The organism is Synechococcus sp. CS-1329, from assembly GCF_025128055.1.
In the GTDB taxonomy this organism is placed as follows: Bacteria; Cyanobacteriota; Cyanobacteriia; order PCC-6307; family Cyanobiaceae; genus Regnicoccus_A.
In genome coordinates this window covers 1-49,459 of record NZ_JAHLYS010000007.1, presented here as the reverse complement: position 1 = coordinate 49,459, position 49,459 = coordinate 1, and the positions used below count along the sequence as shown (strand labels likewise).

52 protein-coding genes are annotated in these 49,459 nt (G+C 67.1%); 29 read left to right on the top strand and 23 right to left on the bottom strand.

The window, feature by feature from the left end:
- Positions 1–10: 10 nt before the first annotated feature.
- Positions 11–727 carry a 1-acyl-sn-glycerol-3-phosphate acyltransferase gene (locus KQ304_RS01105; protein WP_259735289.1) on the top strand — a complete coding sequence of 239 codons (717 nt, stop codon included), beginning with the start codon at positions 11–13 and terminating at the stop codon, positions 725–727.
- Here KQ304_RS01105 and KQ304_RS01100 read toward each other — a convergent pair.
- The 3 genes from KQ304_RS01100 to KQ304_RS01090 are packed head-to-tail and all read right to left on the bottom strand — an operon-like array spanning position 642 to position 2,127.
- A complete protein-coding gene (locus KQ304_RS01100; RefSeq protein ID WP_259735280.1) occupies positions 642–1,226 on the bottom strand; it encodes a YdcF family protein in 585 nt (194 codons plus the stop codon). The genes KQ304_RS01105 and KQ304_RS01100 overlap by 86 nt on opposite strands.
- Positions 1,226–1,879, bottom strand: a complete 654-nt coding sequence (tsaB, locus tag KQ304_RS01095; protein ID WP_259735279.1) for a tRNA (adenosine(37)-N6)-threonylcarbamoyltransferase complex dimerization subunit type 1 TsaB — start codon at positions 1,877–1,879, stop codon at positions 1,226–1,228. Before tsaB ends, KQ304_RS01100 begins: the two co-directional genes overlap by 1 nt.
- A complete protein-coding gene (locus KQ304_RS01090; RefSeq protein ID WP_259735288.1) occupies positions 1,876–2,127 on the bottom strand; it encodes a Ycf34 family protein in 252 nt (83 codons plus the stop codon). Before KQ304_RS01090 ends, tsaB begins: the two co-directional genes overlap by 4 nt.
- Before the next feature lie 97 nt (positions 2,128–2,224).
- Here KQ304_RS01090 and KQ304_RS01085 point away from each other — a divergent pair, with 97 nt between their 5' ends.
- From KQ304_RS01085 to KQ304_RS01075, 3 genes are all read left to right on the top strand, one after another.
- Positions 2,225–3,412: a CCA tRNA nucleotidyltransferase gene (locus KQ304_RS01085; protein WP_311133874.1), complete on the top strand. Its 1,188-nt coding sequence runs from the start codon at positions 2,225–2,227 to the stop codon at positions 3,410–3,412.
- Between the two features lie 171 nt (positions 3,413–3,583).
- Positions 3,584–4,015, top strand: coding sequence for an RNA-binding protein (locus KQ304_RS01080; protein WP_259735277.1), 432 nt, complete (start codon positions 3,584–3,586; stop codon positions 4,013–4,015).
- Between the two features lie 166 nt (positions 4,016–4,181).
- Positions 4,182–5,072, top strand: coding sequence for an alpha/beta fold hydrolase (locus KQ304_RS01075; protein WP_399228068.1), 891 nt, complete (start codon positions 4,182–4,184; stop codon positions 5,070–5,072).
- Here the strand turns inward: KQ304_RS01075 and KQ304_RS01070 are convergent.
- Both KQ304_RS01070 and pds read right to left on the bottom strand, forming a co-directional pair.
- The gene (locus tag KQ304_RS01070) at positions 5,023–5,952 is read right to left on the bottom strand and encodes a phytoene synthase (RefSeq protein ID WP_399228066.1); all 930 of its coding nucleotides are present in this window, start codon (positions 5,950–5,952) and stop codon (positions 5,023–5,025) included. The genes KQ304_RS01075 and KQ304_RS01070 overlap by 50 nt on opposite strands.
- Before the next feature lie 5 nt (positions 5,953–5,957).
- On the bottom strand, positions 5,958–7,352 hold the full coding sequence (pds, locus tag KQ304_RS01065) for a 15-cis-phytoene desaturase (protein WP_259735275.1): 1,395 nt from the start codon (positions 7,350–7,352) through the stop codon (positions 5,958–5,960).
- Between the two features lie 134 nt (positions 7,353–7,486).
- Here pds and KQ304_RS01060 point away from each other — a divergent pair, with 134 nt between their 5' ends.
- Together KQ304_RS01060 and KQ304_RS01055 are read left to right on the top strand one after the other, a co-directional pair.
- Positions 7,487–7,837, top strand: coding sequence for an NAD(P)H-quinone oxidoreductase subunit M (locus KQ304_RS01060; protein WP_259735274.1), 351 nt, complete (start codon positions 7,487–7,489; stop codon positions 7,835–7,837).
- Positions 7,834–8,544 (top strand): DUF3172 domain-containing protein, encoded by a 711-nt coding sequence (locus KQ304_RS01055; RefSeq protein WP_259735273.1) that lies wholly within the window; start codon positions 7,834–7,836, stop codon positions 8,542–8,544. The genes KQ304_RS01060 and KQ304_RS01055 overlap by 4 nt, the downstream gene beginning before the upstream one ends.
- A 13-nt stretch (positions 8,545–8,557) precedes the next feature.
- Here KQ304_RS01055 and KQ304_RS01050 read toward each other — a convergent pair whose 3' ends face one another.
- On the bottom strand, positions 8,558–9,559 hold the full coding sequence (locus KQ304_RS01050) for a LysR family transcriptional regulator (RefSeq protein WP_259735272.1): 1,002 nt from the start codon (positions 9,557–9,559) through the stop codon (positions 8,558–8,560).
- A gap of 237 nt (positions 9,560–9,796) precedes the next feature.
- Here KQ304_RS01050 and KQ304_RS01045 point away from each other — a divergent pair, with 237 nt between their 5' ends.
- From KQ304_RS01045 to KQ304_RS01020, 6 genes are all read left to right on the top strand, one after another.
- Positions 9,797–10,498 (top strand): NnrU family protein, encoded by a 702-nt coding sequence (locus KQ304_RS01045; RefSeq protein ID WP_259735286.1) that lies wholly within the window; start codon positions 9,797–9,799, stop codon positions 10,496–10,498.
- A 105-nt stretch (positions 10,499–10,603) separates the two neighbouring features.
- Positions 10,604–12,625, top strand: a complete 2,022-nt coding sequence (locus KQ304_RS01040; protein ID WP_259735271.1) for an NAD(P)H-quinone oxidoreductase subunit 5 — start codon at positions 10,604–10,606, stop codon at positions 12,623–12,625.
- A 206-nt stretch (positions 12,626–12,831) separates the two neighbouring features.
- On the top strand, positions 12,832–14,421 hold the full coding sequence (locus KQ304_RS01035) for an NAD(P)H-quinone oxidoreductase subunit 4 (RefSeq protein WP_399228064.1): 1,590 nt from the start codon (positions 12,832–12,834) through the stop codon (positions 14,419–14,421).
- 160 nt (positions 14,422–14,581) lie between these two features.
- Positions 14,582–14,956, top strand: a complete 375-nt coding sequence (locus tag KQ304_RS01030; protein WP_259735270.1) for a LapA family protein — start codon at positions 14,582–14,584, stop codon at positions 14,954–14,956.
- Between the two features lie 63 nt (positions 14,957–15,019).
- Positions 15,020–15,901 (top strand): segregation/condensation protein A, encoded by an 882-nt coding sequence (locus KQ304_RS01025; RefSeq protein WP_259735269.1) that lies wholly within the window; start codon positions 15,020–15,022, stop codon positions 15,899–15,901.
- Between the two features lie 49 nt (positions 15,902–15,950).
- Complete coding sequence (locus KQ304_RS01020) at positions 15,951–17,135, top strand: NDP-sugar synthase (protein WP_259735284.1); 1,185 nt, start codon at positions 15,951–15,953, stop codon at positions 17,133–17,135.
- Here KQ304_RS01020 and KQ304_RS01015 read toward each other — a convergent pair.
- On the bottom strand, positions 17,116–18,042 hold the full coding sequence (locus tag KQ304_RS01015; RefSeq protein ID WP_259735268.1) for a methylenetetrahydrofolate reductase: 927 nt from the start codon (positions 18,040–18,042) through the stop codon (positions 17,116–17,118). The two genes, KQ304_RS01020 and KQ304_RS01015, sit on opposite strands and share 20 nt — an antisense overlap.
- 77 nt (positions 18,043–18,119) lie before the next feature.
- Here KQ304_RS01015 and KQ304_RS01010 point away from each other — a divergent pair, with 77 nt between their 5' ends.
- On the top strand, positions 18,120–18,389 hold the full coding sequence (locus tag KQ304_RS01010) for a LuxR C-terminal-related transcriptional regulator (protein WP_259735267.1): 270 nt from the start codon (positions 18,120–18,122) through the stop codon (positions 18,387–18,389).
- Here KQ304_RS01010 and KQ304_RS01005 read toward each other — a convergent pair.
- The 10 genes from KQ304_RS01005 to KQ304_RS00960 all read right to left on the bottom strand — a co-directional run bounded on the left by KQ304_RS01005 (position 18,380) and on the right by KQ304_RS00960 (position 26,514).
- Positions 18,380–18,565, bottom strand: a complete 186-nt coding sequence (locus KQ304_RS01005) for a hypothetical protein (RefSeq protein WP_259735266.1) — start codon at positions 18,563–18,565, stop codon at positions 18,380–18,382. The two genes, KQ304_RS01010 and KQ304_RS01005, sit on opposite strands and share 10 nt — an antisense overlap.
- A 49-nt stretch (positions 18,566–18,614) precedes the next feature.
- A complete protein-coding gene (locus KQ304_RS01000; RefSeq protein ID WP_259735265.1) occupies positions 18,615–19,163 on the bottom strand; it encodes a CYTH domain-containing protein in 549 nt (182 codons plus the stop codon).
- A gap of 61 nt (positions 19,164–19,224) precedes the next feature.
- Complete coding sequence (locus KQ304_RS00995; RefSeq protein ID WP_259735264.1) at positions 19,225–20,184, bottom strand: NAD(+) kinase; 960 nt, start codon at positions 20,182–20,184, stop codon at positions 19,225–19,227.
- A 54-nt stretch (positions 20,185–20,238) separates the two neighbouring features.
- Positions 20,239–20,565, bottom strand: a complete 327-nt coding sequence (nuoK, locus tag KQ304_RS00990) for an NADH-quinone oxidoreductase subunit NuoK (RefSeq protein ID WP_259735263.1) — start codon at positions 20,563–20,565, stop codon at positions 20,239–20,241.
- 2 nt (positions 20,566–20,567) lie between these two features.
- Complete coding sequence (locus tag KQ304_RS00985) at positions 20,568–21,194, bottom strand: NADH-quinone oxidoreductase subunit J (protein ID WP_259735262.1); 627 nt, start codon at positions 21,192–21,194, stop codon at positions 20,568–20,570.
- A complete protein-coding gene (gene ndhI, locus KQ304_RS00980; protein ID WP_259735261.1) occupies positions 21,194–21,805 on the bottom strand; it encodes an NAD(P)H-quinone oxidoreductase subunit I in 612 nt (203 codons plus the stop codon). Before ndhI ends, KQ304_RS00985 begins: the two co-directional genes overlap by 1 nt.
- 100 nt (positions 21,806–21,905) lie before the next feature.
- The gene (nuoH, locus tag KQ304_RS00975; protein WP_259735260.1) at positions 21,906–23,054 is read right to left on the bottom strand and encodes an NADH-quinone oxidoreductase subunit NuoH; all 1,149 of its coding nucleotides are present in this window, start codon (positions 23,052–23,054) and stop codon (positions 21,906–21,908) included.
- Between the two features lie 63 nt (positions 23,055–23,117).
- On the bottom strand, positions 23,118–24,308 hold the full coding sequence (locus KQ304_RS00970; protein ID WP_259735259.1) for a citrate synthase: 1,191 nt from the start codon (positions 24,306–24,308) through the stop codon (positions 23,118–23,120).
- Between the two features lie 68 nt (positions 24,309–24,376).
- Positions 24,377–24,907, bottom strand: coding sequence for a phosphohistidine phosphatase SixA (gene sixA, locus KQ304_RS00965; protein WP_259735258.1), 531 nt, complete (start codon positions 24,905–24,907; stop codon positions 24,377–24,379).
- A gap of 2 nt (positions 24,908–24,909) precedes the next feature.
- On the bottom strand, positions 24,910–26,514 hold the full coding sequence (locus KQ304_RS00960) for a DUF3352 domain-containing protein (RefSeq protein WP_259735257.1): 1,605 nt from the start codon (positions 26,512–26,514) through the stop codon (positions 24,910–24,912).
- Between the two features lie 137 nt (positions 26,515–26,651).
- Between KQ304_RS00960 and KQ304_RS00955 the strand changes: the two genes are divergently transcribed.
- The 3 genes from KQ304_RS00955 (at position 26,652) to KQ304_RS00945 (ending at position 28,933) form a co-directional block, all read left to right on the top strand.
- A complete protein-coding gene (locus KQ304_RS00955) occupies positions 26,652–27,002 on the top strand; it encodes a rhodanese-like domain-containing protein (protein WP_259735256.1) in 351 nt (116 codons plus the stop codon).
- Between the two features lie 101 nt (positions 27,003–27,103).
- A complete protein-coding gene (locus tag KQ304_RS00950; protein ID WP_259735255.1) occupies positions 27,104–28,105 on the top strand; it encodes a heat-inducible transcriptional repressor HrcA in 1,002 nt (333 codons plus the stop codon).
- A 12-nt stretch (positions 28,106–28,117) separates the two neighbouring features.
- The gene (locus KQ304_RS00945; protein ID WP_259735254.1) at positions 28,118–28,933 is read left to right on the top strand and encodes a 20S proteasome subunit A/B; all 816 of its coding nucleotides are present in this window, start codon (positions 28,118–28,120) and stop codon (positions 28,931–28,933) included.
- A gap of 14 nt (positions 28,934–28,947) precedes the next feature.
- Here KQ304_RS00945 and trpB read toward each other — a convergent pair whose 3' ends face one another.
- Both trpB and KQ304_RS00935 read right to left on the bottom strand, forming a co-directional pair.
- Positions 28,948–30,228 carry a tryptophan synthase subunit beta gene (gene trpB, locus KQ304_RS00940; protein ID WP_259735253.1) on the bottom strand — a complete coding sequence of 427 codons (1,281 nt, stop codon included), beginning with the start codon at positions 30,226–30,228 and terminating at the stop codon, positions 28,948–28,950.
- A gap of 26 nt (positions 30,229–30,254) precedes the next feature.
- The gene (locus KQ304_RS00935; RefSeq protein WP_259735252.1) at positions 30,255–30,476 is read right to left on the bottom strand and encodes a hypothetical protein; all 222 of its coding nucleotides are present in this window, start codon (positions 30,474–30,476) and stop codon (positions 30,255–30,257) included.
- A 47-nt stretch (positions 30,477–30,523) separates the two neighbouring features.
- Between KQ304_RS00935 and KQ304_RS00930 the strand changes: the two genes are divergently transcribed.
- A complete protein-coding gene (locus KQ304_RS00930; RefSeq protein ID WP_259735283.1) occupies positions 30,524–30,850 on the top strand; it encodes a translation initiation factor in 327 nt (108 codons plus the stop codon).
- 85 nt (positions 30,851–30,935) lie between these two features.
- The gene (gene cysC / locus KQ304_RS00925; RefSeq protein ID WP_259735251.1) at positions 30,936–31,559 is read left to right on the top strand and encodes an adenylyl-sulfate kinase; all 624 of its coding nucleotides are present in this window, start codon (positions 30,936–30,938) and stop codon (positions 31,557–31,559) included.
- On the opposite strand, the gene KQ304_RS00920 is transcribed toward cysC, so the two are convergent.
- Positions 31,519–32,658, bottom strand: a complete 1,140-nt coding sequence (locus KQ304_RS00920) for an AI-2E family transporter (RefSeq protein WP_259735250.1) — start codon at positions 32,656–32,658, stop codon at positions 31,519–31,521. The two genes, cysC and KQ304_RS00920, sit on opposite strands and share 41 nt — an antisense overlap.
- Before the next feature lie 127 nt (positions 32,659–32,785).
- Positions 32,786–33,283, bottom strand: a complete 498-nt coding sequence (purE, locus tag KQ304_RS00915) for a 5-(carboxyamino)imidazole ribonucleotide mutase (protein ID WP_259735282.1) — start codon at positions 33,281–33,283, stop codon at positions 32,786–32,788.
- A gap of 124 nt (positions 33,284–33,407) precedes the next feature.
- On the opposite strand from purE, the gene KQ304_RS00910 reads away from it, so the two are divergent.
- A complete protein-coding gene (locus tag KQ304_RS00910; RefSeq protein WP_259735249.1) occupies positions 33,408–34,583 on the top strand; it encodes an N-acetylglucosamine-6-phosphate deacetylase in 1,176 nt (391 codons plus the stop codon).
- 27 nt (positions 34,584–34,610) lie between these two features.
- Positions 34,611–35,330, top strand: a complete 720-nt coding sequence (gene bchM / locus KQ304_RS00905; RefSeq protein WP_259735248.1) for a magnesium protoporphyrin IX methyltransferase — start codon at positions 34,611–34,613, stop codon at positions 35,328–35,330.
- Between the two features lie 10 nt (positions 35,331–35,340).
- Here the strand turns inward: bchM and gltB are convergent, their stop codons facing one another.
- Positions 35,341–39,939 (bottom strand): glutamate synthase large subunit, encoded by a 4,599-nt coding sequence (gene gltB, locus KQ304_RS00900; RefSeq protein ID WP_259735247.1) that lies wholly within the window; start codon positions 39,937–39,939, stop codon positions 35,341–35,343.
- A 177-nt stretch (positions 39,940–40,116) separates the two neighbouring features.
- Between gltB and KQ304_RS00895 the strand changes: the two genes are divergently transcribed.
- The 9 genes from KQ304_RS00895 (at position 40,117) to KQ304_RS00855 (ending at position 49,064) form a co-directional block, all read left to right on the top strand.
- On the top strand, positions 40,117–41,904 hold the full coding sequence (locus KQ304_RS00895) for a phosphodiester glycosidase family protein (RefSeq protein ID WP_259735246.1): 1,788 nt from the start codon (positions 40,117–40,119) through the stop codon (positions 41,902–41,904).
- A 64-nt stretch (positions 41,905–41,968) separates the two neighbouring features.
- Complete coding sequence (locus tag KQ304_RS00890; RefSeq protein WP_259735245.1) at positions 41,969–42,325, top strand: AIR synthase; 357 nt, start codon at positions 41,969–41,971, stop codon at positions 42,323–42,325.
- Between the two features lie 52 nt (positions 42,326–42,377).
- Positions 42,378–42,752, top strand: coding sequence for a 30S ribosomal protein S12 (gene rpsL, locus KQ304_RS00885; RefSeq protein WP_259735244.1), 375 nt, complete (start codon positions 42,378–42,380; stop codon positions 42,750–42,752).
- 57 nt (positions 42,753–42,809) lie between these two features.
- On the top strand, positions 42,810–43,280 hold the full coding sequence (gene rpsG / locus KQ304_RS00880) for a 30S ribosomal protein S7 (RefSeq protein ID WP_259735243.1): 471 nt from the start codon (positions 42,810–42,812) through the stop codon (positions 43,278–43,280).
- Positions 43,281–43,382: 102 nt separating this feature from the next.
- Positions 43,383–45,458, top strand: a complete 2,076-nt coding sequence (gene fusA / locus KQ304_RS00875; RefSeq protein ID WP_259735281.1) for an elongation factor G — start codon at positions 43,383–43,385, stop codon at positions 45,456–45,458.
- Positions 45,459–45,499: 41 nt separating this feature from the next.
- Positions 45,500–46,729, top strand: a complete 1,230-nt coding sequence (tuf, locus tag KQ304_RS00870) for an elongation factor Tu (RefSeq protein WP_259735242.1) — start codon at positions 45,500–45,502, stop codon at positions 46,727–46,729.
- Between the two features lie 224 nt (positions 46,730–46,953).
- Positions 46,954–47,274 carry a 30S ribosomal protein S10 gene (rpsJ, locus tag KQ304_RS00865; protein ID WP_006172311.1) on the top strand — a complete coding sequence of 107 codons (321 nt, stop codon included), beginning with the start codon at positions 46,954–46,956 and terminating at the stop codon, positions 47,272–47,274.
- Between the two features lie 144 nt (positions 47,275–47,418).
- A complete protein-coding gene (locus KQ304_RS00860; RefSeq protein WP_006172312.1) occupies positions 47,419–48,090 on the top strand; it encodes an LON peptidase substrate-binding domain-containing protein in 672 nt (223 codons plus the stop codon).
- On the top strand, positions 48,090–49,064 hold the full coding sequence (locus KQ304_RS00855; protein ID WP_259735241.1) for a methyltransferase domain-containing protein: 975 nt from the start codon (positions 48,090–48,092) through the stop codon (positions 49,062–49,064). Before KQ304_RS00860 ends, KQ304_RS00855 begins: the two co-directional genes overlap by 1 nt.
- Here the strand turns inward: KQ304_RS00855 and KQ304_RS00850 are convergent.
- Positions 49,031–49,459: prephenate dehydratase domain-containing protein (locus KQ304_RS00850; RefSeq protein WP_259735240.1), on the bottom strand; the 429-nt coding region annotated here is incomplete at its 5' end. The genes KQ304_RS00855 and KQ304_RS00850 overlap by 34 nt on opposite strands.

Below are 49,459 nucleotides of genomic sequence, written 5' to 3'. Positions count from 1 at the left end.
GCGGCGCGGTCTGCGCCGCCGCCGCCGGACGGAGCCTCCGGCCCTGCTCACCCCCAGGCCGAGCCTCACCTATCGCCTGATCAGTCACCTGCTGGTGTTTCCAGTGTTCCGGCTGCTGTTCAGAGGCCGCACCAGAGGCAATGGCCTGGTGCCGTTGGAGGGGCCCCTGGTGGTGGTCGCCAACCATGGCTCCCACCTGGATCCGCCCCTGCTGGGGCACGCCCTCGGGCGTCCGGTGGCCTTCATGGCCAAGGCTGAACTGTTCCGGGTGCCGCTGCTGGGGCCGATCATCCGCGCCTGCGGGGCCTATCCCGTCTCCCGTGGCGCCAGCGATCGCGAGGCCATCCGCATCGCCACCGACCGGTTGCTGGAGGGCTGGGCCATCGGTGTGTTCATCGACGGCACCCGCCAGCCGGACGGGCGGGTGAACCAGCCGCAGCCGGGGGCGGCGCTGCTGGCGGCGAGGGCGGGGGCTCATCTGCTTCCGGTGGCGATCATCAACAGCCACCGGGCCCTCGGCACCGGTCAGAGCACCCCAAGGCTGGTGCCGATCCACATCCGCATCGGCCAGATCATCCCGCCTCCGGCCAGCCGTCGCCGGGCCGACCTGCTGGCCACCACCGCCGCCTGCCAGGAGCAGATCAACGCCCTGCTGGATCAGGGCCTGCTGGCCCCAGGACGGGCCCCAGCCGCTCTGCCGCCCATGCCCTCAGATCCCGACCAGTGACCACCCAGGCCGCGGCCCTGAGGCCGTCGCCCCAGACCTTGCGGCGCCCCTCCGGCAGGCAACGCTCACCGCAGGGCACCGCCACCGGAGTGAGGTGGATACCCCGACTGCCGGCCACGATCCGTCCCACCAGCAGGGCCCGGTCCATGTGATCGCTGCTGGTGACCAGCAGCACATGGTGGATGTCCAGGCGCTGAAGGTCGTCCACCACCGTGGTGAAGTTTCCCAGGGTGTCGCGGGCGCGGTAATCAAGGCGAAACTGACGGCGATCCAGCCCCTCCTGGCTGAACAGCCACTGGGCATATTCCGGATTGCTGCCACCACTCACCAGCAGGGGTAGCCCATCCCGGTGGGCCAATCGGCCGGCCAGCTTCTCCCGCTCGATGTCGCCACCCAGCACCAGGATCAACTGGGGCCGGCCGAGGCTGGGCAGCAGCAGCCCACGGGTCACCAACACCAGAGCACCAGCCAGCAGGGCCAGCATCAGCAGCCGTCGCATCAGGCCTGCCCCAGCGGTGGGCCCACCGGACTGGTGGGGTACAGGGGCAGCACGCTGGCCCAGGGAGCCCCCGATCCCGCCGCCGCCGCCAAGCCACTCAGCCGCAGCAGCTGGGCCACGTCGGCCGCTGGATCGACCCGCGCCTGCAGCCGAGCGCCGGAAGGCAGATCGTCCAGCTGGGCGTAGAGGCGTGGCGCCTCGCGCTCGGCGATTCCCCCCAGTGCCCACTCGTCGACGGCGTAGCAACCCGCCACGATGCCGCGACGCGGCAGCTCCTGCAACAGCCAGAAGGGCTGGTCGCCCACCTCGGCCCGCTGGCGCAGGCGGTGGGCCATCAGCAGGAAGCTGCTGAAGCCATCGAGGGGCAGCCCCAGCTGCTGGGCCAGGGTGCGGGCAAAGACCACGGTCACCCGGGTGCCGGTGAACCCGCCCGGACCGGTGGCCACCGCCAGGCGCCCCAGCTGGCTCCATTGGGGAGCGGGCAGCAGCTGCTCAACGCAGGTCAGCAGGTCGTTGGAGAGGCGCCGACCCAGGGGATGGCTGCTGATGCTGGGACTCGCCCCAGGGGCAGGTGCCAGGGCGGCCAGCCCCAGCCCCAGAATCTCGCTGCTGCTGTGCAGCGCCAGCAGCCAGGAAGGGGGAACAGCACTCATGCCGGCACCCTCTCACCCGGGCGCAGGCGGCTCCAGCGACCCGGCTCGCTCTGGAAGCTGGCGCAGGCCCGCACGTCCCACTCCACCCCCACCTGATCTCCCTCCAGGCTCATCACCTGCACGTGGATGCGCGGAGCCGTGGGACAGAAATCAGGGTCTTCACTGAGGTGCTGCACACCGTGTTGCCTCTCCACCGCGTGATAGGCCTGACAGCGCTCCACCCAGTGGCAGTCGACGCAGATGCACATGCCGCCGAAGCCCTCCACTGCTCCCATTCTGGAGTGGGCGCAGGCCCCTGAGGGGACCAGGGCTGCAGCCACTGCCGTGCTGCGCCAGGGGCTGGCCATGGAGAGCTGGCCCTGCCCCCCGCACTCCTTCCCCAGCGGCACGGCACTGGTGGGCGGCGCCGTGCGCGATGGCCTGCTGGGACGCCTGGGGCCTCGGCCCGATCTGGATCTGGTGGTGCCCGGCGATGCCATTGCCCTCTGCAACAGTCTGAGTCGTCGCCACGGCGGCAGCGTTGTGGTGCTCGACGGCGAGCGCTCGATGGCCCGGCTGGTGCTGCGCGGCTGGAGCCTGGACCTGGCCCGCCAGGTGGGGGACGACCTGGAGAGCGATCTCTGGAGGCGGGATTTCAGGCTGAATGCCCTGGCCCTGCCGCTGGCGCCAGGGGCTGAGCTGCTGGATCCCACCGGTGGACTGGAGGATCTGCTGGGGGGAGAACTGGTGGCGGTGCGGGAAGCCAACCTGCTCGAGGATCCCCTGCGGATGCTGAGGGGAGTGCGCCTGGCCACGGAACTGGGCTTCCGCCTGGAGCCGCGCACCCGTGGCTGGATCGAGCGCCACCATGGCCGGATCACCCAGGTGGCGCCGGAGCGGGTGCTGCAGGAACTGGAGAAGCTGGCCCAGGCCGCGGGCGGGGAGGTGGGTCTGCAGGAGGCGCTCAGCTGCGGCCTGCTCGATCCCTGGCGCTCGATCGGCCCGCAGCCCGTCTGGCCGCAGCCCGCCTGGGGAGCCGCTGAGCAGCGTGGATCAGAGCTGGATCTGACCCCCGCGGAGGCGGCCCGGGCCCTGCCCCTGGCCCGGCTGGTGCGGGTGCTGGATGCACCAGCCCTGGAGCGCCTGCGCAGCAGCCGTCAGCTGCAGCAGCGCTGCAGGCTGTTGCGCCGCTGGTTGCTGCAGCTGCTGAGCAGCAGCGATGGCGTCGTCGCCGGCCTGCGGGATCTGGGTGAAGCGGAGCGGCTGATTCTTCATCAGCAACTGGAGGCGGATCTTCCCGCTTTGCTGCTGTTTTTTCCCACCAACCTGGCGGCGGAATGGTTAAAGCGCTGGCGCAATCCCCAGGACCCGTTGTTTCATCCCCGGCCACCGATCGATGGCCGCTGCCTGCAGCAGCAGCTGGGGCTGAGCCCGTCCCGGCGGCTGGGGGAGCTGCTGGCCCACCTCACGCTCGAAGCCGCCTTTGGCCGGATCCAGGGCCGGCAGGACGCCCTGATTCAGGCCAGTCTCTGGCTGAAGCGAACCCCGGCATGATTTACTGAACTGTGAAAAGGCATCCATTCACAGCCTGACACCGCCCGTAAGCATCGGCTGATCGTCTGAGGTTTCGTCAAGGGATTTCCGAGCCACTGGCTCTCCAGACCAACCTGTTCATCGATCAACACTCCGCCATCGGTCCAACATTTCCCCTTCTTCCCTCGTTTCATGAGCGTTCGTCTTTACGTCGGCAACCTGCCACAGAGCTTCGATGACAAGGAACTGACCGCCCTGTTCACCGCCGTCGGTGAAGGCGTGCGCTTCAAGACCGTGCAGGACCGTGAAACGGGCGCCTGCCGCGGCTTCGGCTTCGCCAATGTCGACGACGAGAAGCTGGCTGACGCGGTGATCGAGCAGCTCAACGGCCGCGACTTCGGTGGCAACAGCCTGCGCATCGAGCGCTCCGAGCGGCGCGATTCCCGCGGCGCAGCCCCCAGCAGCGATCGCCGTAGTGGTGGCGCCACCGCCACCGTGGCCCGCAAGGCCGTCAACAAGGTGGTCCACAGCGACGACATCACCGAAGGCGCCCCTGATCCCCGCTGGTCCGGCGAACTGGCCAAACTCAAGGCGCTCCTGGCCAACCAGACCGCCGCTGTCTGAGCCGGGTCTTCCGTTCGCGCCCCTGGCCTGCTGAGTGACTGATCCAGTTGTTGTTGCCCCCCGCCCGCTGCAGCGCTGGTGCTGGCGGGGTCACTCGATCGGCTTCACAAGCCAGCTGCCGAGCCCGGGGCAGAGACGATCAGCGCAGGCTGGCCCCAGTGTGGTGGTGCTGATCCACGGCTTCGGAGCCTCCAGTGGCCACTGGCGCCACAACCTGCCCGAGCTGGGGAAGCACTTCTCCACCTACGCCATCGACCTGCTGGGATTCGGCTCCAGCGACAAACCCTGCTCCCAGTTGCGCAGGGAAACCGCCAGGGCTGGAGCCGTCGCCTATGGCTTCGATCTCTGGGCCGAGCAGGTGGCCGACTTCGCCGCCTGGGTCCTGGCCGACGCCACCACCTCGACCGCTCCGCCCCCCAGCCTGCAACTGGTGGGCAACTCCATCGGTGGAGTGGTGGCCCTGCGGGCCAGTGAGCTGCTGATGGCCCGCGGCCTGGCGCCCCGGCAGGTGATCCTGATCGATTGCGCCCAGCGGACCCTTGATCAGAAACGGCTGGCCCTGCTGCCCTGGCCCCAGCGCGTCAGCCGGCCGCTGATTCAGCAACTGGTGTGCCGGCGCTGGCTGATCACCCCCCTGTTCCGAACCCTGGCGCGGCCCGCGTTCATCCGGCGCGTGCTGGCCATGGCCTATCCCAGCGGCGCCAACATCGATGAGGCGCTGGTGGAGCTGCTCTTTCGCCCCAGCACCGATCCAGGGGCGCCGGAGAGTTTTCGCGGCTTCGTCAATCTCTTCGACGACCACCTGGCCCCGGAGATCCTCGCGCGCCTGGGCGCCCTGCCGGTGCGCATGATCTGGGGGGAACTCGATCCCTGGGAAAATCCCGCTGAAGCCAGACAGTGGGCGGATCAGTTCAGCTGCGTCCGTGAGCTGCGACTGCTGCCGGGGCTGGGCCACTGCCCCCACGACGAAGCTCCGCAACTGGTGAATCCAATCCTGATCGAGTGGCTCAGCGCGACTGAGCGATCACAAAGGAACAGGGAAGATCCAGCAGCTTGAGCGGCCGAGGCACGTAGGCGCGGTGACTGAACACGTCGTAGTCGAGCTGCTCGATCACCGCGAGAATGCCGCGATACAGGCGCAGGGAGGCCCACACCGGCCAGCGGGCATCGGCGGAGAGCCAGCGCACTCCGGCCTCGGAGCGGGCGAACCACTGACGGGCCCGGCTTAACTGGAAGTCCATCAGGGCACGCCAGTTGTCGTTGAGGGTGCCGGCCAGCAGGTCGGCTTCGGAGTAGCCGAAGCGCTCGAGATCCTCCTGGGGCAGATAGATGCGCCCACGGGCGCGGTCTTCGCCCACATCCCGCAGGATGTTCGTGAGCTGGTTGGCGATGCCCAGGGCCACAGCCGCACTGGAGGTGTCCGGCCGCTCGCTCCAGGGAGCTGAGGTGTAGGCGGGATCCAGGCCCATCACCTCCTGGGTCATCAGACCGACCGTGCCCGCCACCCGATAGCAGTAGAGCTCCAGGTCTTCGAAGCGGGCATAGCGGTGGCGTTGCAGATCCATGCGCTGGCCCTCGATCATGTCGAGGTAGGGCTGCAGCGGCTGGGGGTAGCGCTGCAGGGTGTCCACCATCACCAGATCCAGGGCGTCATGCACCTGGCCGCCGAACAGAGAACGGGTGCGTTCCTCCCAGCGGTCGAGCCGCTCGGCCAGGCAGTCCACCGGCAGGGCCTGAGCCTGGGGGCTGTCCATCAGCTCGTCGGTGCGGCGGCACCAGACGTAGATCGCCCAGATCGCCCGCCGCTTCGCCGGCGGCATCAGCAGGGTGCCGAGATAGAAGGTTTTGGCCCACTGAGCTGTTTCCTGCCGACAGGATTGATAAGCCTCCTCCAGGGTCGGCAGGGAAGGGCAGGACACCGTGGTGGAGGCAGCCAGCACCGTCACACCGCCAGGGGGGCCTTGGCCCGGCTGTGGCTGACGGCCTCAGCACAGAGCTTGCCGCTCAGCACAGCTCCCTCCATCGAGGCGAGGTAGCGCTGCATGGTGTAGTCACCGGCCATGAAGAAATTGGCGATCGGCGTGTCCTGCGACGGCCGCAGTTGCTGGCAGCCTGGCACCGTCTTGTAAACAGAGAGCGGTGTCTTCACAACCCGTGCCTTGCGCAGCTGGGCCTGGTCGTCGCCGCTGAAGTGATCGGGGAACAGCCGCCGCAGTTCGCTCAAGGTGGCCTCCACGATCGCCTCATCGCTGCGGCCGATCCACTCCTCAGCCGGCGCGAAGACCAACTCCAGCATCGAGCGCTCGGAATCGGCGTACTCGCGGCAGGTGTTGCTCATGTCGGCGTAGACGCTGAGCAGGTCGGAGCGGCTGAACAGCAGGTGATCGATCGTGGTGAGCTTGCGGTCGAACCAGAGGTGGATGTTGATCACCGGCACCCCCCGCAGGCCCTCCAGCTTCTCGAAGAAGGGCAGCTGCTTCCAGGGCTCGGGCAGCAGCAGCTTGAACGGGTCCACCGGCAGGGCGCTGACGTAGGCGTCGGCCTGCAGCAGGCGGGGCTCCTGCCCCTGCACCCCAGCCAGCCGGAAGCCGGAGACGCTGCCGTCGCCTGCCAGCTCGATCTGGCGCAGGGGACTGTTGAGGTGCACCTCACCGCCACGCTCGCGGACCCACTCCACGATCGGCTCACACAGGCGCTGGGGCGGGTTGCCATCGAGGAAGGCCATCTTCGAGCCGTTCTTCTCCTGGAGGAAGCGGTTCAGCGCCGTGAGAATCACCGTGCTGGAGATTTCATCAGGATTGATGAAATTCAGGGCTTTGCTCATGGCGATGAACACTTCATCATTCACCCGCTTGGGAATGTTATGAAGTTCAAGCCACTCCGACCAGGAATACTTGTCACACTCTTCGACATAATTCTGGCCGCGCAGCATCGCCGGCACCAGCCCAAGGCCGAACTGGATCTTCTCCGGCCAGCTCAGCATGTCGTTGTTGCCGAGGATCGCCGCCACACCATTGAGCGGTGCCGGCAGGTCGGGAAAGTCGAAGCGGCTGTAGTTGCCCGGCGAATCCTTCTGGTTGAAGATCATCGCGTGGTCTTTCCACTGCAGACGGTCCTCGATGCCCAGCTCAGCGAAGAGCTGCAGCATGTTGGGGTAGGCCCCGAAGAAGATGTGCAGACCGGTTTCGTACCAGTCACCGTCCTCGTCCTGCCAGGCGGCCACCTTGCCGCCGAGCACATCGCGCGCCTCGACGACCACAGGCGTGTGCCCCGCATCGCTGAGGTATTTGGCGCAGGAGAGACCGGCCAGGCCTGCACCGGCGATGGCGACGCGCATGGGAAAACGAAAAGTCAACAGCAACCATAAAAGGGCTGCCGCTGGCAACGACGTCCCGGGCACCGGCCCAGAGCCCGCTGGGCTTCCTAAAGTCGAGATCCGTGAGGCGCCCTCTCTGCCCACGACCCCCAGCCATGGTCGATGCCAGCCTGCTCAAGTCCACCACCCGCCACGTGCGGGTGTTCACCGCCCGGGTGGAGGACGGTGAACTGATCGCTGATCCCAGCCAGCTGACCCTGGACCTTGATCCAGACAATGAATTCCTCTGGGACGCCCCTGTGCTCGCCAAGGTTCAGCAACGTTTCCGTGAGCTGGTGGCCGCCAGCGCCGGCCACGACCTGAGCGAATACAACCTGCGCCGCATCGGCTCGGAGCTCGAAGGCTTCATCCGTCAGCTGCTCCAGGCCGGAGAGCTGCGCTACAACCCCGGCGCCCGCGTGCTCAATTACTCGATGGGCCTGCCCCGCACCCCGGAGGCCCCTTGACCCGCTCCAGATACAGCCGTGGAGACGGTGGCCGCCGCAGCTATGCCCGCGGCAGCGAAACCCGCCCGATGCCAGCGGCTGAGGGGCGCGATCGCGATCCCTATGAGGCCTACGAGCGGGCTCCCCGGGGCCGGCGCACCGCCGAGCGCGGTGGCGGCGGCGGCAGCGGTGGCCCCGGGGACAACGGTGGACCCGGTGGTGGCGGTGGCGGCGGCAGTCCGATTCAGCTGAATGTCGGCACCATCGCCGTGCTGGCCGGCGTGTTGGTGGTCGGTATCGGCATCGGCACGGCACTCTCGAGCAACACCCCCGGCAACCAGGGCAACATCGCCAGCAGCCAGCAGCTGGATCTGGCGGTGCCCGATCCCGAGTTCTGCAAGCAGTGGGGCGCCAGTGCCTTCGTGATGGATGTGGAGCTCTACACCACCATGAACCCCAGCAGCAGCTTCGTGACCCAGCCCACCCTGCAGCCAGGCTGCGTGATCCGGCGGGAGAACTGGAGCGTGCTGCAGAAAGAGGGCGCTGTCACCTCCGAGCAGATGCGTCAGTGCAAGCAGCGGATGAACACCTTCGCCTACATCGGCTCGATCCGCGACAAGCCCATCGTGCGCTGCGTCTACCAGACCGACATCAGCGGCAACAAGTTCCAGACCAGGGGCATTGCCGACGATGCCGCCGGCCTCACCCCCGAAGCCGGGCAGTTCTGATCGAAGCGCTGGCTCAGGAGGCCGAGGCCGCCTGGGCCACGGCCTCCACCGGGGTGGCCGCTGGCCGTACCGCGGGCTGGCGCAGGGGGCTGTCGGGGCTGGCAAACACCGGCAGCACTTCGCGGCGGAAGGCCTCAGACGCCCTGGAGCAGTAGCGGGCGGGATGGGTGATCAACTTGAGCTGACGGCGCACCAGCAGATCCGAGACGGTCGGGCGGTAGAGGCTGCCCGTGGCCAGTTCGCGCTCGATCGAGACCACCGGCAGGAAAGCAGCACCGAGGCCCGACTGCACGGCGTTCTTGATCGCCTCAAAGGAGTTGAGCTCCATCTCGATCTTGAGGCGCTGCACCTCCAGACCCGAGCGTGCCAACAGCTGATCCACCATCTTGCGGGTGGTCGACTGGGCGTCGAGGCAGACGAAGCCGAGGCGGTAGAGGTCGTCCTTGTGCAGCTCCGGCAGCCGCGCCAGGGGGTGCTTCACCGGCAGCACCAGGGCCAGTTCGTCGTTGGCGTAGGGCACCACCTGGAGCAGGTCAGCCAGTTCGGTGGGCAACTCTCCGCCGATGATCGCCAGATCGATCTGGCCATTGGCCACGCTCCAGCTGGTGCGGCGGGTGCTGTGCACCTGCAGCTGCACCGAGACATCGGGGTATTTCTGGCGGAACAGGCCGATCATGCGGGGCATCAGATAAGTGCCCGTGGTCTGGCTGGCCCCCACAATCAGGGAGCCACCGCGCAGGTTGTGGAGATCATCAAGGGCGCGGCAGGCCTCCTGGCACTGGCTAAGGATCCGGTCGCAGTAGCTGAGCAGGAGGTGACCGGCTTCGGTGAGCTGCGCCTTGCGCCCGCCGCGATCGAACAGAGAGACATCCAACTGCTTCTCCAGATTCTGGATCTGCAGACTCACCGCCGGCTGGGTGACGTAAAGGCTGTCGGCAGCCTTCTTGAAGCTGCCCTCGCTGGCGATGGCGCGCAGGATGCGCAGCTGATCGAGGGTGAAGGGCAGATCAGCCATGGGATGGGCCCTGGGCCTGGCTCCGGCTGGAAGGCAGAACTCTAAAGGGGAAACTCCTGCGACCCTGGGCCTCCCCGCCAGGCCGGGATGGAATGACACCTCCGCCAGAATCGCCGCTTCCGCTGAGGCTTCTTGGCCCCGTCCCCGCCCTGCTTCGCCCTGTTCACCGCCGCTCTCGCCGCCAGCCCTGGCGCCGGCTTCGGGATCGTGCCGCCGGAACACCGCTCCAGCCTGGTGATGCTCGCCCTGCTGCTGGGGTTTGCCGTGCTCCACAGCGGCGGCGCAGCCCTCAGGGCCCGGGCGGAACAGCGCCTGGGGGCGCGGCTGTGGCGCCTGCTGTTCGCTGCGGTGAGCATCCCGGCGGCCGTGGTGGTGGTGGGCTATTTCATCGCCCACCGCTATGAGGGCGTGCGGCTCTGGAACCTCCAGGGCACCCCAGGGCTGATCCCGCTGGTCTGGGTGGGCACCGCCATCAGCTTCTTTTTTCTCTACCCGGCCACCTACAACCTGCTGGAGATTCCGGCACTGCTGAAGCCGCAGGTGCGCCTCTATGCCAGCGGGATCATCCGCATCAGCCGCCATCCCCAGGCGGTGGGGCAGGTGCTCTGGTGCGCCACTCACCTGCTCTGGATCGGCAGCAGCTTCATGCTGGTCACCTGTGCTGGCCTGATCGGCCACCACCTGTTCGCGGTCTGGCATGGCGACAGGCGGCTGCGGGAGCGCTTCGGTGAGGCCTTCGAGGAGCTGCGCGCCAACACCTCAGTGATTCCTTTCCGCGCCGTGCTCGACGGCCGCCAGCAGCTGGTCTGGGCTGAATTCCTGCGGCCGTCCCAGCTGGGGATCGTCATCGCCATCGCCCTGCTGTGGTGGAGCCACCGCTTCCTGGGCCTGGCGGCCGGGGCGTTTCTGGGGGGACCCCTGGGGCGGCTGCTGGGCTGAGGTGCCCCCTGGCGCCGTCCCTGGGCACCTGATCGCGGTCCAACACACAGACCGAGGCCAGCGAGGCGAGCTGCCTACACTCCGGTAGCCCGCACCCTGAGCTGGATGACGTCGGCTGCCGAACTTGTCTGGTTGATCCCCGTGTTGCCCCTGGCGGGGGCGGCCATCACCGGCCTCGGCCTGATCAGCTTCAATCGAACCGTCAACCGGCTGCGTAAGCCGGTGGCCCTGCTGCTGCTCAGCTGCGTCGGGGCTGCCGCCGTGCTCAGTTTCGCTGTGCTGGCGGAGCAGCTGGCCGGGGCTCCCGCCACCGAAGTGCTCTTCGACTGGGCCAGCGCCGGCAGTTTCAATCTGCAGATGGGTTTCCGTGTGGATGCCCTCGGTGCCGTGATGCTCTCGCTGGTCACCACCATCGCTCTGTTGGTGATGGTGTATTCCGATGGCTACATGGCCCACGACAAGGGCTATGTGCGCTTTTTTACCTATCTGGCGCTGTTCAGCAGCTCAATGCTCGGTCTGGTGATCAGCCCGAACCTGCTGGAGATCTATGTGTTCTGGGAGCTGGTGGGCATGTGCTCCTACCTGCTGGTGGGCTTCTGGTACGACCGTGATGGAGCCGCCAACGCCGCCCAGAAGGCCTTTGTGGTGAACCGGGTCGGTGATTTCGGCCTGCTGCTGGGCATCCTCGGTCTGTTCTGGGCCACCGGTGCCTTCGGCTTTGAGGAAATCGGCGCTCGTCTCTCCGAGGCCGTGGCCAGCGGCAGCCTCTCCAACGGTGCGGCCGTGCTGCTCTGCCTGCTGGTGTTCATGGGTCCGATGGCCAAGTCGGCCCAGTTCCCCCTCCACGTGTGGCTGCCCGACGCCATGGAGGGCCCCACCCCCATCTCGGCCCTGATCCATGCCGCCACGATGGTGGCGGCCGGCGTGTTCCTGGTGGCTCGGCTGCAGCCGGTCTATGCCCCCTTCCCCGAAGTGCAGGTGGTGATTGCCGTGGTGGGCACGATCACCTGCTTCCTGGGGGCCTCGATCGCCCTCACCCAGATGGACCTGAAGAAGGGCCTGGCTTACAGCACCGTGAGTCAGCTGGGTTACATGATGTTGGCCATGGGCTGCGGTGCTCCGGTGGCCGGCATGTTCCACCTGGTCACCCATGCCTTCTTCAAGGCGATGCTGTTCCTGGGCTCCGGCTCGGTGATCCACGCCATGGAGGAGGTGGTGGGCCATGAGCCAGTGCTGGCCCAGGACATGCGCCTGATGGGCGGCCTGCGCAAATTCATGCCGGTGACATCGACCACCTTCCTGATCGGCTGTGTGGCCATCAGCGGCATTCCGCCCCTGGCGGGCTTCTGGAGCAAGGACGAGATCCTCGGCCAGGCGTTCAACACCTATCCGCTGCTCTGGGTGGTGGGCTTCCTCACCGCCGGCATGACCGCCTTCTACATGTTCCGGCTCTACTTCCTCACCTTCGAGGGCGAGTTCCGCGGCAACGATGCGGTCGTTCGGGCCCAGCTGCTCCAGGAGGCCGGCAAGTCGGCCCCTGGGACCGAGGCGGAGGGCGAGGGCGCCGGCCATGGCCAGCACGCCAGCCACCCCCATGAGTCCGGCTGGCAGATGGCCCTGCCCCTGGCGATCCTGGCGGTGCCGTCAGTGTTGATCGGCCTGCTGGGCACCCCCTGGAACAGCCGTTTCGCCGGCCTGCTCAATCCCGAGGAGGCCGCTGAGATGGCGGAGCACTTCTCCTGGGCCGAATTCCTGCCCCTGGCGGGGGCTTCGGTGGCGGTCTCGATCACCGGCATCACCATTGCCGTGCTGGCCTACTCGCTGCACAAGCTGGATCTGGCCACCCTGGTGGCCGCCCGCTTCCCCAGCATCAACACCTTTCTGGCCAACAAGTGGTACCTCGACGACATCAACGACAGGCTGTTCGTGCGTGGCAGCCGCAAGCTGGCCCGTCAGGTGCTGGAAGTGGATGCCAAGGTGGTGGACGGGGTGGTCAACCTCACCGGCCTGCTGACCCTGGGCAGCGGCGAAGGCCTGAAGTACTTCGAAACCGGCCGGGCCCAGTTCTATGCCCTGATCGTGTTCGGGGGCGTGATCGCCCTGGTGGTGCTGTTCAGCAGCTTCTGAGCAGGGGCCATCCCACCGCTCGCCCCCAGCGGACTGTGTGTGTCATCCCTTATCTGAAGGCGGCCTGAGCGGCAGGTATTTCTACACTCCGCCCAGACCTGATTTCTGCCTCCGTGCCGCTCGATCCTGCCGTTGCCACGGGTGCCCTTGCGGCCTTGGGCGATGCCCCCGCCACAGCCTTCCCCTGGCTGAGCGTTTCGATCCTGATGCCGATCGCCGCGGCCCTGCTGATTCCCTTCATCCCGGATCCAGGCGACGGCAAGACGATCCGCTGGTACGCCCTTGGCGTCGCTCTGGTCACCTTCCTGGTCACCGCCGGCGCCTACCTCAACGGTTACGACCCCTCCGTGGCCGGCCTGCAGCTGATCGAGCGGGTGGAATGGGTGCCCAAGCTGGGTCTGGCCTGGTCGGTGGGCGCCGATGGGCTCTCGATGCCCCTGATCCTGCTCACCAGCTTCATCACTGCCCTGGCGGTGCTGGCGGCCTGGCCGGTCACCTTCAAGCCGCGCTTGTTCTATTTCCTGATCCTGGCCATGGACGGCGGTCAGATCGCCGTCTTCGCCGTGCAGGACATGCTCCTGTTCTTCCTCTCCTGGGAGCTGGAGCTGCTGCCGGTGTACCTGCTGCTGGCCATCTGGGGCGCCAAGAAGCGCCAGTACGCCGCCACCAAGTTCATCCTCTACACCGCCGGCGGCTCAGTGTTCATCCTGCTGGCGGCCCTGGCGATGGGCTTCCAGGGCGGCGGCCCCCCCAGCTTCGAGTACACCGCCCTGGCCGCCAAGGAGTTCGGCACCCGCTTCGAGCTGCTGGCCTACGCCGGCCTGCTGATCGCCTTCGGCGTGAAATTGCCGATTGTGCCGCTGCACACCTGGCTGCCCGATGCCCACGGCGAAGCCACCGCGCCGGTGCACATGCTGCTGGCCGGCATCCTGCTGAAGATGGGGGGTTACGCGCTACTACGCTTCAACGTGCAGCTGCTGCCCGATGCCCACGCCCAGTTCGCGCCCCTGCTGGTGGTGCTGGGGGTGGTGAACATCATTTATGCGGCGCTCACCTCCTTCGCCCAGCGCAACCTCAAGCGCAAGATCGCCTACAGCTCCATCAGCCACATGGGCTTCGTGCTGATCGGCATCGGCAGCTTCAGTGCCCTCGGCACCAGCGGCGCCATGCTCCAGATGGTGAGCCACGGCCTGATCGGCGCCAGCCTGTTCTTCCTGGTGGGCGCCACCTACGACCGCACCCACACCCTCCAGCTCGATGAGATGGGCGGCGTGGGTCAGAAGATGCGCAAGATGTTCGCCCTCTGGACCGTCTGCTCCCTGGCCTCGCTGGCCCTGCCGGGCATGAGCGGTTTCGTCTCGGAGCTGATGGTGTTCGCAGGCTTCGTCACCAGTGAGGCCTACTCGCTCAGCTTCCGCATCGTCATGGCGGCCCTGGCGGCGGTGGGCGTGATCCTGACGCCGATCTATCTGCTCTCGATGCTGCGGGAGATCTTCTTCGGCAAGGAGAACACCGAGCTGGCCTCCCACTCCAAGCTGGTGGACGCGGAGCCACGGGAGATCTACGTGATCTCCTGCCTGCTGGTGCCGATCATCGGCATCGGCCTCTATCCCCGCCTCGTCACCGACACCTACCGGGCTTCGATCGAGGCCCTCGTGCAGCGGGAGGAGGCCTCCTTGGCCCGGATCATTCCAGCCGGACGCCAGGGCCTGATCCGTCAGAACCCTCCCCTGGCCCTGCTCAGTCCTGGCCTCGAGCCCCAACAGCCCCTGCTGGTGGCGCCGCTGCTGCCCTGAGAGGGCGGCGGCCTCAGGATTGGGTTACGAAACTCTGCGGATGCAGCCCGCCCATCCCCCTGACCTGGCGGGATGCCTACGCTCCCAGCCAGTTGTGCCCGTCCTGGGCCATCAGCCCACCAACCTTCATTCTTTCGCCTCGTCCCAAGCGTCTCGAATCATGCGTCAGCTGAACTTCCTGCTGATCTTCAGCTTTGGCCTGGCCACGGTGATGTTCACCCTGGAGAACACCGCCGCCACCACGGTGCACTTCCTGCCCGGGGTCAGCGCCACCCTGCCCCTGGCCGCGATGATGCTGGTGGTGGGAGGCATTGGTGCCACCGCCGCCTGGGTGTTCGCCGTCTGGACCGGCGTGGTCAAGAAGGTGGAGGAGCTGCAGGAGCAGGGCGAGCTGGAGGCCCAGCAGGTGCGGATCCAGGAACTCGAAGCCGACGTTCAGCGCTACCGGGCCACGGTGGATGCCCAGTTGAGCCTGCTGCCGGCCGCCGGCCAGAGCTCAGCCCCGAGCCCTGAGCCCGCCGCCAACGAGGCCTGAACCCGGATCCCGCTGGCCGCGGGCCCGCAGGCGGGGTACGTTTCGCTCAGATGGGGAAGGTTCTTGGCTGAAGCAGGCGCCAGGCTGGCGATTCGCCTGCTGCAGGATGCCGCCGAGCGTGGCGAGATCGATCCCTGGGACGTGGATGTGATCGCCGTGATCGACGGCTTCCTCGACCAGCTGCGCCAGCGGATCGGTGCTCCACGGCTGGTGGGCAGAGCCGGCCAGGGGGGCAGTTTCGAGAGCGACCTGGCGGTTACCAGCGAGGCCTTCCTGGCGGCCTCCGTCCTGGTGAGTCTCAAGGCCGAGGTCCTTGAGCAGCAGACCCTCCCGCCCGAGCCGGAACCGGAGCTGGATGCTTTCAGCTTCGGCGACGAGGAGGCTGAGCCTTTCGAGTTGCTCTCCTTTCAGCTGCCGCGGCGGCCGGAGCGACACCTGCTGCGGCGGGCCGTGGCGCCACCTCCTCTGCAGCGTCCCGTGACCCTGGGGGAACTGATCCGCCAGCTGGAGGACATCGCCGAGCGGCTGGAGCAGGGGGATGCGGGCGGGCGCGGCAGACAGCGCGGGCGGCGCTATAGCGAGCGGGCGGCGATCGAGCAGGTGGCCGCCCTGGCCCACCGGGAGAAACTGCCGGAGACCACCGCCGCCCTCAGCCACTTCCTGCTGCAGTGGCAGGCCGCCAGCGACTGGGTGGACTTCGAGGAGCTGGTGGCAGCCTGGGCCGAGGCCGCCCCGTCCGACCTGGACCAGGACCGGGTGGGAGTGTTCTGGGCTCTGCTCTTCCTCTGCTCCCAGGGCAAGGTCGACCTGCACCAGGGGGCCGATCTGTTCGGGCCCCTGTTCCTCAGGGGCTGCCTCGAGGAAGGGGTCACCAGGCTGCCCTCCGCCCAGCCCCAGGGGCTGGGGCCAGCTCCGTCTCCGGCTCGGGAAGCGCAGGCTGCCTGAGGCTCTTCATTAGGATTCCTTGAATCTGATCACAAGCGGACAGGTGCCCATGAAGGCCATGATCCTCGCGGCCGGCAGGGGAACCAGGGTGCAGCCCATCACCCACACGATTCCCAAACCGATGATCCCGATTCTGCAGAAACCCGTGATGGAGTTTCTGCTGGAACTGCTGCGTCAGCACGGGTTCACCGAAGTCATGGTCAATGTTTCACACCTGGCTGCGGAAATCGAGAACTATTTCAGAGATGGGCAGCGCTTCGGCGTGGAGATCGCCTACAGCTTTGAAGGGCGCATCGAAGACGGTGAACTGATCGGCGCCGCCATGGGCTCAGCCGGTGGTCTCAAGAAGATCCAGACGTTTCAACCCTTCTTCGACGACACCTTCGTGGTGCTCTGCGGCGATGCCCTAATCGATCTCGATCTCACCGAGGCGGTGCGCCGCCACAAGGAGAAAGGGGCGATGGCCTCCCTGATCACCAAGAGGGTGCCCAAGGATCAGGTGAGCAGTTATGGCGTTGTCGTCACCGACCAGGACAACCGGGTGCTGAGCTTCCAGGAGAAGCCCTCCCTCGAAGACGCCGCCAGCGACATGATCAACACCGGCATCTACATCTTCGAGCCGGAGGTTCTCGATCACATCCCCGCCGGCATTCCCTTCGACATCGGCGCCGACCTCTTCCCACGGTTGGTGGCCGCCAAGGCCCCCTTCTATGCCTTGCCGATGGATTTCGAGTGGGTGGACATCGGTAAGGTGCCCGACTATTGGCAAGCGATCCGCAGCGTGCTCGAGGGCAAGGTGCGCCAGGTGCAGGTGCCTGGCCGGGAAGTGCGTCCGGGGATTTTCACTGGCCTGAACGTGGCCGCCGACTGGGACAAGATCAATGTGACCGGACCCATTTACGTGGGCGGCATGACCCGCATCGATCCGGGGGTGACGATCGTGGGGCCGGCGATGATCGGACCGAGCTGCCACATCTGCGAAGGCGCCACGATCGACAACTCGATCATCTTCGACTATTCCCGCATCGGTGCCGGCGTGCGCCTGGTGGAGAAGCTGGTGTTCGGCCGCTATTGCGTCGATCGCAACGGCGACCACTTCGATCTGCAGGAGGCCTCCCTCGACTGGCTGATCACCGACGTGCGCCGCCAGGACGTGGGTCAGCCCTCACCCCAGCAGAAGGCCATGGCTGATCTCCTCGGCACCGATCTGGCCCTCAGCGCGGGCGAGAGCTGATCCTGATCTCCTCCAGCCCCAGTCCAGCAGGGGCTGAAACACCCGCCTCGGCCAGAATCCGGGGAATGCGCTCCTCCGCCTTCACCGCCATCAGGTGAACCCCCTGGGCAATGCTGCTGTAGGAGCGCACCTGCTCAGCAGCGATGGCCACCCCCTCGGCCGCCGGGTCCGCTGAGGCCGCCAGCCGGTCGATGATCGACTGGGGAATCGAGGCGCCCGGCACCACGCGGTTGATGAAGGCCGCGTTTCGCGCCGATTTGAGCAGAAACACCCCCGCCAGCACCGGCAGGCCCAGCGGCTCGCTGATCTCGCCACAGAAACGACGCAGGGCCTCGCTGTTCATCACCATCTGGGTCTGCAGGAAGCGCGCGCCGGCCGCCTGCTTGCGCGCCACCCGGGTCCGCAGCCCACTCCAGCTGGTCGACTGGGGGTCGGCCGCAGCTCCGGGGAACAGAGCCGTGGGTCCATCCGGCAGCAGCCCAGCCACCGGATCAAGGCCATCGTTGAGGCGGCTGAGCAATTGCAGCAGGCGCACGGCCTCCAGCTCATTGACGGCCCTGGCGCCCGGCTGGTCTCCAGCGCGAACGGGGTCACCGGTGAGGCAGAGCACATTGCGGATGCCGAGGGCATGGGCCCCGAGCAGATCGGCCTGAAGGGCAATCCGGTTGCGGTCGCGGCAGGCCAGTTGCAGCACGGGCTCAAGCCCGGCCTCAAGCAGCAGGCGGCAGAGGGCGAGGCTGCTCATGCGCATCACGGCCCTGCTGCCGTCGGTGACATTGACGGCATGGACCAATCCGCGCAACTTTGTTGCCACCGCGAGGGTGCGACTGGGGTCTCCCCCCCGTGGCGGCGTCACCTCAGCCGTGATGGCGAACTGACCGGTCTCTAGGGCCTGGCGCAGAAGCAAGGGACAGGGATTCGCTCAGGGCACATCATCGGTCAACGATCGCTGCATACAGTGGGGTGCGGAGGTGTGGAGTTTGGATGTCCGATCGAGACCATCTCATCCAGCTGCGCTCCAGCCTTTCGGAACGCGAGCTTGAAATCATTGAGCGGGTCGCGACGGGCCTGACCAACCAGGAAATCGCCCTGGAGCTGATGATCAGCAAGCGAACCGTCGACAACCACGTCAGCAATATCTTCACCAAGACCGGCGCCAAAAACCGGGTGGCCCTGCTGAACTGGGCCATGGATAACGGCAAGATCTGCCGTGATGGCTTCAACTGCTGCAATCTGCCCAGCCCTCAGGACTGATCCCCAGCCCCAGCCGAGAGTGCCTGCGGCAGCTGGGGCAGCTCAACGCTGGCGCTGAGTGACATGAGGCTGTAGCCGTCGGGCCCGAGCCCGAACAGGTCGGCGTAGTCAAGGCAATCGTCGGTGTCGCGGCCGGCGAAGCGGAGCACACCTTGGTGGTCGTAGAGGCCGATCACGGACGGGCTTGGAGCAGGGGTGAATTAAGGAGAAATCCTTAACGAAATCCTAGCGGATGTCTTTCTCGTCACAAAGGCCCTCAACCCCAAGATCCAGCCGCTCCGCTGCCGGCCAGCGGCTCCAGGGGCGCCGGGCCAGGGCTGCATTGCTGAGCTCTCCGCGTCCGGTGATCTCCCGGTGGCACCAGGGCGGCAGCACCAGCTCCTGGTCTTCCCGCTCCAGCTCCACCTCCGCCACCACCAGGGGGGCGTTCTCCGCCTCGAACACATCCAGCACCCAATCGCCGCCAGGCAGATCAAGCCCATAGCGCTCCTTGCTCAGGCTGGCCGCCGCCAGGTCCAGCAGTTCCCGGGCATCAGCGGCGGGGATCGGGTACTCAAATTCCGCCCGGGTGATGGCGGTGACCCTGGCCTTGAGGGTCAGCCAGGCTCTGGCCTCCTGCGCGGCCTCGCGGCACTCCTCTTGCAGGCGCACCCGTACGGTCACCCCATCGGCTGAACCCTGCAAATAGCCCTGGCGCAGCTGCTGCCGCCAGAGGATGTGTTCCCTCCAGCCAGTTCCCCTCACAAGGAAGCGGCGCTCGATCTCCAGAGCCACCGTTGCCCCCCACTCAGATCAGGCCATCCTGCCGCCAGGACCAGCCCCGATGCTGTTGCACTCAGTTGGCAGAGGGTTCAGAGGAGGTGAGGTCGCCTGCCCAGTGCAGCTTGTGGCTGAGGGTGCGGTAATAGGACGGGCTCTGCTGGAGCACCACCATCAGGGCGCAGTGGCTGGAGCGCCGCACCACACAGCGATCACCCGGCTCCAGCACCGTGGCATGGGCACCGTCTTTCCAGAGCTTCACCCGCCGACTGGGCTCACCCAGGGGCCAGATTGCCAGCTGCGAGCGCGGCGGCACCACCACCGGCCGGCTGGAGAGGCTCATCGGGCAGATCGGATTGACCACGATCGCATCGATACCGGGATGGAGGATCGGTCCCCCCGCCGCCATCGCATAACCGGTGGAGCCGGTGGGGCTGGCGATGATCAGGCCATCGCCGCGGAACTGATCCACCACCTCCCCGTCGATCTCCAGCTCCAGCACGCAGGTGGGCGAGAGCTCATCGAGGAAGGGACGGAAATAGAAATCGTTGAGCGCCCGGTGCAGCCGGGGAGGTCCGCCGTTGGCGGGGTCTTCGGGCTCATCGCCTTCGGGCACTCCATCGCCGTGATCAACGAAGGCCTCCAGCATCATGCGGCGCTCGAGGGCGAAGCGGTCATCGCGCAGCCGCTGCCAGAGGTTGTCCTCGAGGGAGGTGCTGCTGAGCACCAGCAGCTTGCGCTCATGGGTGAGGAATCCCAGGTGCCCACCCACGTTGAAGCTGAGGATCGGCACACCCAGGGGACCCAGGTGACGGGCCGCCCCCAGCACGGTGCCGTCACCGCCCAGCACCACGGTGAGGTCGGGCAGGCAAGGCTCCGTGGCCAGGAGGCCCGGGAATGGGTTGGCACTGGCGCCGCTGCTGGCCACCGTGACCGCAACACCCTGGGCACGCAGGTCTTCGCAGCAGCGCCTGGCCTGGCGCTGGGCCGCCTGGCTGCCGGAGCGAACAATCAGCCAGACGCGCTGGAGCTGCATGGAATCAGAGGTGAACCCCGAACCGCCGCAGTGGCGACGCAGCGGCGGAAGATCTCACCAGCGCAACAGGTTGAAACGCTCCATGTCGACGGTTTCGCGGTTGCGGTAGAGGGAGAGCAAAATCGCCAGGCCCACCGCCGCTTCGGCAGCCGCCACGGTGATCACGAAAATGGTGAAGACCTGCCCGCGGATCTCCTGACCATCGATGTAGCTGGAGAAGGCCATCAGATTGATGTTGACCGCATTGAGCATCAGCTCAATGCTCATCAGCACCCGCACCGCATTGCGGCTGTTGATCAGACCCCAGACTCCGATACAGAAGAGGATGGCAGCCAGCACCAGATAGGCCTGGAGCGGAATGTCGAAGGAGGTGGCAGGCATGGTCAGACTTTCTCCAGCAAGGTGGTTTCTCCAGGGTTGCTCTCCAGCAACAGAGGAGTCCGTTCTTTTTCAATCAGGCCCTGGTCGACCGCCTCACCGGTGATCACATCACTGCTGAACACATCGCGGCGGGCGAGAACGATCGCACCGATCATCGCCATCAGCAGCAGCACCGAAGCCAGCTCAAAGGGCAGCAAGTAGTCGCTGAAGAGATGAATGCCGATCACAACAGCGGAGTCGTCAGCGAGCGGGGTGGGGCCGGTCACAGCCCAGGGGGTGGTGAGGTCGACCCGCAGGATCAGCAGGAAAAGACCCAGGCAGACGGCGCCCGAGAGCACCCGCCGCAGCAGCAGGCCGGGAATCTCGGCCATCTCCTCTTTCTTGTTCACGAGCATGATCGCGAACAGGATCAGCACATTCACCGCACCCACATACACGAGCACCTGGGCGGCGGCAACAAAACTGGCATTCAGCATCAGGTAGAGACCCGCCACTGAAAGAAATACCCCTGCCAGGAGGAACGCGGAGTAGACGATGTTGGGCAGCAGCACCACTCCCAACGACCCCAGCACCAAGGTGAGGGAGAGGGCAACGAAGCAAATGAGCTGGGTGACGGACGCGATCGTCATCAGGCCTTCTCCGCAGACTTGGCCGCAGCAGCCGCCATCTCAGCCTGCACCTGCTCGGGCAGTTTGCCCGCCCTGGCCCGGTCGGGGTCCACCCCATGGGGATCCATTTCACCCTTGGGCAGGTAAGCCAGTTCGCGCAGGGGCACCACTGCCGGATCACTGGTGACGCTGGTGGGCAGGCGGCCCAGGGCGACGTTGTCGTAGTTGAGGCTGTGGCGATCAAACGCCGCCAGCTCATACTCCTCGGTCATGGAGAGGCAGTTGGTGGGGCAATACTCCACACAGTTGCCACAGAAGATGCAGACCCCGAAATCGATCGAGTAGTTCTTGAGTTCCTTTTTCTTGGTCTCCTTGTTCATCACCCAATCGACCACCGGCAGGTTGATCGGGCAGACCCGCACGCACACCTCACAGGAAATGCACTTGTCAAATTCGTAATGGATCCTGCCGCGGTAACGCTCGGAGGGGATCAGTTTCTCGTAGGGGTATTGGACGGTGATCGGCCTGCGGCGCAGGTGATCAAACGTGACCGAAAGGCCCTGGGTGATGTAGTTGGCCGCACCGACGGCGTCCTTGGTGTAGTCACCGACCTTTTGCAGGAATCCGAACATGGCGGGGGAGTCGGAGAGGAACGAAGACAGGGGGCTGAAAAGCTGAAGCTGAAGTTGGAGCCGGACCTGAGCACTGCGCCCATGATGACCGGCTGAGCGCTCAGCCGCCGAAAAAGGCGGGGAAGGCGAGCTTGAGGCCGGCGGTGACCAGCAGGTTGACCAGAGCAATCGGCAGAAGGAACTTCCAACCGAGATCCAGCAGCTGATCGATGCGCACCCGCGGCAGGGTCCAGCGCAGCAGAATGGCGATGAACACCAGCAGGTAAGCCTTGAGCACGGTCATGACGATGCCCAGGGAGCCGGTGATCACCTGCACCAGAGGAGCATCCACCGACTGACCCATAGCGCCGGCCAGCCATTCCACCGGGATCGGGAATCCCCAGCCACCGAGATAGAGAACGGCCACCAGCAGGGCCGAGAGCACCAGGTTGATGTAACTGCCCAGATAGAACAGGGCAAACTTCATGCCGGCGTATTCGGTCTGATAGCCGGCCACCAGCTCTTCCTCGGCCTCGGGGAGGTCGAAGGGGAGGCGTTCACATTCAGCCAGGGCACAGATCCAGAAGATCAGGAAGCCCACCGGCTGGCGCCAGATGTTCCAGCTGAGGATTCCGGCCCCGCTCTGCTGGTTGACGATGTCAACGGTGCTGAGCGAATTGCTCATCATCACCACCGCCAGCACAGCTAGAGCGAGGGGGATCTCATAGCTGATCGACTGGGCGGCGGCCCTCAGGCCGCCCAGCAGGGAATATTTGTTGTTGCTGGCGTAGCCGCTCATCAGCAGCCCGATCGGCTGGATGCTGCTCAGGGCGATCCAGAGGAAGACGCCGATGCCCACATCGCTGATCAGCAAGTTCTGCCCGAAGGGCACCACCAGCCAGGACAGGATCACCGGCACCAGCACCAGCACCGGGCCGAGGGTGAAGAGCAGGCCGTCGGCACGACGGGGGATGACATCTTCCTTGAACAGCAGCTTGAGGCCGTCGGCCATGGGCTGGAGCACCCCGAGGGCGCCGGCATATTCAGGGCCGATCCGCTGCTGCACAGCAGCCGAAATCTTGCGCTCCAGCCAGACGTTGACCAGCACGCCGATGACGGCAGCCACCAGCACCAGCAGCATCGGCAGGGGCAGCCAGAGCAGATGGGCTGTGCCCTGGCTCAGGCCGAAGCCCTCCATGGCACTGGTGAAACTGGACTGAAGGTCGAGACCAGGCCCGACAACAGCCAGGGCTGGCCAGCTGGTGGTCAAGGGAACTGGTGCCGGGTCGATCAACACCGTGGCAACTCCGCGTTGAGCTGAGATGGGGGCAACTTAAACGCCTGGCAGGGCATTGCGGGCATCCTGAGGCAACCAAGTCCTGCGGGCAGCACCGGTATAGATCTGGGTGGGCCGGTAAATGCGGTTAGCCCCCAGCTGCTCCTTCCAGTGGGCCAGCCAGCCGGCCACCCGGGCGATGGCGAAGATCGGCGTGAACAGGTCCCTGGGGATGCCCAGCTTGCGGTACACCAGCCCGGAATAGAAATCGACGTTGGGATAGATGCCCTTGGGCCCCAGCCGCTCGGAGGCCACCTCCTCCACCCGCCGGGCCACGTCGTACATGCCGTCGTGGCCGAAGCGATCGAACAGCTGCTCAGCCAGCCCCTGGAGAATCACGGCCCGGGGGTCCTTGACCTTGTATTCCCGGTGGCCGAAGCCCATGATCTTCTGCTTCTCGGCGATGGCCCGATCCAGCCAGGCCTCCGCCCGGTCTTCGCTGCCGATCTGCTCGAGCATGGCCAGCACGTCTTCGTTGGCACCACCGTGGAGCGGGCCGGCCAGGGTGCCCACCGCCGAGGCCACCACGGCGTAGGGGTCGGTGAGGGTGCTGGCGGTGACTCTGGCGCTGAAGGTGCTGGCGTTGAGGCTGTGCTCGGCGTGCAGGATCAGGCATTGGTCGAAGATCCTGGCCGCCAGCGGGTCGGGCTCCCGCTCGGTGAGCATGTAGAGGAAGTTGGCGGAATAGGAGAGATCGTCGCGGGGCTGAATCGGATCCTGGCCCAGGCGGATCAGCTGGTAGGCGGCCACCATCGTGGGGATCTTGGCGATCAGGCGCACCACCGCCGCCTCGATGTAGGCGGGATCATCCAGGGCCCGACGGGAATAGAACAGGCCCAGGGAAGCCGCGCTCGACTGCAGCGCGTCCATGGGGTGCCCGTCGGCCGGGAAGCACTTCATCATGTCGCGGATGCGGAAGCTCACCCGCCGGTGCATCTGCACGTTGTGCTCGAACGCCCGCAGGTGCTCGGTGGTGGGCAGCTCACCCCAGATCAGCAGGTGGGCGGTTTCAAGGAACGTGCTGGAGGCCGCCAGTTCCTCCAGGGGATAGCCGCGGTAGGTGAGCAGGCCCTGGAGGCCATCGATGTCGCAGATGGCCGACTGGGTCGCCGGCACACCCTCCAGCCCGGGACGGAAGACGGGCGCCACATCGGACGCAACCCGGTTTGCATCCACCACCATTGGCATCGTCCTTGTCTTTGGAGTTGAAGTTAGGCCGAGGCTCCTCCCCCTGCCGTAGCCCAACGGACCAGCGCTCAAATGAGGCAGGCCGGACTGAGCAGCAGACGCAGGCAGGCGCTGCCCACGAGGGGCTGAGGGGCCGCTGCAGCGGGACAAGACCACTCGAGCAGGGCCACGCCGGCCTTTTTCAGGTGCAGGGCACCAGGGGGGGCACCGCAGAGGCGGGCAGCCAGGGCGCTGAGGTCGGGCTCATGCCCCACCAGCCCGAGGCGACCACCGGCAGCGAGAGGGCCATCCAGAGTCAGCCACTGCTCCAGCAGCGGCATCGGTTCGGCGCCGGGAACGAGTTCCGCGGCGATCGCCAAGGCAGCGCAGAGGCCCTCATCCCTGGCGATCCGGGCCGTCTGCCGCGCCCGCAGCAGCGGGCTGCTCAGCAGCTGATCGCAGGGCAGCTTCAGCTGCTTGAGTCGCCGCACCACCGCGACCGTCCGCTCCCGGCCCCGCTCCGTCAAGGGGCGCTCGCCATCGGGCCGCGCAGCGGGGCCCGGTGCCTGGCGCTCCTCGGCGAGGCCATGGCGCAGCAGCAGCAGGGACATCGTGGCCATGGTCAGCTCAGCTCCAGGCGCGCCCGCAGGGCCAGCAGTGAGGAGGGGCCCAGCGGCGGCGGTGCGTCGTCGAGCAGGGGCGGCTCGATCGCCAGGCTGAAGGCCAGCCCCTCCACACCATCCACCAGCGGGCGGCCCACCAGGCTGGAGACCAGTTGCCAGGGATGCCAGGGGGCCAGCAGGTCCCGGGCGGGCTCGGCGGCCAGGGCCGCCTGCAGGGGAGCGGCCCGCGTGCCCAGGGCCTGCAGTTGCTCAATCCGATCCCGGGGGGGCTGGCGGTCCTGCAGCTGATCGTCGAGGGCCCCCAGACCCTCGCCCCACCAGGAGGTTTCGCCCTGGTCGAAGCGGGCGCCGGCCAGGGTGGCCTGCAGCCGGTCGGGATTGCCTTTGCCGGGGCGGGCCTCCAGGCGGCTCCACACCTGCAGGGTCTGGCCCGAACGGGTCAGGGGCGCCGGGCTGTAGCCCTGCTGCATCAGGGCGGGGCGGAGCTGCTCGCTGCCCAGGGCCGAGGCGGCGGTGGCCAGCAGCCAGCCATCCTTGCGGCGCAGGCCCAGCAAAGGGCCGTGGTCAGCAGCCGCCACCAGGGCCAGCAGCGGCCCATCGAGCTGAGCGAGGCTGCGCTGCAACAACGGCCCCGCCAGGGCCGTCCAGAGGTCAGCACTGGCCGGATCAACCGGCTCTGCCAGCAGGGAGGCCGGATCCTGCAGCAGCGCCAGGCTCGCCACCGGTCCACTGAGCTGGCCCAGCAGGTCGGGGAGAGGATCCAGCTGCAGCGGCGGCAAGGCCTCACGCACGGGCAACAGCGCCTGCAGCTGCAGGCCACGGCCACCGGGCACCAGAGACGCCACCAGTTCACCCACTCCCTCGCTGCCCGCCAGGCCGGGGGGCAGATCGAGCCAGTCGCTGAAGGCCCGCGGGCGGGCGGTGAGCAGGGCCACGCCCCGCTCCAGCCGGTTCACGGCGGCCTGCAGTGAAGCCTGCCCCGCCTGGTTGAGTTCTCCGATCTGCGACACATCGAGGGCCTGCTCCAGCACCCCGCGGCCGGAGGCGATCAGCACCAGCCGGTCGTCGATCAGGGCCGTGGCCAGGGGCTGGCTCGACTCACCCACCAGGGCACCGCGGCCGCTGATCAGCCCCATGCCCCGGTAGCTGCTGATCTGCAGGGCGGTGCCCGCCAGGCTGCGCGACTGCCAGAAGCGCTGCAGGAAGCGGCGGGCGCCCTCGGGTTCGCGGCAGCCCAGCGCCAGCAGCCAACCCGTTGGACCACCACTCCCCTCAGGAGCGATCACCGCCAGGCTGGTCTGCGGACCCAGCCAGCTGGCCAGTTCAGTGGAATAGTCGAGGCCGGCCGTGGCGAAGGCGCCATCGCGCAGGTTCAGCATCAGCTCGGCCACTCCCCGGCGCTGGGGCGGAGCCGCCACGGCCCTGGCGTAGGCCACCAGATCGCCTGGTTCCACCAGCAGGTGAAGGCTGAGCAGGGCGCTGCGCGGCACGAAGCGGGCCGCCAGGGGCAGGTGCAGCGGCTGCTGCTCCAGGCGCAGGGGGCTCTGACGCAGTGCCAGCCACCAGAAGCCTCCCCCCAGGGAAAGCAGGAGCAGTGCTGCCATCAGCACAGCCGCCAGGAAGGGGCGAGCCTTCATGCGCCGCACGCAGGGGTGCTGTCATCTTCATCCATGACCCCGCCCGCTGACAGCCCCGGGGGCAAAAGGCCCAGTGCTGATCCGATCCCGACACCATGGAAGCCATGACCACCCCGACCCCCAGGGCCATCCGAGCCAGCGAACTCCAGCAGCGGCTGCTGGCCGGCGAACCGCTGCTGCTGGTGGACGTGCGCGAGCCCGCTGAACTGGAGATGGCCTCGCTGCAGGAGCCGGTGCTGCATCTGCCGCTCAGCCGCTCAGCCGAGTGGGTCGAGCGCATCGAGAGCCTGATCGGGCGGGACCAGACCGTGGTGGTGCTCTGCCATGCCGGAATCCGCAGCTGGCAGTTCGCCTGCTGGCTGATGGAGGCCCAGGGCTACGGCGACGTGCTCAACCTGCAGGGGGGCATCGACGCCTGGAGCGTGGAGGCGGATCCCTCGGTGCCGCGCTACTGAGGGCTGACCTGCGCCGCTGGATCCCCGGCCAGCCGCAACAGACTGGCTGGATCGGGAGATTCTTTCTTACGATCCGGTTCAGAGAGTCCGCCAGCGCCCATGTGATCGCCCTGCCCCACCGCCAACAGCAGGTGCTGCAGGCCACGGTGCATCACTACGTCGACACGATGGAGCCGGTGGGGAGCCGCACGCTGATCCGCCGCTTCGGTCTGCCCGCCAGCGCCGCCACGGTGCGCTCCACCATGGGAGCCCTGGAGCAACGGGGCCTGTTGCTGCAGCCCCACACCTCAGCCGGGCGCATCCCCAGCCAGCAGGGCTACCGCCTCTATGTGGATGCGCTGCTGCCGGCCCCCGGTGCCGGGGCGATGCAACTGCAACGGGAACTACTCGACCTGAGCCTGCAGTGGGCCGCCCTCGACGATCTGCTGTTGCATCTGGCCCGTCGTCTGGCTGATCTCACGGGACTGATGAGCCTGGTCACCCGTCCCCTGCGGGCCGAATCACGCCTGCAGTCGATCCGGCTGGTGGCCAATGGTGAGCGGCTGCTGGTGCTGCTGGTGGAGAACGCCCTGGTGGCCAGCAGCCTCAACCTGCACCTCCCCCCTGGGGTCAGCCCGGAACTGCCGGCCCTGGAGGGCTGGCTGCAGGCGGAGCTGGAGCGCACACCCGGGGGCCAGATCCGCTGGGAGAGCCTTCCCTCCCAGCTGCGCAGCAGCGGCTCTGTGCTGCGCCAGGCCCTGCGCAGCCACCGTCAGGCCCGCCGCCTTGAGGGCGAGAGCGCCCTGGTCGTGGGTCTGGGCGGGTTGCTGGGGCAGCCCGAATTCAGCCGCAGCGCCGATCTCAGGCCCCTGCTGCAGCTGGTGGAGGAGGAACCTCTGAGCCTGCTGCGCCCTGAGGGGGAGCAGCAGCTGGAGGGCATCTGGATCGGTGCGGAGCATCCCCACCCCGCTCTGCGCCACTGCGCCGTGGTGAGGGCCACCTACCGGAGCGGCGACGGCAGTGAAGGCCAGGTGGCCCTGCTGGGGCCCATGCGCATGGCCTATGCCACGGCCCTCTCAGCTGTGCGCTCGGTGGCCTCTAGCCTGCAACGTCTGCTCAGCTGAGGCCCCAAGGGGATGACCTATTGCGTCGGGTTCTGGTTGGAAGACGGCCTGGTGATGGCCTCCGACTCCCGCACCAACGCCGGTGTCGACTACATCTCGTCGTACCGGAAACTGCACACCTTCGAGCCGGCGCCGGATCGGCTTTTCTTGTTGCTGGCCGCCGGCAACCTGGCCACCACGCAGGCTGTGATCAACCACATCAAGCGCGACCTCAACGAGGCCCGGCGCGACGCGCCACCCCTGGCGGGAGTGCCGTTGATGGGCCAGGCAGGGCCTGGCGGGTCGTTGAAGCAGCACGATCTGCTCAGCGCCAACTACCTGTTTGAGGTGGCCGCCTACATCGGCCGACTGAGTGTGGAGGTGCAGAACGAGAACCACTCAGCTCTGCATCAGGTGGGTGCCAGCGGTGAGGCCAATTTCATCCTCGGCGGCCAGATCGCCGGCCAGCCCCATGGCCTTTACCTGATCTACCCCCAGGGCAACGCAATCATGGCCACGCCGGAGACACCCTTCCTGCAGATCGGTGAGAGCAAGTACGGCAAGCCCCCGCTCGATTCAGTGGGCCACTGCCGCATGTCGTTGGAGGATGCCGCCCGGCTCTGCCTGGTGTCGCAGGTGATCACCCGCCGCTCCAACCTCACCGTGGGCCCCCCGTTTGAGGTGGCGCTCTATCCCCGCGACAGCCTGTCGGTAGCCCACTACCAGAAGTTGGAGCGGGGTGCCAAGGAAATCTCCGAGATCAACAGGATCTGGATCGAAACCCAGCGCCAGGCCATGCAGAAGCTGCCCCGCTTCCCCTGGGAGCAGCCCCAGGATCCCGGGGCCTGAACCTGCCCTGGGGATCAGCCCCCGGCCAGTTGATCCCCCAGCCGCTCGGCCACGGTGCTCACATCCTTGTCGCCGCGGCCGGAGAGGTTGATCACCAGCTCGGTGCCTGGCGCCAGCGTGGGGCAGAGCTGCTCCAGCCAGGCGAAGGCGTGGGCTGTTTCCAGCGCCGGAATGATGCCCTCCAGCAGGCTCACCCGTTGGAGGGCATCAAGGGCCTGCTGGTCGGTGACGGCGGCATATTCGGCGCGGCCCAGCTCCTTGAGGTAGCTGTGCTCCGGGCCGACGCCGGGATAGTCGAGACCGGCGCTGATGGAGTGGGCCTCCTGCACCTGCCCCTGTTCGTCCTGGAGCAACAGGCTCATGGCCCCGTGCAGCACCCCGACCCTGCCTTCGGTGATCGTGGCGGCGTGGCGGCCGGTGGCCACGCCATCACCGGCCGCTTCCACGCCGATCAGGCGTACGGAGGTGTCGGTGACGAAGGGATGGAAAAGGCCCATGGCGTTGGAGCCACCGCCCACGCAGGCCAGCAGCACATCCGGCAGCCTCCCGAAGGCCGCCTGGCACTGGACCTTGGTTTCCTCGCCGATCACCGCGTGAAAATCGCGCACCAGCATCGGGTAGGGGTGGGGTCCGGCCACCGACCCCAGGATGTAGTGGGTGCTCTCGACGTTGGTCACCCAGTCGCGGATGGCTTCGCTGGTGGCGTCCTTGAGGGTGGCGGTGCCGGCCGTGACCGGTTGCACCGTGGCGCCCAGCAGCCGCATCCGAAACACATTCAGGGCCTGGCGGCGCATGTCCTCGGCGCCCATGTAGACCACGCACTCCAGGCCGAAGCGGGCACAGACCGTGGCGGTGGCCACGCCGTGCTGACCGGCGCCGGTTTCGGCAATGATCCGCTTCTTGCCCATGCGCAGGGCGAGCAGCGCCTGGCCAAGGGCATTGTTGATCTTGTGGGCGCCGGTGTGGTTGAGGTCTTCGCGCTTCAGCCAGATGCGGGGGCCACCCTCCGGGCGCCGGTAGTGGGCGCTGAGCCGCTCGGCTTCGTAGAGCGGCGAAGGGCGGCCCACATAGGTTTTGAGCAGGTGATCGAGCCGGCTGGTGAAGGCGGGATCAGCCCAGGCCTCAGCCGCTGCCTGCTCCAGCTCCGCCAGGGCCGGCATCAGGGTTTCCGGCACGTACTGGCCGCCGTAGCGGCCGAAGCGCCCCAGCGCGTTGGGGCGGGCCCCCTGCTCTAGCTCAGCGGCACCGGCGAGGGCAGCGCAATCCTGGGGGAGCGGGGGAAGGGTGCTCGTCACCGGCGATCGATCGGGGTGGCCCCAGCCTAGGAAGCGGGCCGCGGCGGCACCGGCGGCGGCGGCAGGGTCCAGCCCGGAGGCTCATCGATGCCCAGCCGCGCTGAGGGATCGCGGCAGGGGGGCGCCTCCACCATCGAATAACTCAGGACCTGGGCATCGGGCCCTGGCGCCGGGATGCAGGCCGGCGCCGCCGGGCTTGGGTTCAGGTTCAGGCGCAGCATCTCGAAGCGGACGGGCGGCAGATCCAAAAGCTCAGGGGTGCGCTGTGATGGGAGGCGTAGCGGCAATGGACGCCATGGGCAAGGGAGGCTGGCAGGAATTCAGCGCCGCGGCGAGCACCGCCCGGCCCGAAGCTGCGGGGGCAGCGGCCCCGTCCCGCCCGCAGCAGCGGGTGCGTGTGCAGCGCACCAAGGCGGGCAAGGGCGGCAAGACCGTGACCGCCATCACCGGCCTGGAGATCAGCGATGCCGACGCCAGAGCCCTGCTCAGGCGCCTCAAAGCCACAGCCGGCAGCGGCGGCACCCTCAAGGACGGCGTGATCGAGCTGCAGGGGGATCAGGTCAGCACCTGCCTGGAGACGCTCACGGCAGAGGGCTTCCGGCCCAAGCAGGCGGGGGGCTGAGCCGCTGTCGGGCCACGCCCTGCCTCCAGGGGTGGCGGAAAGATGCGACGATCGCCCCATCGCAGTCCTCCTACCCGCGCCGTCGATGACCAGCTCCCCCACCGACAGCAAAGCCACCAACATCGTCTGGCATGAGGCCGCGGTGGACCGGGACTCCCGCGCCAGCCAGCGGGGCCACCGCAGCGCCATCCTCTGGTTCACCGGGCTCTCAGGGGCCGGCAAGAGCACCCTGGCCAACGCCGTGAACGTGGAGCTGTTCCAGCGGGGGCTGGCCACTTACGTGCTCGACGGCGACAACGTGCGCCATGGTCTCTGCTGCGACCTGGGCTTCTCCGATGCCGACCGGGAGGAGAACATCCGCCGCATCGGCGAGGTGGCCAAGCTCTTCCTCGACGCCGGTGTGATCACCCTCACCGCCTTCGTTTCGCCCTTCCGCGCCGACCGCGATCGGGCCCGCGCCCTGGTGGAAAGCGGAGATTTCATCGAGATCCACTGCGCCGCCGGGCTGGAGGTCTGTGAGCAGCGGGATCCCAAGGGGCTCTACGCCAAGGCCCGCGCCGGCGTGATCAAGGAGTTCACCGGCATCTCCAGCCCCTATGAAGCGCCGGAGTCTCCCGAGCTGCGCATCGACACCAGCGGCAGGCTGGAGGACAACGTGGCCGAGGTGATCAGTTACCTGGAGGGTCAGGGATTGATCGCGGCGGACTGACCCCAGGCGCCAGGGCTGCAGGAGCAGGCAGTGGTTCAGATTCCGGCAGCCCCAGGCGGCGGGCCACCTCATCGAGGAAGGCCTTGAGGCAACTGGCCACCGGCACCGCCAGCAGTAGTCCCAGCAGATCGCCGAAGCCCAGCAGGCTGCCGATCCGGGCCCCGACCGGCAGGCTGAGCAACAGCCAGGCCGGCTGCAATCCCACGATCTTGCCCATCAAGCGGGGCTGGATTCCCTGGTCGACCACCTGGCCCACGGCAATCGCCACCGCCAGCACCTTCAGGCCGGTGCTGGGATCATCCAGCGCCAGCAGCAGACTCACCACCACGATGGTGAAGGCGCTGGCATAGGGGATCAAGGTGGTGAACCCGATCGTCACAGCGAAGAGCACGCCATAGGGAATCCCCAACAGGGTGAAGACCACGATCTGGGCCACGCTCAGGATCAGCGCCAGGACCACCTGGCCGCCGAAGTAGCCGCGGAAGGTGCGGTTCAGCGTGACCAGCACCATCTCCCGCCAGCTGGTGGGCAACCAGCGGGCCAGGCCACGACTGATCGACTCGCCACCCAGCAGCAGGAAGATGGCCAGCACGGTCACGATCACGCTGTTGATCGTCAGGGTGAGGGTGGCACCGAGCAGTGCCAGCAGCTTCTGACTCAGCTGTGAGGCGAATTGGGTGGAGCGGGTGAGCAGGGCACTGCTGAGATCGCCGAAATCCGCCGGCAGGCCATGCTCCACAGCCCAGGCCTGGGCCTGGTTGAGCAGGAGTTCCGCCTCAACAAACCAGCTCGGCAGGGCCGTGAGCAGATCCGCCAGCTGCTCCACCAGCAGGGGAATGATCCAGAGGGCCACCAGCACCAGCGCCAGCAGCCCCAGACCCAGCACCAGAGCGAGGGCCAGGAGCCGGGGGAAGCCACGGCCCGTCAGCCAGCGACTGGGCAGATCCAGCAGAAAGGCGATCAGTGCCGCGGTGAGAAACAACGCCGGGAAGGGGGCGAGCGGCAACAACAGCTGTCTCAGCACCCAGAAATTGAGCACCAGCAGCGGCAGGGCCAGGCCCAGTCGTTGCCAGGCGGTGAACGGTGTCGGGCTGATCATGGTGAGGGAGAGGCTGGCATCGAGGCCTGAAACTCCGCGATCACCACCATGGTGATGACGGGATCCAATCGCTTGGCGGCCGCCGCACGGCCCCTGGAGTTGTTGCAGGGCCAGAGTTCAGCATCCGTCAGTCCTCCATGGCGGCCAGGTAAGCCGTGCTGCCCAGGGCCAGCAGACGGGCATCCTTGGCGCAGACCTGATCATGGAGCCCGAGGCGGTACTGCCTGACCGCCTCGGCCAGGGCCGGATCGGCCAGGGCCAGGATCTGCACCGCCAGCAGCCCGGCATTGGTGCCGTTGCCGATCGCCACCGTGGCCACCGGGATCCCGGCCGGCATCTGCACGATCGAATGGAGCGAATCCACCCCCGAGAGCGCCCGACTCTGCACCGGTACACCGATCACCGGCAGGGTGGTGAGCGCCGCCACCATCCCCGGCAGGTGGGCGGCGCCACCGGCCCCCGCCACGATCACCTTGAGCCCGCGGCCGGCAGCCGCTTCGGCGAAGGCCACCATCTCCCGCGGGGTGCGGTGGGCCGAGAGCACCCTCACCTCCACCGCCACACCGAAATCCTTGAGCACCTGCACCGCCGGCTGCATCGTCGGCAGGTCGGAATCGCTGCCCATCACCACCGCCACCAGAGGAGGAGGAGCAGCAGCGGCGGCTGAATCGGGTTCGAGGGTCAAGGCAGGGGCGGCAGCGGCCATGCGGCGAGGATGGCATTCTCTCCGCCCGCTCGCCCAGGAGCCGATGACCGTGCGCTGGATCAGCAACGTCCGTCTGCCCCAGGCCTCGGCATGCCGCCATGGCTCCGAGCGGCGCTGGCGCCTCGGGATCGATCAAAGCGGCCGGATCGTGAAGGTGCTGCCGCTCGATGCCGGCAGCCACGCCGCCGGCGACAACTGGCACGGCGATTGGATCAGCCCCACCGGAGTGGATCTGCAGATCAACGGGGGCCTGGGGCTGGCCTTCCCCGAGCTGGAGTCCAGCGACCTGCCGCGGCTGCTGGAGCTGCTGGAGCTGCTCTGGGCCGATGGGGTGGAGGCGATCTGCCCCACCCTGGTGACCTGCGCCGTCTCCCCCCTGCGCCAGGCCCTGGCGGTGCTGCAGCAGGCCCGCCTCCAGCACCGGACCGGCCGCTGCCAGCTGCTGGGCGCCCATCTGGAAGGTCCCTTTCTGGCCGCGGCGCGGCGTGGCGCCCACCCGGCGGCTCACCTGGCGGCCCCCAGCCCTGGGGCCCTGCAGGAGCGCATCAGTGGCCATGAACAGGAGATCGCCCTGGTGACCCTGGCCCCGGAGCTGGAGGGGGCCGATGCGGTGATCGCCGCCCTGCGCCAGCGCGGCATCGTGGTGAGCCTGGGCCACAGCGCCGCCACGGAAGCGGAGGCCACGCGAGCTTTCGCAGCGGGGGTGGGCATGCTCACCCATGTCTTCAATGCCATGCCCGACCTGCACCGGCGGGCCCCCGGTCCGGTGGCGGCGGCGCTGCTGCGCGGCGATGTGGCCCTGGGGCTGATCGCCGATGGGGTGCATGTGGCCCCCTCGATGGCGGTGCTGCTGCAACGGCTGGCCCCCGAGCAGGTGCTGCTGGTGAGTGACGCGCTCGGTCCCTATGGCCTGACGGAGGGCCGCCACCGCTGGGATGAACGGGTGCTGCTGGTGGAAGACGGCAGTTGTCGGCTGGAGGACGGCACCCTGGCAGGCGTCACTCTGCCTCTGCTGGAGGGGGTGACGCGCCTGGCCCGCTGGAGCGGTGAACCGGGCCGGGCGATCGCCGCCGCCACCCTCGTCCCCCGGCGGGTGCTCGGCGAGCGGCGAACACTGCCCCAGCTGCTGCTCGGACGACCCCTGAGCGAGAGCCTGCGCTGGCATCTGGGGGCAGACGGTGCGCTGGGTTGGCGGCGCGCGTCGGAAGCGGCTCCTTAGGATCCGCCCACCCGTAGCTGCCCACCCATGGCCACTTCTTCAGCGCCTGATGCCGGCGCCAAGCTGGCTGAGAAGGCCGAAGTGCGCGACTACTTCAACAGCACGGGCTTCGAGCGCTGGAAGCGGATCTACAGCGACAGCGACGACGTCAACAAGGTGCAGCGCAACATCCGCCTGGGGCACCAGAAGACGGTGGATCAGGTGCTGCAGTGGCTGCAGGAGGAGGGCGATCTGCCCGGCCGCAGTTTCTGCGATGCCGGCTGCGGCGTGGGCAGCCTCAGCCTGCCGCTGGCCCAGCTCGGGGCGGGCAGCATTGCCGCCAGCGACCTCTCCGAAGCCATGGTGGAGGAGGCCCGTCGCCGCCTCGAGGCCAGCGGCCTTGCCGCTGAGCGGGTGCAGTTCAGCGCCTCCGACCTGGAGAGCCTCCAGGGCCGTTACGACACGGTGGTCTGCCTGGACGTGTTCATCCACTACCCCCAGGCCGCGGCCGAGGAGATGGTGCGCCACCTGGGCGGGCTGGCCGAACGGCGGCTGATCGTGAGCTTTGCTCCCTACACCCCCCTGCTGGCCCTGCTCAAATCGATCGGGCAGCTGTTCCCCGGTCCCAGCAAGACCACCCGGGCCTACACCCTGCGGGAAGACGGCATCGTGGCCGCCGCGGCCGAGGCCGGCTTCCGCCCCAGGCGCCGCAGCCTCAACCAGGCACCCTTCTATTTCTCCCGTCTGATCGAATTCGAGCGCGGCTGAACCGCCACGCTCAGCTGGCCATCGCCAGTTTCTCCCGCTCCAGCAGCCCCACCGTGGCCACCTCGCTGGGGGGCACCAGCACCTTGAAGCGTGGACGCCACTGGGGCCAGTTCGCCAGGATCTCGGCCGCCTTGCGGCTGCCGGTCAGCTCGAGGTGCGCCTCCAGCAGCGGCTTGATCAGCTGCTCCTGCTCGGGGGTTTCCAGGGGGTGGACGGCAACGATCTCGGGATTGAGCAGGCCTGCCATCGCGTCGTGCTCGTCGAGCAGGAAGGCCACCCCACCGGTCATGCCCGCCGCCACGTTGCGGCCGGTGCTGCCCAGCACCACCACCACCCCGCCGGTCATGTACTCGCAGCAGTGATCGCCGCAGCCTTCAATCACAGTGCGGGCACCGCTGTTGCGCACGGCGAAGCGCTCACCGGCTCGTCCGAGGGCGAACAGCTCACCGCCGGTGGCGCCGTAGAGGCAGGTGTTGCCCAGGATCACCTGATTGCCGGGATCCTGGGTTGCCGCCACAGGCACAACCGTGAGGCGGCCGCCGTTGATGCCCTTACCGACGTAGTCGTTGGCATCGCCCTCCAGGCGCAGGTTCATGCCCTGGAGCGTGAAGGCACCGAAGCTCTGGCCGGCGGCGCCTTCGAAGCAGAGATCCAGCAGGCCCTGGAATCCCTTGTTGCCGTGGCGGGCCGCCAGCTCACCGGCCAGGCGGGCCCCGACACTGCGATCGGTGTTGACGATCGGCAGGCGGCGGGCCACCTGCCCGTGCTGCTCGATGGCCGCCATCAGCTCGGGATCAGCCAGGAGCTGATCTTCGAGAATCGCTCCATTGCCGTGGGCCTGGCTGTCATGGAGCAGCCAGCTGCGGTCGTCGGAACCTGGCAGCGGGGCCAGCAGGCAGGTGAGATCGAGGGTGCTGGTCTTGGCCAGGGACACCTGGCGGGGGTGCAGCAACTCCACCCGCCCGATCAGGTCCTCCAGCCGCGCCACCCCGAGCACGCTGAGCAACTGGCGCACTTCCTCGGCCACATAGTGGAAGAAATTGACCACGTGCTCCGGCAGGCCGGTGAAGCGCTTGCGCAGGGCCTCTTTCTGGGTGGCCACCCCCACCGGGCAATTGTTGGTGTGGCAGATGCGCGCCATGATGCAGCCCTCGGCGATCATGGCCACCGAGCCGAAGCCGTATTCCTCGGCGCCGAGCAGGGCCGCCATCAGCACATCCCAGCCGGTCTTGAGGCCTCCATCGGCCCGCAGCAGCACCCGGTTGCGCAGACCGTTGGCCAGGAGGCTGCGGTGCACTTCGGAGAGCCCCAGCTCCCAGGGGCTGCCGGCATGCTTGATCGAGCTCAGGGGCGATGCGCCGGTGCCGCCGTCGTGGCCTGAGATCTGAATCACATCGGCGTTGGCCTTGGCCACGCCGGCGGCGATGGTGCCGATGCCGATCTCGGCCACCAGCTTCACCGACACCCTGGCGGCCGGATGCACCTGGTGCAGGTCGTGGATCAGCTGGGCCAGATCCTCAATGGAATAGATGTCGTGGTGGGGCGGCGGTGAGATCAGCGCCACGCCGGGCTTGCTGTTGCGCAGCCAGCCGATGTAAGCATCCACCTTGGGACCGGGCAGCTGGCCCCCTTCGCCGGGCTTGGCCCCCTGGGCCACCTTGATCTCCAGCTGTTGGCCACTGCGCAGGTACTCCGGCGTGACCCCGAAGCGCCCCGAGGCCACCTGCTTGATGGCTGAGCAGGCGCTGTCACCGGGCACCAGACCGCGCAGGCTGGGCAGGCTGGCCGAGTGGCCGTTCTCATCCACATCGGTGAGGGGGTGATAGCGGGCCGGATCCTCCCCCCCTTCACCACTGTTGCTCTTGCCGCCAATGCGGTTCATGGCCACCGCCAGCACCTCGTGGGCCTCACGGGAGAGGGCCCCCAGGCTCATGCCACCGGTGCAGAAGCGACTGCAGATGCTCTCCACGCTCTCCACCTGCTCGATCGGCAGCGGCGTGGGGGCGGGCCGCAGCTCCAGCAGGTCGCGCAGGCCCGTGATCGGGCGGTTCTCCAGCAGGGTGCGGTAGGTGGCGAAATGGTCGTAGCCGGGGCCCGCGGCCACGGCCGCATGCAGGGCCTTGGCCATCTCCGGGCTGTTGAGGTGAAACTCACCGCCGGAGCGGTATTGCACAAAGCCCATGAACTCCAGCTTGGTGCGGTTGAGCTCGGGGAAGGCCTTGGCATGGAACGCCAGGGTTTCGTTGGCGAGATCCAGGAGGCTGAGCCCCGCCACCCGGCTGGTGGTGCCGCGGAAGGCCAGATCGATCAGATCGGCGCCGATGCCGATGGCCTCGAAGATCTGGGCCCCGTGGTAGCTGGCCAGCAGCGAGATACCGATCTTGGAGAGGATCTTGCGCAGGCCGGCCTCCAGGGCCTTGCGCACGTTGGCCTGGGCCTGGGCGGAGTCGATCGCCGGCAGCTTGCCGCGCTCCATCAACGAGCGGGTCTTGGGATGGGCCAGCCAGTGGCGGGTGGTTTCCCAGGTGAGCCAGGGACAGACGGCACTGGCGCCGAAGCCGATCAGGCAGGCCAGGTGATGGGTGCTCCAGCACTGGGCGGTGTCGATCACCAGGGAGCAATGCAGGCGCACCCCCAGCCTGAGCAGGTGCTGATGGACCGCGCCCACCGCCAGCAGCGCCGGGATGAAGGTGGTGGTGGCACTGAGACCATCGGCCGCCCGATCGGAGAGCACCAGGATCTGGCTGCCGTTGCGCACGGCCTGCTCCGCCGCCTGACAGAGGTGCTGCACAGCGGCCTCCAGACCGGCTGGGCCCGCCTCGAGTCCGTAGAGGGTGGAGAGGGTGGTGGTGCTCAGGCCCTGCTGGGGCAGGGCCTCCAGATCGGATTCATTGAGAATGGGCGTGGCGAGGTGAAGCACCGAGGCCGCTGCGGGCTCTGGGCGCAGGGCCGATCCACGCCTCCCCAGATGCATCTCCAGGCTCATCACCAACTCCTCGCGCAGGGGGTCGATCGGAGGATTGGTGACCTGGGCGAAGCGCTGCTTGAAGTAGTCGTAGAGCAGGTGAGGCTTGCCGGAGAGCACCGCCAGGGGAATGTCGTCGCCCATGCAATAGGTGGGCTCCTTGCCCTGACCGGCCATGTCCTCGATCACCAGGTCCAGGTCCTCGGCGGTGAAGCCGAAGGCAGTCTGGTGACGAAGGAGATCGAGGTCGGCGAGTTGATGCTCCGTGCGCCAGGGCTGGGGCTCCAGCGAGCGGCGGTGCTCCTGCAGCCAGGCGGCATAGGGATAGCGGGAGGCCACCTCCTCCTTCACCTGCCAGTTCTTGAGCAGGCGGCCCTGCTCCAGATCAACGGCCAGCATCTGGCCGGGGCCGAGGCGGCCCTTTTCGACGATGCGGCTCTCGTCGATCTCCACCACGCCGGTTTCCGATCCCATCACCACCAGCCCATCGCTGGTGATGCAGTAGCGGGCGGGACGCAGTCCATTGCGATCGAGGGTGGCGCCCACGCTGCGGCCGTCGCTGAACACCAGCAGGGCCGGCCCGTCCCAGGGCTCCTGCAGGCAGGCGGAATACTCATAAAAGGCCTGAACATCCGGGCGGGCCTCCAGCTCGGGCTGCTGGCGGAACGCTTCCGGCACCAGGGTGAGCAGGCTGTCGGTGATCGGCCGGCCGCTGCGCACCATCAGCTCGAGCATGGCGTCGAGATTGGCCGAATCGCTGAAGGCGGCGTTGACCACCGGCTTGAGGTCGGAAGAGGCCTCACCCCAGACCGCATCGAGGTGGGATTCGGCCGCCTGGGCCCAGTTGATGTTCCCCAGCAGGGTGTTGATCTCGCCGTTGTGGCCCAGCAGCCGCATCGGTTGGGCCAGGGGCCAGCGGGGCAGGGTGTTGGTGCTGAAGCGGCGGTGGTACACCGCGAAACTCACCGCGAAGCGGGGATCGCGCAGATCGGCGTAGAACGCCGCCAGCACCTCGGAGCGCACCATCCCCTTGTACACAAGGGTGCGGCCGCTGAAGGAAGCGAAGTAAAGGTCGTTGGGATCGCCGCCCGGGGCGGCCCGCACCAGATCAACCGCTCGGCGGCGGCAGCGGAACAGCAGGGATTCGAGGGCATCGCCCGGCTCCGGGCCTTCCACCAGCCATTGCTCGATGCGTGGGGCGGTCTGGAGTGCCAGGGGGCCGAGCACGGAGGGATCGACGGGCACCTCTCGCCAGCCGAGACTGCGCAGACCCACCAGGGCTGCCGCCTGCTCGCACAGCCGCTTGTACTCCTGGCGTTTCGACTCTGCCACCGGCAGGAAGACCATCCCCAGACCCCGGCGACCCTCCGCCGCTCGGGTGGATTCGGGCCAGACCTCCCCCAGGAAGCTCCAGGGGATACCGCAGAGCACACCGGCACCATCGCCGGAATCGCCATCGCCGCCGCAGCCGCCGCGGTGCTCCATGCAACCGAGGCCGCGCAGGGCCTGCTCCAGCAGCCAATGGCTGGGCTCTCCGCTGAGCTGGGCCAGAAAACCAACGCCGCAGGCATCTTTTTCGCCCGCGACCTCCATCGGCGCCGGACTGTCGCAATGGGGCCAAACAGAGCGGCGTTGAAGAGGCATAGCCCGGCAAAAACCTGTCGGTAGACCGCGGAAGCCCCTGGTCAGGCTGCCTCCGCGCGGAAGAGAATTTTGATCCTAGAGACGAGCGTTCAGCGTTAGCGTTCATCACCAACGGATGCGGATCCAATCGTGATGCGGCGCCGATCCCTTCCAACCAGGCTGATCAGCCTGGCTGTGATGGCCCTGCTGCCGGCCGCCGATGGCGCGCTCCTGCGGACCCAGGCCCAACCGGTCGCTCCCATGTCTGGGGCCAGAACCCAGGGTCTGCTGGCCCGCAGTCCCCTGCCGGCACGCCAGGAAGGCCGCCGGATCGTCATCAACGGCCGTGAGCAGAGCGCCCGCTGGCAAGCGATCCCGGCCGTTGGCTCCGGCTCTGCTCAGCTCTGGTTGCCCCTGGAGGTGCTCCAGGGCCAGCTGGGGGTGGCCAGCAGCACCCGCGTCGACGGCAGCCTCGATCTTGAGTGGTTCGGGCGGAAGCTGCTGGTGCCCACCGCTGAGCAGCGCAGCCTCGACGATGAGGTGGCCGTGGAGGCCGGCCCGTTGTTGCAGGCGGCCGGCGTCCGCATCCAGACCGACGGGGATCGTCTGATCCTGGAGATGCCCCTGCCCGGTCTGCTGCGGGTGAGGGCCTCGCCCCCAGGGCCGAATCGCCAGGTGGTGCTCGATCTCAATGGGGCCGCCCTGGTGCGCCAGGAATCCGGTCAGATCCTGCTGGGCCTGCTCAGCAGCGCCAACCAGCGCTCGGAACTGCAGGCCCTCGGCGTGGCGGTCAGTTCCAGCCGGGAGGGGCTGCTGTTGCGCCCCAAAGACGGTGGCCGGGTCCTGACCCTCGGCGGGCCCGACCGGGTGGTGTTCGACATTCCTGCGGGATCCAGCGCCGGCGGGACAACAGCCACGAGGCCGGCCGCACCGCCTCTCGACGCCAGGCTCCAGGCCCTGCTCAACCGCAGCGTCAGCACCAACCGTCAGGTGTTGCCGCTGGGAGCGCGGCGGATGCTGGTCAGCAGTGTCCGCTTTGATCCCCAGCAGAGGCCCCTCGCGCTGCGCCTGCTCACCCGTCCTGATGGGATGCAGGGGCTGACCTCACTGACAGCCCTGGCCCAGCAGGAGCAGGCCTTGGTGGCCATCAACGGCGGCTATTTCAACCGCGTGCGTCGGCTACCCCTGGGCGCCCTCAAGGCTGAAGGACGCTGGCTCTCCGGGCCGATCCTCAACCGCGGCGCCATCGGCTGGCAGACGGGCCGCCTCCCCAGCTTCGGCCGCCTGGCCCTGCAGGAACAACTGATCGATGAGAGGGGGCAACGCTGGCCGCTGACGACCCTGAACAGCGGCTACGTGCAGCGGGGCCTGGCCCGGTACACCGCCGCATGGGGGAGCAGTTACCAGGCCCTCAGCGGCAACGAATCAGCCGTGCTGATCCGGGCAGGAGTGGTGCTGCAGCGGATCGATGCAGCCCAGCTTCAGGGGGGGGTCCGCCTGGGTCCCGAGGACACCCTGGTGGTGGGCAGAGCGGGTGTGATTCCGCCCTGGCCCGCAGCCAGCCGCCTCCGTCTCTCCAGCCAGCCCAGCGACCCCCTCGGCCAGCAGGACTTCGTGATGGGGGGAGGCCCCCTGTTGCTGCTCGGCGGTCGGGTCGTGCTCAACGGCAGCGCCGAAGGATTCAGCAGCGCCTTCCAGGGGCAGGGGGCTCCGCGCACCGTGATCGGCAGCGATGGTCGTCAGGTCTGGTTGCTGACCCTGCAGGGGGTGGATCACGCCGGGCCGACCCTGGGCGAAACGGCTGCTCTGCTGCGTCAGATGGGCCTGCGGGACGCCCTGAACCTCGATGGTGGCAGCTCCACCGGACTGTTCGTAGGCAACGCCCAGACGGTGCGGGGGCGGGGGGTGGCCGCCTCGATCCACAACGGCCTGGGCCTGGTGCCCCGCAGCGGGACCGACCAGGCCGGCGAGAGGGCCGGAGGCTGAGCGGGCGGGCTCCGGCCCTGGCAAGCTGAGGCCTGCCTTTGACGCCCATCCGCGCGATCGCCCCATGCCCAAGGGTCTGAGCCTGCGCCTGTCCTCAGCGGCGGCGGCCGAGCTGGGCCGCCAGGCAGCCGTCGCAGGCACCCCTGGCCTGATGCACCTTGATCTGGTGGAGGGGGGCTGTGAGCAATGGGTGATCCGCATCCGTCCGGGCCACCTCGCCGGGGTGCCCGTGGCCAGGGCCGATGGCATCACGCTGCACGCTCCGGCCAGCCAACTCCCGCTGCTGGGGGGCCTGAGCCTCGACTACCGCGGGGATCTCAGCGGTGGGGGCTTCCTGATCCGCTCCGGCGAGGGGGTGAGCTGCTGCGCCTGCGGCGCCGCCTTCAGCCGCACCGGCAGTGGGGGGACCACGACAAAGTAAGGTGACGGATTGTCGAAACGGTCGGACGTCCGGCCTAATTCTCCGGCCCTCGATGCCCACGATTCAACAGCTGATCCGCACCGAACGGCAGCACCTCACCCGCAAGACCAAGTCCCCGGCGCTGGTCTCCTGTCCAGAACGCCGTGGGGTCTGCACTCGCGTGTATACCTCCACTCCGAAGAAACCGAACTCGGCCCTCCGCAAGGTGGCTCGCGTCCGTCTCACTTCGGGCTTTGAAGTCACGGCCTACATCCCCGGGATCGGCCACAACCTGCAGGAGCACTCCGTGGTGTTGATCCGTGGAGGCCGCGTCAAGGATCTCCCCGGCGTCCGCTACCACATCATCCGCGGCACCCTCGACACCTCAGGTGTGAAGGATCGCCGCCAGAGCCGCTCCAAGTACGGCGCCAAGACCCCCAAGAGCTGATTCCAGCTCTGACCGTCTGTCTCCCCACTCCCTCGCACCGCCGATCCCCACAGGTTTATGTCCCGCCGCAATGCTGCTGAGAAGCGCCCGATCCTTCCTGATCCCCAGTTCAACAGTCGCCTGGCCTCCATGGTCGTGGCGCGGCTGATGAAGCACGGCAAGAAGTCCACCGCCCAGCGGATCCTCTCCGACGCCTTCGGACTGATCAACGACCGCACCGGCACCGACCCCCTCGAGGTGTTCGAAACGGCCGTTCGCAACGCCACCCCCCTGGTGGAAGTGCGGGCCCGTCGGGTGGGCGGCGCCACCTACCAGGTGCCGATGGAGGTTCGTCAGGAACGCGGCACCGCCATGGCGCTGCGCTGGCTGGTCAACTTTTCCCGGGCCCGCAATGGCCGCAGCATGGCCCAGAAACTGGCCGGTGAACTGATGGACGCCGCCAACGAAGCCGGCAGTGCCGTGCGCAAGCGCGAAGAAACCCACAAGATGGCGGAGGCCAACAAGGCTTTCGCTCACTACCGCTACTGAGCGGCCTTTCCTGGCTGAATGGCGGGCGCCTTCAGCCGGAGCAGGTCAACCCTTAAACTTGCGCCCGCAAAATTCGTCGATCAAACACCGGAGACCTTACCCGTGGCCCGCGCCTACCCCTTGGACCGCGTCAGAAATATTGGCATTGCAGCCCATATCGACGCGGGCAAGACCACCACAACCGAACGGATCCTCTTCTATTCAGGTGTGGTCCACAAAATGGGCGAGGTGCACGATGGCGCCGCGGTCACCGACTGGATGGAGCAGGAGCGCGAACGCGGCATCACCATCACGGCAGCGGCTATCTCCACCAGCTGGAAGGATCACCGCATCAACATCATCGACACACCCGGACACGTCGACTTCACCATTGAGGTGGAGCGTTCGATGCGGGTGCTGGATGGTGTTGTCGCCGTCTTCTGCGCCGTCGGTGGTGTGCAGCCCCAGTCGGAAACGGTGTGGCGCCAGGCCGATCGTTACAACGTGCCCCGGATCGTGTTCGTCAACAAGATGGACCGCACCGGTGCCAACTTCCTGAAGGTCTACGACCAGATCAAGGATCGCCTCAAGGCGAATGCGGTGCCGCTTCAGTTGCCGATCGGCGCCGAAGGTGAACTCAAGGGCATCGTTGACCTGGTGCGTGAGAAGGCAATTCTCTACACCAATGATCTTGGTACCGACATTCTCGAGAGTGAAATCCCCGAGAACATGAAGGAGGAAGCCGCCAAGTGGCGCGGTAAGTTGATGGAATCGGTGGCTGAAACCGACGAAGAGCTTGTGGAGGCTTACCTGGAGAATGGTGAACTCACCCAGGAGCAGTTGATCAAGGGTATTCGCATCGGCGTGGTCAAGCACGGCCTGGTGCCGATGTTCTGCGGTTCGGCCTTCAAGAACAAAGGTGTCCAGCTGGTGCTCGACGCCGTGGTGGATTACCTGCCCGCCCCGGTGGACGTGCCGCCGATCACGGGTCTGCTGCCCGATGGCACCGAATCGAACCGTCCCTGCGACGACAGCGCCCCCTTCAGCGCCCTGGCGTTCAAGGTGATGGCCGATCCCTACGGCAAGCTCACCTTCGTGCGCATGTACTCCGGGGTGCTGCAGAAGGGCAGCTACGTGCTCAACAGCACCAAGGACAAGAAGGAGCGCATCTCCCGCCTGATCCTGCTCAAAGCCGACGATCGCGAGGAAGTGGATGAACTGCGGGCCGGCGATCTCGGGGCCGTCCTCGGCCTCAAGGACACCACCACGGGCGACACCCTCTGCGTCGAGAATGATCCGATCATTCTCGAGTCCCTGTTCATTCCCGAGCCAGTGATCTCGGTGGCGGTGGAGCCCAAGACCAAGGGCGACATGGAGAAGCTCTCCAAGGCTCTGCAATCGCTTTCGGAAGAGGACCCCACCTTCCGGGTCTCAACGGATCCGGAAACCAGCCAGACCGTGATCGCCGGCATGGGCGAGCTGCACCTGGAAATCCTGGTGGACCGGATGCTGCGCGAATTCAAAGTGGAGGCGAACATCGGCGCCCCACAGGTGTCCTACCGCGAAACCATCCGCGCCAAGTCCAAGGGCGAAGGCAAGTTCGCCCGCCAAACCGGTGGCAAAGGCCAGTACGGCCACGTTGTCATCGAGATGGAGCCGGGCGAGCCGGGCTCCGGCTTTGAATTCGTCAATAAGATCGTCGGCGGCATCGTTCCCAAGGAGTACATCGGACCAGCTGAGAACGGCATGAAGGAGACCTGCCAATCCGGCGTGATTGCAGGTTTCCCGATGATCGACATCAAGGTCACGATGATCGACGGGTCTTACCACGACGTCGACTCCTCGGAAATGGCGTTCAAGATTGCCGGCTCCATGGCCTTCAAAGACGGCGTCAAGAAGTGCAATCCCGTTCTTCTTGAGCCGATGATGAAGGTGGAAGTCGAGATCCCCGAGGACTACCTTGGTTCGGTCATCGGTGACCTGTCCTCCCGGCGCGGACAGGTCGAAGGGCAATCCATCGACAACGGACAGTCTAAAGTCCAGACCAAGGTGCCCTTGGCCGAAATGTTCGGCTACGCCACTCAACTCCGATCCATGACCCAGGGTCGGGGTATTTTCTCGATGGAGTTCAGTCATTACGAGGAAGTTCCTCGCAATGTGGCTGAGGCCATCATCGCCAAGAATCAGGGCAATTCCTGATCTCTCATCCCTAACCACAACCCCCCCGATTCTTTCCTTCAATGGCCCGCGAGAAGTTTCAGAGGAACAAACCTCACGTCAACATCGGCACCATCGGCCACGTTGACCACGGCAAGACCACCCTTACTGCCGCCATCACCAACGTGCTGGCGTCCCTGGGCCAGGCCAAGGCCCAGGCCTATGACGACATCGACGGCGCTCCTGAAGAGAAAGAGCGGGGCATCACGATCAACACGGCCCACGTCGAGTACGAAACCGAAGGCCGCCACTACGCCCACGTCGACTGCCCCGGTCACGCCGACTACGTCAAGAACATGATCACCGGTGCCGCCCAGATGGACGGCGGCATCCTGGTGGTGGCCGCCACCGACGGCCCGATGGCCCAGACCAAGGAGCACATCCTGCTGGCCAAGCAGGTGGGCGTGCCTGCTCTGGTGGTGTTCCTCAACAAGAAGGACATGGTCGACGACGAGGAAATCCTCGAGCTCGTCGAACTGGAGATGCGCGAGCTGCTCAGCAGCTACGACTTCCCTGGTGATGACATCCCGATCATCTCCGGCTCCGCCCTCAAGGCCCTTGAGCACATCCAGGGCGGCGGCAAGGGCATCCGCGGCGAGAACGAGTGGGTCGACAAGATCCTCGATCTGATGGATGGGGTGGACGAATCGATCCCCGAGCCAGAGCGTGAGATCGACAAGCCCTTCCTGATGGCTGTCGAAGACGTCTTCTCGATCACCGGTCGCGGCACTGTGGCCACCGGCCGGATCGAGCGCGGCAAGGTGAAAGTGGGCGAAACCGTCCAGATCGTGGGCATCAAGGACACCCGCGAAACCACCGTCACCGGCGTGGAGATGTTCCGCAAGCTGCTCGACGAGGGCATGGCAGGCGACAACGTCGGCCTGCTGCTGCGCGGCGTGCAGAAGGAGGACATCGAGCGCGGCATGGTGCTGGTCAAGCCCAACTCGATCAAGCCCCACACCAAGTTCGAAGGCGAGGTGTATGTCCTCAAGAAAGAAGAGGGTGGTCGCCACACCCCCTTCTTCGCTGGATACCGCCCCCAGTTCTACATCCGCACCACGGATGTGACCGGACAGATCACCGCCTTCACCGCCGACGACGGCACCAACGTGGAGATGGTGATGCCCGGTGACCGCATCAAGATGTCCGCTGAGCTGATCTGCCCGGTGGCCATTGAACAGGGCATGCGCTTCGCCATCCGCGAAGGCGGCCGCACCATCGGTGCCGGCGTGGTCTCCAAGATCGTCGCCTGAGGCGGAGAGGGCCCAGCCCGTCGCCTTGATCCGGGGGCTGACTCCAGCATCAGCCTGGTTTCACCCCCGTCACGCACCTCGACAAGTTGTCCCCCACCGGCTTCGGTTGACTCCGGTGGGAGTGAGCACGGCCCAGGCCGTCTTCAGCTCCTGCCTCCCTTCCCCCCTTCCCCTGTTCTTCGGCCGCGGTCTCAACCAAGGCCTGCGTCCCCACGAGTCTTGTTATGTCAGCCGCCATCGCCCAGCAGAAGATCCGCATCCGTCTCAAGGCGTTTGATCGCCGCATGCTGGATCTCTCTTGCGAAAAGATCATCGAAACAGCCGATCACACCGCCGCCACGGCCATCGGTCCGATCCCCTTGCCCACCAAGCGCAAGATTTACTGTGTGCTGCGCTCGCCCCACGTGGACAAGGATTCCCGTGAGCACTTCGAGACCCGCACCCACCGCCGCATCATCGACATCTACAGCCCCACGGCCAAGACGATCGACGCGCTGATGAAGCTCGATCTGCCCAGTGGAGTCGACATTGAAGTGAAGCTCTGAGCCAGCAGCCGGCTGGACGCGACGAATTTCTGGACCCACCCTCCCGGTGGGTCCTTTTTTTCTAGACTCATTCCAGCGCTCAGGCCTCCCGAGAGCCTCCACTGACCAAACCCCGACCACCCATTGCCGCCCCGCCGACCTTCCGTGAGTGATCTGGCCGTGAGGGAACTCCCACTCTTCCCCCTGCCGGATGTGGTGTTGTTCCCGCAGGAAGTCTTGCCCCTGCATATCTTTGAGCCCCGCTATCGCATGATGTTGCGAACGGTGCTGGAAACTGACCGCCGCTTCGGTGTGGTGCGCTGGGATCCAAATCAGCAGGAGATGGCCCAAGTGGGCTGCTGCGCTGAAATTCTTCAATGCCAGACTCAGGACGACGATCGCAGCAACATCGTCACCCTCGGCCAGCAGCGATTCCGCGTGCTTGAAGTGGTGCGAGAAGCCCCCTTCCGTGTGGCCATGGTCAGCTGGATCGAGGACGATCCCAGCACCAGCCACGATGTGCTCCAGGACCTGGGTCACCAGGTCACCCAGGCCCTGCGCGATGTGGTGGATCTCACCGGCAAGTTGATCGGCAAACCCACCACCCTGCCAGCTGATCTGCCTGATCTGCCCCGGGAGTTGTCCTTCTGGATCGGCTCCCATCTGGGCGGCCCCGTGGCCGACCATCAGCAGGCCCTGCTGGAGCTCACCGACACCTCCGAGCGCCTGCGCCAGGAATTCGCGCTGCTCGACCAGACCCGCCGGCAACTGGCCGCCCGCACCGTGCTCAAAGACACCTTCAAGGATCTGGGGGAACCCAGGCAGGAACCCAGCTGATGCCGCTTCCAACCTGGCTGCCGCCTCTGGCCATCGGTGCCGGAGCCGGCTTGCTCAGTCTTGGCCTGGTGCGGGAATGGCAGCGCCGGGATCGCCGCTTCCAGAGCACGGCCACCGTGGCCGAGGCCTACGACCGCTGGACCTCTGATCGGCTGCTGGAGAACCTCTGGGGTGAGCACGTGCACCTGGGGCACTACGGCAGCCCCCCGGAATCCCGTGATTTCAGAACCGCCAAGGAGCAGTTCGTTCATGAGCTGGTGCGCTGGTCGGGCCTGGATCAGTGCCCCCCCGGCAGCCGCCTGCTGGATGTGGGCTGCGGCATCGGCGGCAGCGCTCGCATCCTTGCCCGCGACTACGGCTTCGACGTGCTGGGCATCAGCATCAGTCCCGCCCAGGTGGAGCGGGCGCGGCAGCTCACCCCAGCGGGGCTCAGCTGCCGCTTCGCGGTGATGGATGCCCTGGCGCTGGAGCTGGAGGATGGCAGCTTTGAGGCCGTCTGGAGCGTGGAAGCGGGGCCACACATGCCCGACAAGCAGCGCTACGCCGACGAGCTGTTGCGGGTGCTGGCCCCGACGGGGCAGCTGGCGGTGGCCGACTGGAACCGGCGCGACCCCGGCGACGGCGAGCTCAATGGGCTGGAGCGCTGGGTGATGGATCAGCTGCTGCACCAGTGGGCCCACCCCGAATTCGCCTCCATTCCCTCCTTCCGCCGCAACCTCGAAGCCAGCCCGCACTGGCGTGGCGCCCCGGTTCACACCGCTGACTGGAGTGCAGCCACCCTGCCCTCCTGGATCGACTCCATCCTTGAAGGGGTGCGACGGCCTGGCGCCATCCTCAGCCTGGGGCCGGCAGCGCTGCTGCAGGGTCTGCGCGAGGCGCCGACGATCCTGCTGATGCACTGGGCCTTCAGCACCGGGATGATGCGTTTCGGCGTCTTCCGCTACTGCTCCTCGGAGAGGTTGGTGAGCGGGTAGGTCCCGAACAGGGCCAGGTGCTGGCAATGGCCGCGCACGGCCTCGATCGCCTGCTCCAGCACATCGGGGTCGGCTGGCATCTCCAGATCCACGAAGAAGATGTATTCACCCATCTCCCGCTTGGAGGGGCGTGACTCGATCCGGCTCATGTTCAGCTGCAGGGTGGCGAAGCAGCTCAGGGCCTCCAGCAGGGCACCGGGGCTGTTGCTGCGCAGCGAGAAGGCCAGGCTGCAGAGCGTGGCCACATCGGCCTGGCTTTCCACCTGTCGCTGCAACATCAGGAAGCGGGTGCAGTTGCCGGGCACATCATTGATGGGATACGCCAGCACCTCGAGCCCATGCTCCTGGGCGGCCCGGGGTGAGGCCACCGCCGCGGGGGGGGGGGGGGGGGGGGG

Coding starts and splice junctions, on each gene's coding strand:
- KQ304_RS01100 (WP_259735280.1), bottom strand. CDS start 1,226: ATGCGACGGCTGCTGATGCTGGCCCTGCTGGCTGGTGCTCTGGTGTTG.
- KQ304_RS01045 (WP_259735286.1), top strand. CDS start 9,797: ATGCTCGCCCTGCTGCTGGGGTTTGCCGTGCTCCACAGCGGCGGCGCA.
- KQ304_RS00895 (WP_259735246.1), top strand. CDS start 40,117: ATGGCCCTGCTGCCGGCCGCCGATGGCGCGCTCCTGCGGACCCAGGCC.
- KQ304_RS01080 (WP_259735277.1), top strand. CDS start 3,584: ATGAGCGTTCGTCTTTACGTCGGCAACCTGCCACAGAGCTTCGATGAC.
- KQ304_RS00955 (WP_259735256.1), top strand. CDS start 26,652: ATGACCACCCCGACCCCCAGGGCCATCCGAGCCAGCGAACTCCAGCAG.
- pds (WP_259735275.1), bottom strand. CDS start 7,352: ATGCGCGTCGCCATCGCCGGTGCAGGCCTGGCCGGTCTCTCCTGCGCC.
- KQ304_RS00930 (WP_259735283.1), top strand. CDS start 30,524: ATGGGCAAGGGAGGCTGGCAGGAATTCAGCGCCGCGGCGAGCACCGCC.
- nuoK (WP_259735263.1), bottom strand. CDS start 20,565: ATGCCTGCCACCTCCTTCGACATTCCGCTCCAGGCCTATCTGGTGCTG.
- rpsL (WP_259735244.1), top strand. CDS start 42,378: ATGCCCACGATTCAACAGCTGATCCGCACCGAACGGCAGCACCTCACC.
- KQ304_RS01035 (WP_399228064.1), top strand. CDS start 12,832: ATGCCGATCGCCGCGGCCCTGCTGATTCCCTTCATCCCGGATCCAGGC.
- KQ304_RS01030 (WP_259735270.1), top strand. CDS start 14,582: ATGCGTCAGCTGAACTTCCTGCTGATCTTCAGCTTTGGCCTGGCCACG.
- KQ304_RS00920 (WP_259735250.1), bottom strand. CDS start 32,658: ATGATCAGCCCGACACCGTTCACCGCCTGGCAACGACTGGGCCTGGCC.
- gltB (WP_259735247.1), bottom strand. CDS start 39,939: ATGCCTCTTCAACGCCGCTCTGTTTGGCCCCATTGCGACAGTCCGGCG.
- KQ304_RS01010 (WP_259735267.1), top strand. CDS start 18,120: ATGTCCGATCGAGACCATCTCATCCAGCTGCGCTCCAGCCTTTCGGAA.
- KQ304_RS01020 (WP_259735284.1), top strand. CDS start 15,951: ATGAAGGCCATGATCCTCGCGGCCGGCAGGGGAACCAGGGTGCAGCCC.
- KQ304_RS00910 (WP_259735249.1), top strand. CDS start 33,408: ATGACCGTGCGCTGGATCAGCAACGTCCGTCTGCCCCAGGCCTCGGCA.
- rpsJ (WP_006172311.1), top strand. CDS start 46,954: ATGTCAGCCGCCATCGCCCAGCAGAAGATCCGCATCCGTCTCAAGGCG.
- KQ304_RS00890 (WP_259735245.1), top strand. CDS start 41,969: ATGCCCAAGGGTCTGAGCCTGCGCCTGTCCTCAGCGGCGGCGGCCGAG.
- bchM (WP_259735248.1), top strand. CDS start 34,611: ATGGCCACTTCTTCAGCGCCTGATGCCGGCGCCAAGCTGGCTGAGAAG.
- KQ304_RS00960 (WP_259735257.1), bottom strand. CDS start 26,514: ATGGCAGCACTGCTCCTGCTTTCCCTGGGGGGAGGCTTCTGGTGGCTG.
- KQ304_RS00945 (WP_259735254.1), top strand. CDS start 28,118: ATGACCTATTGCGTCGGGTTCTGGTTGGAAGACGGCCTGGTGATGGCC.
- KQ304_RS01050 (WP_259735272.1), bottom strand. CDS start 9,559: ATGGCTGATCTGCCCTTCACCCTCGATCAGCTGCGCATCCTGCGCGCC.
- tsaB (WP_259735279.1), bottom strand. CDS start 1,879: ATGAGTGCTGTTCCCCCTTCCTGGCTGCTGGCGCTGCACAGCAGCAGC.
- rpsG (WP_259735243.1), top strand. CDS start 42,810: ATGTCCCGCCGCAATGCTGCTGAGAAGCGCCCGATCCTTCCTGATCCC.
- KQ304_RS01085 (WP_311133874.1), top strand. CDS start 2,225: ATGGAGAGCTGGCCCTGCCCCCCGCACTCCTTCCCCAGCGGCACGGCA.
- KQ304_RS00970 (WP_259735259.1), bottom strand. CDS start 24,308: ATGCCAATGGTGGTGGATGCAAACCGGGTTGCGTCCGATGTGGCGCCC.
- KQ304_RS00855 (WP_259735241.1), top strand. CDS start 48,090: ATGCCGCTTCCAACCTGGCTGCCGCCTCTGGCCATCGGTGCCGGAGCC.
- sixA (WP_259735258.1), bottom strand. CDS start 24,907: ATGGCCACGATGTCCCTGCTGCTGCTGCGCCATGGCCTCGCCGAGGAG.
- cysC (WP_259735251.1), top strand. CDS start 30,936: ATGACCAGCTCCCCCACCGACAGCAAAGCCACCAACATCGTCTGGCAT.
- KQ304_RS01060 (WP_259735274.1), top strand. CDS start 7,487: ATGGTCGATGCCAGCCTGCTCAAGTCCACCACCCGCCACGTGCGGGTG.
- purE (WP_259735282.1), bottom strand. CDS start 33,283: ATGGGCAGCGATTCCGACCTGCCGACGATGCAGCCGGCGGTGCAGGTG.
- KQ304_RS01090 (WP_259735288.1), bottom strand. CDS start 2,127: ATGTGCATCTGCGTCGACTGCCACTGGGTGGAGCGCTGTCAGGCCTAT.
- KQ304_RS00995 (WP_259735264.1), bottom strand. CDS start 20,184: ATGCAGCTCCAGCGCGTCTGGCTGATTGTTCGCTCCGGCAGCCAGGCG.
- KQ304_RS01040 (WP_259735271.1), top strand. CDS start 10,604: ATGACGTCGGCTGCCGAACTTGTCTGGTTGATCCCCGTGTTGCCCCTG.
- tuf (WP_259735242.1), top strand. CDS start 45,500: ATGGCCCGCGAGAAGTTTCAGAGGAACAAACCTCACGTCAACATCGGC.
- KQ304_RS00985 (WP_259735262.1), bottom strand. CDS start 21,194: ATGACGATCGCGTCCGTCACCCAGCTCATTTGCTTCGTTGCCCTCTCC.
- ndhI (WP_259735261.1), bottom strand. CDS start 21,805: ATGTTCGGATTCCTGCAAAAGGTCGGTGACTACACCAAGGACGCCGTC.